Source organism: Geodermatophilus aquaeductus (assembly GCF_900182545.1).
GTDB lineage: Bacteria > Actinomycetota > Actinomycetes > Mycobacteriales > Geodermatophilaceae > Geodermatophilus > Geodermatophilus aquaeductus.
Map to the genome: position 1 here is coordinate 336682 of NZ_FXTJ01000002.1, position 55650 is coordinate 392331.

The window sequence follows — 55650 nt, forward strand, 5'->3', positions numbered from 1 at the left end:
TCGACCACCTGCAGGTGCTGCGCGCGGTGACCGCGCTCGACCGGCCGGCCCTGTGGTGGCGGGACTCCCCCTACGTGCTGCGCGAGCCCGACGCCGTGCCGGGTCCCGACCTGCCCGGCGGGCTGACGCCGGTCGAGCTGCCGCAGGACGCCGCCCGGCGGGCCGACGCGTGCGCCTGCTACGCCACCCAGCTCGGCTTCCAGTTCGGCGGGCCCGAGCCGATGCGCGCGGCGCTGGCCGGCCTGCCGGAGGTGCTGCTCGCCGACCCGCGGGCCCGGGAGGTAGCGGCCCGAGAGGTGGCCGCCCGAGAGCTGTCCTGAGCTCGCTCGTGCTCTGCCCACAGTTGGGGGCAGAGCACGGGCGCCCACGGGACGACCTCCGGGCTGTCCTTCGTGCTCTGCCCACACATGCGGGGCAGAGCACGAGTCGGCGCGGGAGGTCAGAGCGGCTGCAGCGCCCGCCAGGCGGTCCAGGCGCTGGCGATCATCTCCCGCAGGTCGCGGGTGGCGCGGAAGCCGAGGTCGCGGGCGATCCGGTCGACGGCGGCGACCACGCGCGCCGGGTCCCCGGGACGGCGGCCGGCCACCTCCGGCGTCGTGTCCCCGCCGGTGACCTCCGCGACGACGCGCAGCACCTCCCGCACACTGCTGCCCTCGCCGCGGCCGACGTTGTACGTGCCCCCGGGCCGGCCGGCGGCCAGCGCGCGGGCGGCGGCCGCGTGGGCGTCGGCGACGTCGGAGACGTGCACGAAGTCGCGCACGGGGCTGCCGTCGGCGGTGGGGTGGTCGTCGCCGAAGAGCACCGGCGGGCGCCCGGCGTCGAGCGCCTCGAACACCAGCGGCACGAGGTTGGCCGCGCCCCGGTCGCCGAGCTCGGGTGCCGCGGCGCCGGCCACGTTGAAGTAGCGCAGGCTCGTGGCGGCCAGGCCCCAGGCGGCGCAGTCGCGCAGCAGGTCCTCACCGGCCAGCTTGGTGCGGCCGTAGGGCGACAGCGGGACGCAGGGCGTGTCCTCGTCCACCCGGTCGGCGTCGGGCATGCCGTAGACCGAGGCGCTCGAGGAGAAGACGAAGCGGGTGACGCCCTTGGCGCGGCAGCCCTCGAGCAGGGCGACCAGCCCCTCGACGTTCTCCGCCCAGTAGAGCAGCGGGTCGGCCACCGACTCGGCCACCTGCTTCTTCCCGGCCAGGTGCACGACGCCGGTGACGCCGTTCTCCCGGAGCACCCGCCGCACCATTCCGCGGTCGCGCACCGAGCCGACCTCCAGCGGCACCTGCGGCAGGCCGGCGAGCCGGTCGGCGTCGCCGGTGGAGAGGTCGTCGAGGACCACGACGTCCTCCCCTGCCGCGACCATCGCGTGGACGACGTGCGCCCCGACGTACCCGGCACCCCCGGTGACCAGCCAGCTCACCGGCCCAGCCTGCCGTGCCCGGCGCCTGCCCGCGCGTCAGGACAGGCGCTGCCGCAGGTGGACGGCGACCTGCTGCCCGGCCGCGTCCTTGCCGATCGCAGTGCAGATCGCCTTCCGCAGCGGGAGCCAGTGCGGCCCCTCACCCGAGGGCATGCAGGTGGCGGTGAACGCGTGGCCGTCGACGGTGCCGGCCACCTTCACCGCCCGCCGGGTGCCGAACAGCTCGGCGGAGCCCGGCACGGTCAGGTAGGTGGCGAAGGCGCCGTCCTTCTCGATGGGCGCGGTGAACGAGGCGTCGATGTCCTGAGGGGTCACGGTGGGGAGACCACGCGAGGACGGAGGACTCATCGCCCGCCAGGTGCGTTGCCCCCAGCGCCGCCCTCCTGGGACGGTGACCGTCACGGGGACCACCGGAGTCGCGGGATCGGAGTCCTCCATGACCGACCAGGCCGTCACCGTCTACGTGAAGCCCGGCTGCCCCTACGCCGCGAAGCTCCGCGCGAAGATGGCGCTCGCGCGCCTGCCCCACCGGGCGGTGCGCTTCGCCGACGACCCCGAGGGCGCCGCCGCGGTCCGGGCGCACCACCCGGAGGGCTGGGAGGTCTCCCCCACCGTCGTGGTCGGTGGGCGGTACCTGACCGACCCGAGCCTGCGCGAGGTCCGGGCGGCGATGGCCGCGCGCTGACGCCGGAACCGTCCCCGGCCGGCCCTACGCTCCCCGCACCCGACCCCGGGAGGAGAGGAGCCGTCGTGATCCGGACGTACCCGCACGGCGTGACCTGCTGGATCGACACCGAGCAGCCCGACCCGGCCGCCGCGGCCGACTTCTACGCCGGCCTGTTCGGCTGGACGTTCACCGACGTCGTACCGCCCGGCGCCCCGGGCACGTACCTGATCGCGACGCTGCACGGCCAGGACGTCGCCGCGATCGGGCCGGGCGAGGGGCCCGCGACCTGGAACACCTACGTCGCCGTCGACGACGCCGACGCGACCGCCGCGCAGGTCCCCGGGCTGGGCGGCACGGTGACCAGCGGCCCCGAGGACGCCGGTCCCGGCGGCCGGACGGCGGCGTGCACCGACCCGCAGGGGGCGCGGTTCCGGCTCTGGCAGGCCCGCCGGCGCCCGGGCGCGCAGCTCACCAACACGCCCGGCACCTGGAACTTCTCCGACCTGCACACGCCCGACCGGGCGGCCGCGATGGCGTTCTACCGCCCGCTGTTCGGCTGGCGCGACGCCGACATGGCCCAGGACGCCGGCGTGATGATCCAGGTCCCCGGCTACGGCGACCACCTGGCGGCCACCGTCGACCCGGACATCCACGAGCGGCAGGCGTTCGCGCCGCCCGGGTTCGCCGACGTGATCGGCGGGCTCGTGGTCACCGCCGACGAGCCGGCGCACTGGCACGTCGTCGTCACCGTGGCCGACCGCGACGACAGCGCAGCCACCGCCGAGCGGCTCGGCGCCACGGTGCTGCGGTCGGCCGAGGACACCTGGACCCGCACCGCCCTGCTGCGCGACCCCCAGGGGGCGGAGCTCACCGTCAGCCAGTACGCCCCGCCCGACCCCGCCACCTGACGTCCCCGTCCGCCGCTACGGTGCGCAGCGTGCGCGGCGGGGCGGGCAGGACGACCGGCAGCGACCGGTCTCCCGGGGCAACCCCGGGGCAGCAGGTCATCGCCACCATCGGCACCACCCGCCGGACGGCGCGCTCCGCGCACGCAGCGGCGGCTCCCACGGGGAGTGGCTGCCCGTCCCGCCGCGCACCCCGGTGACGGCGTCCCGTCGTACGGCGGTGACCGCGTCCGGCGTCGCCACCGCGTTGCTGGCCGGTCCGTGGCGGCGGCGGGAGGCGGTGCGCCGGGTCGCCGTCGCCCTCGGGTACGCGCGGGCGCCGCGCTGGGTCGGCACGCTGGTCGGCGAGGTGCTCGACACCTACCGCGAGGCCCCGGCCGACCGGCCGCGCGAGCTGGCCGCCTTTCTGGCGACGACGACCGGCTGGGCGCGCGGCCGGGCCGCCGACGTCCCGCCGCGGGTGCGCCGCCGAGAGCCGGTGCCCACCCGCGTGGTCCGGCGGCGGTCCGGACTGACCGAGGTGCCCGACCTCGCGGCCCTGGCCCGGCTGCTCGACGTCGACCAGGGCGAGCTGGCGTGGTTCGCCGACGTCCGCGGCCTGGAGCGCACCACACCGGACGAGGCGCTGCGGCACTACCGCTGGCGGGTCCTCGAGCGCCCCGGCGGCGCGCGCCTGGTGGCCGCGCCCAAGCCCCGGCTGCGCGAGGCGCAGCGGCGGGTGCTGCGGCACCTGCTCGCGCCCCTGCCGGTGCACCCCGCCGCGCACGGCTGCGTGCCCGGGCGGTCGGTGCGCACCGCCGCGGCGCCGCACGCCGGGGCCGACGTCGTCGTGTCCATGGACCTCGAGTCCTTCTTCGCCAGCGTGCCGGCCGGTCGGGTCTGGGGCGTGCTGCAGGGCGTCGCCGGGCTGACCGAGCCGGTGGCGCACGCGGTCACCGGGCTGGCGACGACGGTCGTGCCCGCCGCCGTGTGGCGCCGCGTGCCGGTCGGTCCCGACCCCGACCGGCACGCCCGGCTGGGTCGCCGGCTCGCCGCGCCGCACCTGCCGGTCGGGGCGCCGACCTCCCCGGCGCTGGCCAACCTGGTGTGCGCGCGGCTGGACCGCCGGCTGGCCGGGCTCGCGGCGTCGGCGGGCGCCGTCTACACCCGCTACGTCGACGACCTGACCTTCAGCGGCGGCGCCGTCCTGCGCCGGGACCGGTTCGCCGTGCGGGTCGCCGCCATCGCCGCCGACGAGGGCCTGCGGGTCAACCCCGCCAAGACCCGCGCCGCGGGCAGCGGCCGCCGGCAGCAGGTGCTCGGCGCCGTCGTCAACGTGCGGCCCACGCTCCCCCGCCCCGAGCGGGACGCCCTCCGCGCCCTGCTGCACAACTGCGCGGTGCACGGCTGGCGCTCCCAGGTCCGCGACCGCGACCCGGCGACCTTCCGCGACTCCGTCCTCGGCCGGGTGGCGTGGGCCGGCTCGGTCGACCCGGTGCTCGGTGCCCGGCTGCGGGAGCTGGCCGCGCGGATCGACTGGGACGGACCCGGGACGGCATGATCGCTGCCGTCCCCCGCTGACCCTCGAGAGGGCAACCGTGTCCGCACCTCCCTCCCGGCCGGCCCGGAACGCGCTCGACGGCAGGGTCGCCGTCGTCACCGGCGCCAGCAGCGGCATCGGCGCCGCGACGGCGCGGTCGCTCGTGGCCGCCGGCAGACGGTGGTGTTCACCCTGACGCTGCCGGCCACCACCAACGTCGCGGAGATCTCGCTGCTGAGCACCCGCAGCGGCTGACGCGTCCCCCGACGGACCGTCATGTGCACCGGCGGCGCGTTTCGCGTGGAGCGCCGCGCCGCAGGTGCACATCACCGTGGCCGGCATCGACGAGTTCCGTCGACGCGACGGGTCTCCCCTGCACACACCGGTGCGAGGAGGCAGACGTGGACGAGCGGTTCCGAGCGACCCTGCAGAAGAGCCCGGCACCTGGCGGGTGGACCTACCTGGTCTGGCCGGAGTCGGTGCGCGTCTTCGGCACCCGTGGCCTGGTGAAGGTGGCCGGCACCGTCGACGGCGCGCCGTTCCGCAGCTCGTTCATGGCGATGGGCGACGGGACACACAAGCTGCCGGTGGCCGCGGGGATCCGCCGCTCGATCGGCAAGCAGGCAGGCGACGAGGTCGAGGTGCACCTGCTCGAGCGGATCACCGGAGGGACGGCGTCGTGAGCGCCGTGTCCTCGCTCCGGGTGGGCGCGGCGGCCGGCGCGGCGTTCGTGGCCAGCTCCGCCTGGTACGCCGCGTTCGGCGACCGGCTGGCGCGACTCGACGACGCCTACGCCGGGCCGTCCCCGTCGCCGGCCGTCATCGCCCCGGTGGAACTGCTGCGCAGCGGCGTCGTCGCCACCGCGGTGTCCGTCCTGGCCGACCGGCTGCCGGCCCGTGGCCCGCGCGGGGCGCTGGCTCTCGGGGCCGGGCTCTGGGCCGCGTTCCCCGCCGTGCTCCTCACCGGGTCGGTGGTGCACGAGAAGGTCCCCTGGCAGCAGGCGGCGATCCACGCCGGCGACTGGCTGGCGAAGCTGCTGCTCGTGAGCGCCGTCGTCACCGCCCGCCGCCCGGCCTGAGCGTGTGCGCTGACGCTGCGTCCCGGCACCCCGGACACGGCGTCGGCGCACACGCTCGTCCTCGACCTGGGACTTCCTCGGTTCGGCGCGACCGGCTTGGGTAGGGCGCGAGGACGGCAGCGGCCGGGCCATCCGGGTCCGGTCCCGGAGGTGTGGGGAGACGACCATGGCACTGCCCGATCGGGACTCGGTACGGGACTGGGTGGGCAAGACGGTGGTCGACCGGCACGGGGCGGAGATCGGCACGGTCACCCACCTGCTCGCCGACGAGGACACCGGCGCTCCGGAGTGGCTCTACGCCGACATGGCCGGCACGACCGTCGTCGTCCCGCTGTTCGACGCCACCGAGGCCGGCGACCGGGTGCAGGTGGTCGTCGACCGCGGCCTGGTCGACGGCGCCCCGCGCTACGGCGAGAGCCGCGAGCTGACCACCGACCAGGAGTCGGCGCTCTACCGCCACTACGGCATCGAGACCACCACCGAGACCTCCGACAGCCTGCTCCCGGCGCCCGACGCCGACGTGCCCCCGACGACGGCGGTGGCCGCCACCGACGGCGCGACCGCGCCGCCTCCGGTCGCCACGCCCGCGCCGGTCAGTGCGCCGGCGGGCGACACCCAGGAGGTCGAGGAGCTCCCGCCCCCGCCGCCGGTGGCGCAGCCGGGCGACCGTGACTTCGGCCGCGCCGAGCAGACCGGCGGGCGCTCGACCGCCGGGATCGCCGGTGCCGTCGCGGCGGTGCTGGCGCTCGGCGGCGTGGTGTTCTCGCTGCGGCGTCGGCGGCAGCGGCCGGCCGTGAAGGTGTCCCGCAGCGCCCGCCGGACGGGGCGCAAGGCCACGAAGGTCTCGCGCGGCGCGCGCCGCACGGGACGGCGGGCCGCGAAGCGGGCGCAGGCCGTCCCGGCGACCGGTCGCGCACGGGTGGAGCACCTGGTGGCCGCGGCCGCACCGGCGGTGGCCCACGCCGCGCAGTCGGTGCGCGAGGCGGCCCTGACCGGCGCGTCCGTGGCGGCGCCGACGGTGGCGAGGACCGCCCAGTCGGTGCGCCAGGCGGCGATGAGCGGCGCGTCCGCGGCGGGTCCCACGGTGGCCGACGTCGCGCACCGGCTCGGCGAGGCCACCCGCTCGGGCGCGTCCGCGGCCGGGCCGCTGCTGGCGACCACCGGGCACGCGCTGCAGACCGGCGCGACCACCGGCGCCGAGATCACCCGGCAGGTCGTCGAGGCCGGGAGCGAGCTGGCCGCCGCCGCGCTGTCGAAGGCGGCCGAGGCCGGCGCCGAGCTCGGCTCGACCGGCCTGCGCGCGGCCATGAGGGTCGGCGGCGCCATCGAGTCGGTGCCCGAGGAGGTCGCCGAGGCCGGTCACCGCATCAGGAAGACCGGTAAGCGGGCCGCCCGGCTCACCTCGCTGGGCCTCGGCGCGGGCGCCGGCTACGTCGTCGGCACCCGCTACGGCGACTACGGGCAGATCCAGCAGGCCGCCGCGCGCCTCACCGGCCGGGGCTGACCGCACGAGCTCCCGGTGCGGCTCCGAGCCGCACCGGGAGCCGGCGGCGGTCCGGACTCGTTGTGCTGCCGATCACACACCCCTAGCCTCCGGGACGGTCCCGCTCGTCCCCCCGAGGTCAGGTGCATCCGATGAAGAAGCTCATCAACGACCCCGCCGACGTCGTCTCCGACGCCCTGCGCGGGATGGCCCTGGCGCACCCGGAGCTCCGGGTCGACCACGAGAACCGGGTGGTGTTCCGTGGCGACGCGCCGGTCCGCGGCAAGGTCGGCATCGTCTCCGGCGGCGGCTCGGGGCACGAGCCCATGCACGGCGGGTTCGTCGGCCGCGGGATGCTCGACGCCGCCTGTGCCGGCGAGGTGTTCACCTCCCCGGTGCCCGACCAGATGCAGGCCGCGACCGCGGGCGTCGACGGTGGCGCCGGCGTGCTGCACATCGTGAAGAACTACACCGGCGACATCATGAACTTCGAGATGGCCGCCGAGCTGGTCGCCGCCGAGAGCGGGATCGAGGTGGCCACCGTCGTCGTCGACGACGACGTCGCGGTCACCGACAGCCTCTACACCGCCGGCCGCCGCGGCGTGGGCACCACGGTGCTACTGGAGAAGATCGTCGGCGCGGCCGCCGAGGAGGGCCGCCCGCTCGCCGAGGTGGCCGACCTGGCCAAGCGGGTCGACGACGCCGGCCGCAGCATGGGCATGGCGCTGACCTCCTGCACGGTGCCGGCCGCCGGGACGCCGACCTTCGAGCTCGCCGACGACGAGATGGAGATCGGCATCGGCATCCACGGCGAGCCCGGCCGCCGGCGGGTGAAGGTGGCTCCGGCCCGTGAGGTGGCCGAGATGCTCATCGAGCCGATCCTGTCCGACCGCATGTTCACCGACGGCGTCATCTGCTTCGTCAACGGCATGGGCGGCACCCCGCTGATCGAGCTCTACGTCGTCTACGCCGAGGTGGCCGCGATCCTGGAGCGCTCGGGCATCCGCATCGCGCGGTCCCTGGTCGGCCCGTACATGACCAGCCTGGAGATGGCCGGCTGCTCGGTCACCCTCCTGCAGGCCGACGACGAGCTGCTGCGCCTGTGGGACGCGCCCGTCGTCACCCCGGGCCTGCGGTGGGGGGCGTGAGCGTGGCGGTCGGCACCGACGACCTCACCGCCTGGCTCCGCCGCTTCGCCGAGGTGGTGCACGAGCGCCGCGACGAGCTGACCGCGCTCGACGCCGCCATCGGCGACGCCGACCACGGCTCGAACATGGACCGCGGGATGGCCGCCGTCGTGGCGGTGCTCGACGACGCCCCGCCCGCCGACCCCGCCGGCCTGCTGAAGAAGACCGGCGCCACCCTGGTGAGCAAGGTCGGGGGTGCCAGCGGCCCGCTCTACGGCACCTTCTTCCTGCGGATGGCCGGCGCCGCGGGGGACGGCGACCTCGACGACGCCGCCGTGGCCCGCGCGGTGCGGGCCGGGCTCGAGGGCGTGGTCGCGCGCGGCAAGGCCGAGCCCGGTGACAAGACGATGGTCGACGCGCTCGGCCCCGCCTGCGACGCGCTCGACGCCGCGGTGGGTGCCGGGAAGCCGTTGGCCGACGCGCTCGCCGCGGCCGCGGAGGCCGCCGTGCAGGGCCGCGACGCGACCGTGCCGATGGTCGCCCGCAAGGGCCGCGCCAGCTACCTCGGCGAGCGCAGCGCCGGGCACATGGACCCCGGCGCGACGTCGGTGACGCTGCTGGTCGAGGCGGCCGCGGCCACCCTGGGGCGGCCGTGACCGTCGGGATCGTCGTCGTCTCGCACAGCCGGGCCCTGGCCGACGCCGCGGTGGAGCTGGCCCGGCAGATGCTGCCCGGCCGCGAGCTCGCCGTCGCCGTCGCCGCGGGGACCGAGGACGGCGGGCTGGGCACCGACGCCGCCGCGGTGGCCGACGCCATCGGGCAGGCCGACTCCGGCGACGGCGTCGTCGTGCTCATGGACCTCGGCAGCGCGGTCCTGTCGGCGGAGACGGCGCTGGAGTTCCTCGACGACGACGTCCGCGAGCGGGTGACGCTGTCGGCGGCGCCGCTGGTGGAGGGGCTGGTCGGGGCGGTCGTGGTGGCGGCGTCGGGGATGACGCGCGCGCAGGTGGCCGCCGAGGCCGAGCGCGGGCTGGCGCCGAAGCAGGCGCACCTGTCGTGACGGCTGGGACGGGCGTGACGACGGCGTCGCGCCGCGGTCCCGGCCGGCCGATGAGGTGATCATGCGCGCCAGCCACGTCGCCACCGCCGCCGCCATCGCCACTGCCGCCTTCACCGCCGGCCTGACCGCCGCGTCCGCGCTGCACCGCCGCGCCGGCCGTCCGGTCCCCTCCGTCGAGACCGTCACCGAGCCCGCTCCCCAGCAGCTCCCGGCCACCGTGGAGCGCGACGCCGTCGTCCTCCCCTTCCCCCTCCCGGCCCTGCCCGCCGAGCAGGTGCCCGCGCAGCCCGCCAGGCCGGCCCGCTGTGGTGACAGCGGCGGTGTGACGAAGGCCGGGACGCCGTGCGGCGCCCGGGCCACCGGCGGCGGCCGCTGCCACCACCACCCGCTGGCGGCCTGAGGACCGTCACACCCCCGGGGTAGACAGCGGGGGTGGGCGCGCGCCGGGGAGCCGAGGTGCTCGGCCGGCGCGCGCTCAACCGCGCCACGCTCGCCCGGCAGCTGCTGCTGCGGCGCGCGGACCTCGACGCCCTCGCCGCCGTCGGGCACCTGGCCGGACTGCAGGCGCAGGAGCCGCAGGAGCCGCACGTCGGGCTGTGGTCACGGCTGACCGGCTTCCGGCCCGCGGAGCTCGACGGCCTGCTGGAGTCCCGGCGCGTGGTCCGCACGCAGCTCATGCGCCGGACGCTGCACCTGGTCACCGCCGAGGACTGCCTGCGGCTGCGGCCGGTGCACCAGGCGATGCTGGTCGCCCGGGCCACCGGCACGCTCGGTCGGCGGCTGCCCGGGGTGGACCTCGCCGAGCTCGCCGCCGCGGCGGAACCACTGTTCGCCGCGGAGCCGCGGACGCTGCCCGACGTCGGCCGCGCGCTGGCCGGCCGCTGGCCCGGGACCGCCGCGCGCGACCTCGGCGACGTCCTGTCCAGCCTCCTGCCGCTGGTGCAGACGACGCCGCGCGGGCTGTGGCGGCGGCAGGCGCCGGCCCGGAACACCACGGTGCGCGCCTGGCTGGGTCGCGACCTCGCGGAGGGGCCCCACGACGACGTCCTCGACGACCTGGTGCTGCGCTACCTGCGCGTGTACGGGCCGGCCGCGACCGCCGACCTGCGGGCGTGGAGCGGGCTCAGCGGCCTTCCGGCGGCGGTCGCGCGCCTCCGGCCGGGGCTGCGCTCCTTCCGCGACGAGCGCGGCCGCGAGCTGCTCGACGTCCCCGACGCCCCGCTCCCCGACCCCGGCGAGCCCGCGCCGGTGCGCTTCCTGCCCGCCTTCGACAACGCCGTCCTCGGCTACGACGACCGGTCGCGGATCGTCGCCGACGAGCACCGCGGGCTGAGCGTCACCGGCGCCCGGCTGGTGCTGGTCGACGGCACGGTGGCCGCCACCTGGACCGCCCGGGAGCGCGAGGACGGCGGGGTCGCGGTGAGCGTGCAGCCGCTGCGACCGCTCTCCCTCGCCGAGCGCGGCGAGGTCGGGGCCGAGGCCGCCGACCTCGCCGCGTTCCTGGGGGACGGCGCCCCCGGGACGGTCGAGGGGATCTGACCGACCGGCTACCGCTGGCTGCCGCCGCCGACCATCGGGTCGTCGCCGTCCCGGCGGACGCCGCGCTCGACGCCCTCGGTGGAGGACCCGGCGGTGTAGCCCTCAGGGTCGGACTCCTCGACCAGCACGTCGTCGCGCACGATCGCGTCCGGCGGCGGCTGCTCGACGACGGTCACCTCCTGCGGCTGGACGACGCCCTCGGCGGTCTCCGTACCGGGCCGCAGGCCGGTCGTCTCCGTCTCCTGCCGCGTGCCGCCCGACGAGCCCGACGTCGCCGCCGCGACCCCGGCCACCGCCGCCCCGGCCACCGCGGCGACGCCGGCCGCCACGGCCGTGCCGGACACGCCGGCCTTGCCGCTGTCGCCGCGCGAGCGGTAGGCGGTGTCGGCCGTGGGCGTGCCGACGTCGAGCCCCTCGTTGACCGAGCCGCGCCAGGCGCCGGTGGCGTACCCCTGGCTCTCGACGAGCGCCTTGAACCGCTCGAGGTCGGACCGGACCTGCCGGTCGACGATGCCGAGCTTGTCGCCGACCTGCTCCACGACGCCCTCGGGCTCGTACTCCAGCTCCAGGTACACGATCGTCGAGCCGGCGCCGGCGGGCTCGAAGCGGACCGCGCCGGCGTTGGTGGCCCCGCCGGTGGCCGCCCAGGCGACCTTGCGGTCGGGTTCCTGCTCGAGGACGGCGGCCTCCCACTCGCGCCGGACGCCCGCGATCTCGGCGACCCAGTGCAGGCGCCGGTCGTCGAGCTGCCGGACCTCCTTCACCCCGCCCATGAAGTGCGGGAAGTCCTCGAACTGGGTCCACTGGTCGTAGGCCGTGCGGACCGGTACGTCGACCTGGATCGACTTCTCCACCTTGGTGGTCATCGCCATCCTCCTCCGTCGCAGGACGCTGCCCGAGGGGATGTGACCGGCGCCACTACGGCGCAAACCCGGAGGTCAGTTGCGCGCGTTCGCCACCAGCGGGCAGGTGAAGGGGTCCCGCTCCCCCAGCCCGACCCGGTTGAGGTACCGGACGACGATGCGGTACGAGGCGACCAGGCTGGTCTGGGTGTAGCCGACGCCGACCTCCCGGCAGAACGCCCGCACGATCGGCTGGGCGCGCCGCAGGTTGGGCCGCGGCATGCTCGGGAAGAGGTGGTGCTCGATCTGGTAGTTCAGCCCGCCCATCGCCAGGTCGGTCAGCGGGCCGCCGTCGATGTTGCGGGAGACGAGCACCTGCCGGCGGAGGAAGTCCACGCGGGCGTCCGCCGGCACGATCGGCATCCCCTTGTGGTTGGGCGCGAACGAGCCGCCGAGCAGCACGCCGAAGAGGCCGAGCTGCAGCGCGAGGAACGCGGCCGCCTTGCCGGGCGGGAGCACCAGCAGCAGGACCGCGACGTAGCCGGCCAGCCGGCCGACCACGATCGTGAGCTCGACCCGCCGGAACCGCAGATCCCGCCGGGCCTTCAGCACCTGGAGGCTGGCGACGTGGAGACTCAGGCCCTCCAGCAGCAGCAGGGGGAAGAACGCCCAGCCCTGCCGGGCCGCGAACCAGGCCCCGAACCCGCTCCGCGCGGCGACGACGGCCGGGGTGAACGCGACCACGCCGGGCGCGATGTCGGGGTCGCGGCCCTCCTGGTTGGGCGCGCCGTGGTGCCTGTTGTGCTTGTGCGCCCACCAGCCGGCGCTGAGCCCGGCGAAGGCGCCGGCCATGATCCGCGCGGCCCAGTCGTTCCACCGCGCCGAGGCGAAGACCTGCCGGTGCGCGGCGTCGTGGCCGAGGAAGCCGAACTGCGCCGTGACGGCGGCGAGGGCCGCCGCGACCAGCAGCTGCAACCAGGTGTCCCCGAGCAGGCCGAAGGCCACCCACACACCGGCGAAGGCGCCGGCCGTGAGCAGCATGTGCGTCCAGTACCAGGCGTACCGGCGCCGGAGCAGGCCGGCGTCCTGCACCCGACGGGACAGCTCCGCGTAGCTGGTCGTCTGCCGCGCCGTCCGGGGACGGCGGACCGCTGCCCCGCCGGTGACGGGGAGCGACGGGTCGATCGAGGTGGAGGTCACTCAGGCGCCTTCGTCGGACGGGACGGGAGAACCGCGCCGGGTCCGGGGCAGCACCGCCACGGTAACCCCGCGGGACTCCTCCCGCCGGGGCGTCAGCGACCGAGGCGCAGCCGCCCGTGCACGACGGCGTCGGCGACCGCGGCGAGCGGCATCCCGTGGCGCCGGGCGTGGTCCCGCAGGGCGGTGAACGCCTGCCCGACCTCCAGGCCGCTGCGCTCGGCGAGGACGCCCTTGGCCTGCTCGATCAGCACCCGGCTGTTGAGCGCGCCCTGCAGCTGCTCGGCCAGCCGGTCGCGGGCGCGCATGCTGCGCTCCTGGAGCAGGCCGATCGTGCCGATGTCGGCGAGCGCCCGCGCGAGCTTGGCGTCGGCGGCGCCGAGTGCGCCCGGCGCCACCCGGAAGACGTTGAGCGCGCCGATCACCTCGTCGCGCAGGCGCATCGGCACGGCCTCCGCGGAGGCGAAACCGGCGGCCTCGATGCGCGCGGTGAACGCCGGCCAGGCCGATCGCATCGCCTCGGGGTCGGGCCGGCTCACCGCCACACCCGTGCGGAAGGCGTCCAGGCAGGGGCCCTCCTCGTTCTGCAGCTCGAACAGCTCCAGCAGGCGGACCTCGTGGCTGGAGGCGGCCATGACCTCCAGCCCGCCGCGCTGGTCGGCCAGCATGATCCCGCCGGCGTCGGCGTCGAGGAGCTCGACGGCGCGCTCGACGAGGACGTGCAGGAAGTCGAGGACGTCGAACTCCGCGACGAGCGTGTCGGCCAGCTGCACGAACGCGTCGGCGATGAGTTCCTCTCGGGCGGTCACTCGGGCTCCCCTCCTGGGCCGGGGCCCGTGTCACGGACCTGCGTCCCGGTCTCACTGTCGTGGAATCGGAGCCGGCGTGCCACCACGTCGCCGGCGACGTCGGCGACATCGCGGTCGTCGGCCCACGCCTGGGCCCGCAGCGCCCGCAGCGCGTCGGCGACGTCCACGTCGAGCTGTACGGCGACCATGCCGGCCGCCTGGTGCACGACCGCGCGCCGCTCGGCGAGGTCGGGCAGGCCGGCACCGCCGGTCGCGTCGTCGCGGCCCTGCAGGTGCAGCAGCACCGCGACGGCCGCGTCGGCGTAGGCGACCGCCTCGGTGAGGTGCGCGTCCTGCAGCGGTCCGGTCTCGGCCCGGTAGAGGTCGAGGACGCCGAGCGAGACGGCCCCCACCTGCAGCGGGAAGGTGAACGCGGCGGACACCCCGGCCCGCCCGGCGCCGCGCGCGAAGGCCGGCCAGCGGGCACCGCCGTCGTCGACGAGGTCTGGGCACAGCACCGGGCGGCGCGAGCGGGCCGCCTCCGTGCACGGGCCCTCGCCGAGGGAGAACTGCAGGTCCTCCAGCTCGCGGCCGACGCCGGGCGTCGCCGCGACGACGCCGTTCATCCCGGTGGCGTCCACCAGGGCCAGGCCCACGCCGCTCACCGCGGTCGAGCGCCGGCAGTCCTCGACCAGGCGGTCGGGCCAGGACGCCGACGGGCCCGCGGCCACGAGCGTGGCGAGGATGCCCGCCACCCGCGCTCCCGCCACGTCGCACGTCCGTCCACTCGGTGCCCAGGGCGAGCCGGCCGGCCCGTACGGGACCACTCTCCCAGGCCCCGCCCCCTGCCGGGCCTCCTCACGCGTCCCGGCGGCGCAGCGCCCACCACGCGAGGGCGACGGCGGCGGCCGCCCAGAGCGCCAGGATCCCCAGCCCGGCCACCGGCCCGAAGACGTCGATCGGCCGGCTGTGCAGGCGCACCGCGACCGCCCCGGCGCGGTCGGGGAGGAAGACAGCGGCCCTCTGCAGGCCGGGGACCAGCTCCAGCAGCGGCGAGAGCAGGAAGAAGAACGGCACCAGCAGGCCGAGCGCCCCCGCCTGGTCGCGCAGCAGCACCCCCACGGCCATGCAGACGACGGCGAGCAGCGTCGGGTACAGCGCCGCCGCGACCGTGGCCCGCAGCATCCCGGGCGTGGCCAGCGAGACCCCCGGCGCGCCGAGCACCGCCTGGGTGAGCAGCAGGGTGGCGACGGCGGTGACGGCCGCCGTCCCCAGCACGAGGACCGCGCCGACGGCGAGCTTCGCGGCCAGGAAGCGGCCCCGCCGCGGCACGGCGACCAGCGAGGTGTGCACGGTCTGCCGGGCGTACTCGCCGGCGGTCAGGAGCACGGCGAGCACGATGACGGCGACGTGGCCGAAGTTCAGGCCGTAGAAGGCGATCGTCCCCGGGTCGTAGTCGGGCTCGGCGGCCTCGGCGGCCCCGACCGAGGCGACCACGCCCACGCCGATGCCGGCGACCGCGACGACGTAGGCCAGCAGGGTGAGCCACGTCGACCGCAGCGTCGTCGCCTTGACCCACTCGGCGCGCAGCGCGGCGGTCACGCGGCCGCCTCCGGGGCCGGCGCGGTGAGCCCGAGGAAGGCGTCCTCCAGCGAGCGCACGTCGGCGCCGAGCTCGGTCAGCGGGACGCCGTGCCGGGCGGCGACCGCGCCGACGCGCGCGGCGTCGACCCCGGCCACCCGCAGCGCGCCGTCGTCGTCGTCGCGGGTGACGGTGGCACCGGCAGCGAGCAGCAGGCCGCGCAGGCGCTCGGGCTGCGCGGTGCCGACGCGCACCCGGCCCACGGTGTGCTCGGCGAGGAAGGCCGGCAGGGGCGTGTCGGCCAGCAGCCGGCCGGAGCCGACGACGAGCAGGTGGTCGGCGGTCCGCGCCACCTCGGCCATGAGGTGGCTGGAGACCAGCACGGTGCGCCCCTCGGCGGCCAGGCCGCGCAGGAACGCGCGCAGCCAGCGGATGCCCTCGGCGTCGAGGCCGTTGACCGGCTCGTCGAGCAGCAGCACCGGCGGGTCGCCGAGCAGCGCGGCGGCGATGCCCAGCCGCTGCCGCATGCCGAGGGAGAACCCGCGGACCCGGCGGCCGGCCGCCTCCCGCAGGCCGACCAGGTCGAGCACCGCGCGGACCCGGTGCGCGGGCAGCGCGTTGCTGGCGGCCAGCCAGCGCAGGTGGTCGCGGGCCGTGCGCCCGGGGTGGGCCGCGCTGCTGTCGAGGAGGGCACCGACCGCGCGCAGCGGCCGCTCGAGGTCGGCGTAGGCGCGCCCGCCGATCCGGGCGGTGCCCGCCGTCGGCCGGTCGAGCCCGAGCAGCATCCGCAGGGTGGTGGACTTGCCCGCCCCGTTGCGCCCGAGGAAGGCGGTGACGGTGCCCTCGGGGACGTCGAAGGTGAGGTCGTCCACCGCGACGACCGTGCCGTAGCGCTTGGTGAGCCCGCGTACCTCGATCACGGCGGAACGGTCGCGCACGGAGCCGGCCGCCCGCCTCCCCCGCGGGGTCCGTCCGCCTCCCTCCCGAGCGGGACGTCACGGCCTGCTGTGGCGGGCCATGATCGGCGGGTGCGCGGCGCCCTCTCCTCGCTGACGGCCAGGTCCACCTGGACGCGCGCCGTGCACCTGGTGCTGGGCGCCTGGGTCGCCGTCGCCTGCGCGCTGGTCTGGCCCGGCCTGGAGGACTCCGCGCCGCGGACCCTCGCCGGCCTCTACCTCGCCCCGCTGCCGCTGCTGGCGCTGCTGGCGTGCGTCCCGGCGGTCCGGCGCAGCGAGGGGGTGCAGGCCCGCGCGCTGCTGCTGCCCGGCGACGACGAGGTGACCGTCGAGCCGGCGCGCACCTGGTCCGAGCGCGGACGGCTGCTGCTGTGGCTGGTCGCCCGCGTGGAGCTGGGCGTGCTCGCGGCGGAGCTGACCGCGCTGGCGGTGTGGGCGGGGGCCGCGCTCCTCACCGGCTCCCGGGTGTCCGCCGTCGCGGGGGTGCCGCTGGCCGTCGTCGTCCTGCCGGCCTGGGCACTCGCCGTCGCCGGGCTCGGCGCGCTGACCGCCGCGGTCGCCCGGCGCCTGCTGTCGCCCTCGCCGGCCGAGCGGCTGGCCGCGCAGCGGGCGCGCACCGAGCGGCTGCTGGAGCGCACCCGGCTGGCCGCCGAGCTGCACGACTCGATCGGCCACGCGCTCACCGTCACGCTGCTGCAGGCCGGCGCCGCCCGCGACGTCGCCGGCCGCGACCCCGCCTTCGTCGACCGCGCGCTGGCCGCCATCGAGGACAGCGCCCGCTCCGCCGCCGCCGACCTCGACCGGGTGCTGGCCCTGCTGCGGGAGACCTCGCCGGCGCCCGCCGCACCGACGCTGGCCGACGTCGGCGGGCTGGTGCACGCGGCGGAGGCGGCCGGCGCGCGGGTCGACGCCCGGGTCGACCCCGCGGTGGCCGGGCTGCCGGAAGTGCTCTCCCGCGAGGCGTACCGGATCGTGCAGGAGGCGCTGACCAACGCGCTGCGGCACGCCGGGCCGGTGCCGGTGCGGCTCGACGTCGGGGTGGACGGCGGCGCGCTGCGGCTGGCCGTGCGCAACCCCGTCCCCGCACCCGTGGTCGCCGCCCGCGGCGGCGGCAGCGGGATCCGCGGGCTGCACGAGCGCGCCGCCGTGCTCGGCGGGACCGCGCTGACGGGCCCGGACGGCGACGACTGGCGGGTCGAGGTCCGGCTTCCGCTGGGCGGGCCCGCGTGACGATCCGCGTGCTGCTGGTCGACGACGAGGAGCTGGTACGCAGCGGGCTGCGCGCCGTCCTCGACGCCCGGGACGACATCGAGGTGGTCGGCGAGGCGGCCGACGGCGCCGTCGTCGTGCCGCTGGCCGCCCGGCTGCGCCCCGACATCGTCGTCATGGACATCCGCATGCCGCTCGTCGACGGCATCCAGGCCACCCGCGACCTGCGGCGCCGGCTGCCGGAGCCGCCGCGCGTCCTCGTCGTCACGACCTTCGGCGAGGACGAGAACGTCTACGCCGCGCTGGCCGCCGGCGCCGACGGGTTCCTGCCGAAGCGGGCCCGGCCGGCCGAGATCATCGATGCCGTCCGCGTCGTCGCCCGCGGCGAGAGCCTGCTGTTCCCGGCGGCGATCCGGTCGCTGGCCGCGCGGCACGCGCCGGCGCCGCCGGGCCGTGCCGCGCCGGAGCTCACCCCGCGCGAGCGGGAGATCCTGCTGCTCGTGGCGCGCGGGCTGTCCAACGGCGAGATCGCCGGCGAGCTGTACCTGGGCCTGCAGACGGTGAAGACGCACGTCAGCGCGCTGCTGCGCAAGCTCGGCGCCCGCGACCGCACCCAGGCCGTGATCGCCGCCTACGAGTCCGGCCTGGTGCCGCTGCCCTGAGGCCCGAGCGTCGTCCGGCCGACGTTGGGCAGCGTCAGTAGTACGACGGCATGTACTGGGCGACGTCCGCCCAGACCGTCTCGCACGGGATCCCGTCAACGTCCGCGTCCATGAGTCCGGGACTGCCCCAGAAGAACCAGTAGTCGACCGCGTTCTTGGGTGTCAGTCCCAGACCTGCCAGGTCCGCACAGCGGAGGCCACCGGGCAGTGCACCGATTTCCCCGAGCGACGACGCCGCCGTTGCCAGCAACCAGGTGTACAGCGGCTCCGGATACTGGTTCGCGACGTCGACCATGACCTGGAACCCGCAGGAGTCGACGACATCGATCACAGCATCAGTCAGAGCGCTCAACGAGGCGGCCGAACCGCTGGTCGACGCCTCTCCTGATGGGAAAGCGGCGCGTGCGCGGGCGTCGAAGGCGGCCATGGCGTCCGGTAACGGGGCACAGATCAGTCCGACGGGCGTCGTCGTCTCGTCGGGACACCCGTCGTCTGCAAGGCACGTCGGTTGGGCACCGCCCGCGAACGGCGACTCTTCACCGTCGGACGACACCCGGGGCACCTCCAGGGTGGACGCCGATCCGTGCACCGTCGTCGAACAGGCGACGAGCACCGACACGCTGATGGCGGCACCGAGGACAGCCGGCAGGGCGCGCCGCACATCAACCCCCGAGGTAATCAGTGAACGGGAGGACGTTAGACGCTTGAGCGGCTGTCGGTGGTCAGGGCAAGCAACGCATCACCTCATCGGGTCGCAGGATCATCGTGCGACCAGGTAGGCGACGACTCCCTGAGCGATTCCCTGCGCTGCCGACTGCCGCCATGCGGGGTCTGACACAGCCGCCGCGTCGTCTGCGTTGCGCATGTTGGCGCACTCGATGAACACCGCAGGGACTCTCGCGAGATTCAACCCCGCCAGGTCGTCACGTCGGGTGAGCCCTGGCTCCTCCAAGGCGCCGGGATAGGTCGCGAGAGTCTGTTGCGTGGCGGCTGCAAAGGCCGTACCCAATTCGGTGGCCACCTTGTGGGACGCGTCGAGGATGGCGGCGTTGCCCCCATCGGGGGCCAGCGCCGGCTCGATGACGTGGAAGCCCTCGACACCTGCTGCGGCACCGTCGGCGTGGATGGACACGACCACATCGGCAGCTGTGTGGTTGGCGAAGGCGGCGCGCTCGTCGACACAAGGCCCGACGCCCGAGTCCTCGGTGCGCGTCAGGAGCACGGTCATGCCCTGCTGGCGGAGCAGGGCTGCCGCGCGTTGAGCGACGTCGAAGGTGAACTCGTGCTCGGCGTAGCCGGCGTCCGTCGATGTGCCCGTTGTGTTGCACGGCTTGGTGAATCCGCCCGCCGGAACCGGACGATTGATGACCTCCGGGGCCGACGCGTTGCCCCCGTTGTGGCCCGGGTCGAGGACGACGACCGCGGGCGGGGCCGACGGTGCTGCTGGCGTGGGGGACGAACGCTCCGGGCTCGGCGTCCCCGTTGCCGAGACGGGAGAAGCCGACGTCCCCGCCGGCGCGGACGCGTCCGAGACCATGCCCGAGCACCCGGCGAGTACGCCACTGATCAGGAGTGCGTGGCTGCCCAGCGACCTGCGTCGCGCCATAAGCCGTCCTCCATCGATCGCTCCGATTCCGCGTAGACCCGTCGCCGGACACCAGAGGTCTCTTCGGCATGCGATGTGGACCGCTAAAGCTGCCGCTGAACACCCACCGCCGCAGGATGGGCCCTAACCGCGTCGTCGGGGGCGCGGGTCGACGTGGTCTTCTGGAGATGCCGTATGGCCCTGCTGGCCGACCTTGCCACTCGCATCGATGCCCTGCGGAAGGAGACAACCGGCACGGAGGCCCTCGGCATCCTGCTACGTCGGCCAGAGACCGCCCGCGCCATGGTCGCCGCCGTCCGGGTCGGAGCACCTCACCTGCCACCGGAGATCCGTTTCTCCACCCAGGTGGCCAAAGCGGATGGTCGACCGGACGTCGTGGGCAGCGACGACCGACGCGAGGTCCTCCTCATCGAGGGGAAGTACTGGTTCGGCTTCACCCCCGCGCAGGAGCAGGGTGCTTATCTAGATCGCCTGCACTCGGCTTGGAGGCGGCAGGCCCCGGGAGACGCTCACGTGGGAGCACTCGTCTTCGTCGTACCGAGCCGCCGCGTCATCGAGGTCCAGGACAAGGTCCGCGGCTTCTACGCCCTGTCCGAGTGGCGAAGTGCAGGGGCGTGGTCCTTCGCCAACGACCCACGGGGCGTCGTCGTGGCCGTCTGCTCGTGGCAGCAACTCCTGGACGGCCTCCTGGTAACGGGCGACCCTGAGGTCGTCTCGGACTGCCGGCAACTCCGAGCGCTCGTCGATGAGATCGACCGGCACGCTTACGTCCCCTGGTCAGAGGCCCAACTCGGCGATCGCGACACTCCGCGCCGCATCTACCAGCTCGTGAACTTAATCGACAACGTCCGTGGCCGAGCATTGCGGCAGAGAATCGCCACCCATTCAGGAGGCCGTCACACCAGCAAGTACGGCACCTTGTCCTACGGCAAGGTACTCACGCTCGGCGGGGTACCGGCCGTTCTCGCCGTCTCCCCATATCAATGGGACAAGTACGGGGAGAGTCCCATCTGGTTGAGGTTCCGGGCGGGCTCCTCCCTCGCTCGTGAGGCGTTCGGGGACCTGTGCCGAGCCACCGGTGACGGCGTCGCGATCCCCGTGCCGATGGCCACCGATCTCCCGGAGGAAGAGGTCGTGCAGGTGATGGTCCAAGACCTGGACCGGATGCGGGCCAAGCTGGAGGAGGTACGGGAGCGCCGCGACGCCCCACCCATCGATGACGACTTCAGCGACGAGGACGACCAGTGAGCGGACATGTCGCAGGACCCTGACGTCCGTCAACTCAAGGGCCGCTTCCCGTTCGGTCGACTGTCAGGGAGGTGTGAACCACGGAGGTTCCCTGGCGCAAGGGCCTTCGTGCTCGGTGTCTACCCGTCGGCGCTACATGTCCGATGGACGCACCCGCGCTTCCGCATCGCCGCTGTGGCGGTCGACCAGGAGCCGTGGCCGTTCTGGGACGGCCGTGACGAGGGCGAGCGTGTCGACCGCTGGTGCGAGGCAGTCGATTGGCGGGAGGAGTGGGGGCGCGCCTCGCCGGTGGGACGGATGAACGGCTCCTCGGGACGGGTCGTCGACGAGCGCGTCCTGGCGCCACTGGGTCTGGATTTCAACAGCGTCTGGCTCACCGACGTTCTCCCGTTCTTCCACGTTCACCGCGGCCCTGGGACACAGGGCGCCGCGATGGCCGAGCGGTATGACGTGTTCGCGCGGGAGCATGGGCTGCCTGAGCACTTACTGCCCGACCGACCATCACCAGCGCGGCTCGTCGAACAGGCGCTCCGGACTGAGTCCCAGCGACTCGTCGACGAGCTCATCGAGAGCCGCTCCCCGCTGCTCGTCACTCTGGGAGACGAGGCACTGGCCGTCGCGGCCGCGCTACTCACCGGTGGACTTCCCCGCCGGCTGACCCGCACCGGCTACGGCAGTCGCCACCGTGTCGACCTCGGAGGACGAACGCTCGACGTCCTCCCGCTGGTGCACCCTGGGCAACGAAGTCAGCTCTGGGCGCGGACACACGACGACTGGATCGCGTCCCTCTGACGACTGGGCGGACACGCCCGTCCGGGGACTTCCCCCGCCGCGGCGGGGAGACCATCGTGTGCGCGTGTCCTCCGAGCTGCAGCTGACCACGACCCTCGAGCCCCGCGGCCCCGCCGCGGCGATCGTCCTCACCGACGAGCAGGTGGCCGGGCTCGGCGGCGGGAAGAAGGCCTTCCCCGTGCGCGTCACCATCGGGTCGGTGACCGTCGAGGGGCGGGTCGCCCGGATGGGCTCGGAGAACCTGGTCGGGCTGAGTCGGGAGCGCCGGACCGCCCTCGGCGTCGAGACCGGCGACACGGTCGAGGTCGTCGTCGCCTTCGACGGCGGCGAGCGCACCGTGGAGGTGCCGCCGGACCTCGCCGAGGCGCTGGCCGCGGCCGGCGTGCGCGAGGCCTTCGACGCACTGGCGCCCAGCCACCGCAAGGAGCACGTCCGCTCGGTGACCGACGCGAAGAAGCCGGAGACCCGCGCCCGCCGGGTGTCCGCCGTCGTCACAGCCCTGTCGGGCTGAGCCCGGCCGCCGGGGCGGCCGGGCTCCGGTGCGCCCTGCTCAGGTGCGGCGCGCGGTGAGCACCAGGTACTCCCAGTCGAGCACCGTCGTCCCGTTGCCGTGGTCGTAGCGCGCGGCGAGCGCGGCCAGGTCGCGGTCGAGGGCCGCCACGCGCTCGGGGTCGCCGGCGATGTTGCGGTAGGTCGCGATCGTCGGCCCGTAGACGGTCTTCCAGTGGTCGCGCCAGGCGTCCGGCGACGTCCAGCCGCCGGTGGTCACCGTCTGCCGGCGGGCGACGACGTCGGTCACGCGGTCACCGAACAGCTCGCGGACGTGCTGCTCGTCGCCCCACAGCGGCGGCGGCTGGGCACCGGGCGGCGGCGGGGGCGCGTAGGGCTTCATCGTCCGGAACATCTCGCCGACGAAGCCCTCCGGCGTCCAGTTGACCAGCCCGATCCGCCCGCCGGGGCGGCACACCCGCGCCAGCTCGTCGGCCGCCTGCTGGTGGTGCGGCGCGAACATCACGCCGACGCAGGACAGGACGACGTCGAAGCTCGCGTCCGGGTACGGCAGCGCCTCGGCGTCCCCCTCCTCCCACGCGAGCTGCACGCCCTCGCGGGCGGCGAACTCGCGGCCGGCCGGGAACAGCTCCGGGGTGAGGTCGGAGGCCACCACCTCGGCGCCGGTCAGCGCGGCGGGGACGGCGGCGTTGCCGGTCCCGGCCGCGACGTCGAGGACCCGCTCGCCGCTGCGCACCCCGGCGGCGGCGACCAGGACCCGGCCCAGCTCGGGGATGAGGTCACGGGCCACGTACGGGTAGTCGCCCAGCCCCCACATCGCCCGGTGCTTGGCCTTGAGGGCGCGGTCGGCGGTGATCGCGTCCACGGTGTCGGTCATCTGAGTGCTCCTGTCGTCGTGCGGGTCGTCCCCGCGATGCGACGACGGTGGCCCCGCCGTGTTGCAGACCGGCTGCAGCGCGGCTGCACCCCTCATGCACGCACGACCGAGGACGCGACCCGGCCCAGCGCGGCGCGGGCGTGCGCGACCGCACCCGCCTCGGCCGCGCGGGGGTCACCGCGGGACCCGTTCCCGTCAGGAGGACCGAGCGGCGAGGGCTTGCCGGCCGCCACCAGACAGGCGTGCAGGGCCGCGGCGTCGTCCGCGGCGCCGACCCGCTGCAGCAGCCGGGCGACGTAGCGCAGGTTGAGCCACTGCTGCGTGGAGTCGCCGACCCGCTCCCAGTGGTCGAGGACGGCGACCAGCGCGCGGGCCGCCTCCGCGGGGTCGCCGTGCACCGCGCGGGTGGCCGCCGCCTCCATCAGCGCGATGCCGTACCACCAGAAGTTGTGCACGGACGCGGCCAGCTCGCCGGCCTCGTCGAAGAGCGCGAGCGCCCGGCCGGGGTCGGCCTTCTTCAGCACCAGCCCGAGCGCGTAGCGGGCCATCGACCGCGCCGTCGGGTTGGCCGTCGCCTCCGCCACCGCGAGACTCTCCCGCGCGGCGGCCAGCCCGAGCTCCGGACGGCGGCGCACCGCCTCGCAGACCGCGACGTAGTACAGCGTCCACACCAACCGGACGCGGTCGCCGTCGGCCCGGGCCCGCTCCGCCTCGGCCGTGTAGTGGCGCAGCGCGGCGTCGACGTCGCCCTCGTAGAGCGCGACGTCGGCGAGGACGTCGCCCGGGTGGGCGATGCGCGCGCTCCCGGGCGGTGGCGGGTGGGCGGGGGCGAGCAGCGCGGTGGCCCGGGCGAGGGCGAAGTCGCCCCGGTTCCACGCTCCGCGGGCGGCGGCGCCGACGGCGGCCGGGTACCGCGGGTGGCCGGGGTCGACGACGGGCAGCAGCGACTCGGCCCAGGCGTAGGCCTCGTAGCCGACCCGCAGGTGCACCAGCTCGGGCACGGCCGCGACCAGCCGCACGGCGAGGTCCCACTCGCGGTCGGCGGCGGCGCGGGTGAACGCGGCACGCAGGTCGTCGTAGACGCCGAGGGCCTCCTCCGCCCACGCCCGCTCGTCGGCTCCCTGCAGTCCCGCGCCGGCCCGCTCGGCGTAGTCGACGTGGTAGACGACGTGCCGCCGGGCCAGTTCGGCGGACTCCCCCGCGTCCGCGGCCTGCGCCCGGCCGTAGGCGCGCAGCGTCTCCAGCAACCGGTAGCGGCTGTGCACTCCGCTGCGCACGACCACCATCGACCGGTCGACCAGCCGGGTCAGCCGGTCGAGGACGTCGTCCTCGCTGGCGGTGGGGTCGGCGACCCGGTGCACGGCGCGCAGGTCGGCGCCGCCGGCGAACACCGACATGCCGCGGAAGAGCCGCTGCTCGGCCTCGGGCAGTAGCCGGTAGGACCACTCGATCGCCGCCACCAGACTCTGGTGGCGGGCGACCGGCCCGCGCCCGCCGCCGAGCAGCGGGGCGTCCTCCAGCCGGGCGGCGACCTCCGCCGGGCTCATCACGCGCATCCGCGCCGCGGCCAGCTCGATGCCCAGCGGCAGCCCGTCGAGCCGGCTGCAGATGGTGGCGACGGCGTCGGCGTCGGCGGCGTCGAGGCGGAAGTCCGGCGTCGCGGCGCGGGCCCGCTGGACGAACAGCGCGGTGGCGTCCTCGAGTGGCAGCGGCGGCACAGGCCACACCTGCTCCCCCTCGACGGCGAGCGGCTCGCGGCTGGTGGCGAGCACCACCACCCGCGGGCACCGGCGCACGACCTCGGCGACCAGGCCGGCCGCGTGCGCCAGGACGTGCTCGCAGTTGTCCACGAGCAGCAGCAGCGCCCGCCCGCGCAGGTACTCCAGCACGCTGTCCTCGACCGACAGGCCTGAGCGCTGCCGGATGCCGAGCGCCGCGGAGACGGCGTCCCCGACCGGGCTGCCGTCGGGGAGGGCGGCGAGCTCGCACAGCCACACGCCGTCGGGGAAGCGTTCCCGGTCCCGCGCGGCGACCTCGACGGCGAGCCGGGACTTCCCCGCGCCGCCGACGCCGGTCAGCGTAACCAGGGGGCCGGCGCGCAGGGCGGCGAGCACCCGCTCGACCTCGCGGTCCCGGCCGACGAAGACGCTGGCCCGCCGCGGGAGGTTGCCCGGCGGCGGCGGCGCCGCGGCGAGCGCGGGGTCCTGGACGAGGATCCGCCGGTACAGCTCGCGCGCCGGGGCCGCCGGCTCGACGCCCAGCTCGTCGTCGAGCCGGGTCCGCAGCTCGTGGAAGGCGGCGAGCGCGTCGGCCTGGTGCCCGGTCGCGTAGCGCGCCCGCATGAGGCTGACCGCCGGCCGCTCCCAGGTGGGGCTGCGGCGCACCAGGGCCTCGAGCTCGGGCACCGCCTCGGCCGCGCGGCCCAGCTCGACGAGCGCCTCGGCCCGGTCGGCGGTGGCGCCCGCCCGCAGCTCGGCGAGGCGGTCGGCCTCGGCAGCGGCGAACTCCTCGTCGGCGAACTCGGCCAGCGCGTCGCCGCGCCACAAGGCGAGCGCGGCGTCGAGCTCGGCCAGCGCCCGCTGGTGGTCCCCGGCTGCCGCGGCGGCCCGGGCGGTGCGCACCCGCTGCTCGAACTCGTCGGCGTCGAGCGTCGCGTCCGCCAGGGACAGGAAGTAGCCGGGCGGGCGGTGCCGCAGCGGTGCGGCGTCCCCGAGGACCCCGCGCAGCCGGGAGACGTAGGCCCGCAACGCGGTCGGGGCGCCGTCGGGCGGGGCGTCCCCCCACACCGCGGCCAGCAGCCGGTCGGCGGTCACCACCTCGCCCCGCGCGACCAGGAGCGCGGCGAGCAGCGTGCGCGGCTTGTGCCCGCCGACGGCGACCGGGCCCGACCCGTCCTCGACCTGCAGCGGTCCCAGGACGCGGAAGTGCAGCTGCCTCGTGCCGGTCATCGCCGCCTCGCCTGCGAGGGGACTGCAACGGGTGCGGCCGACCCTAGGGGGTCCACCCGGGCGGTGGACAGGCCCGACCGGGTGCCACTCGGACCTGCGCGGACGGGTTGGCACAGCACCCGACGGGTAGCTGTGGATCACGGAGGGCCCCGGTCCGGCGCTCGCCGGGCTCGGTGGATCGGTGCGACAGACGGAGGAGAGCCATGGGCAAGGTGACATTGGGACTCGGCTTCGGCATCGGGTACGTGCTCGGCGCGCGCGCCGGCAAGGACCGCTACCAGCAGATCGTGCAGAGCGCGCAGGGCCTCCTGGGCCGGCCGGAGGTCCAGCAGACCATCTCGAAGGCGCGGGACGCCGCCCCGGCTCCCCTGCAGAGCGGCATCGACAAGCTGACCGAGGCCGCGTCCGGCGGCCAGGGCAGCAGCGGTGGTCAGAGCGGCGGCGGCCAGGGCAGCGGCAGCGGTCGGCACAGCGGCGGGACCGGCGGCACGGGAGCGGCCGCCGGGGTGGCCGGCGTCGGCACCGGGATCCCCGACACCGAGGCGCTCGCCGCGGAGGCAGCCGTCGTCGAGGAGCTCGACGTCGTCGTGACCCCGCCGACGCCGGCGGCAGGTACCGGCGGCACCGCCGGTGCCAACGGCGCGGTGCCCGACCCGCTCATCCCGCCCGCCAAGTCCGGCGAGTAGCCGCAGCGTCCGGCTCGTCTCCTCCGGGGTGTCACACCCGGGCCGCGGGCGGTGTCTCCATGTCGGAGCCACCACACCCTGGAGGAGACATGGCCAGCAACACCCGGGTCCCCGCGACCGAGCTCACCGGCGTCTACGGGACCCTCGTCAAGACGATCAGCCGCAGGATCTTCGGCAAGGTGCCGGAGGGCGCCGGCGTGATGTGGCAGTACCCGGCCGTGATGAAGGCCTCGATGGCCTTCGGCCGCAGGGTCGACTCGTGGAACCGGCTGGACCCCGCCCTCGCGACGTTCGCGGCCATGGCCTCGGCCGCCACGATCGGGTGCAGCTTCTGCCTCGACCTGCACCACTTCATGACGCGCAACCGCGGGCTCGACGAGGCCAAGGTGCGGGAGGTCCCGCGGTGGCGTGAGTCCACGGTCTTCACCCCGCTGGAGCGTCGGGTGATGGAGTACGCCGAGGCGATGAGCCAGACCCCGCCGGCCGTCACCGACGAGATGTCGGCCGCGCTGCTCGAGGAGCTGGGGGCTCCCGCTCTGGTGGAGCTGACCGCCAGGATCGGCACGATGAACATGACCGCGCGGGGCAACGTCGCGCTCGGCATCCGGTCGGAGGAGTTCTCGGCGTCCTGCGGCCTGCCGCCACTGGCGGCCGCGTCGTCGGGCGGCGTCGCCTCCGCATGAGCGACGACCCGTTCGACGACCCCTTCACGGCCCACCGCGGCCTGCTGTTCACCGTCGCCTACGAGATGCTCGGCTCGGCCGCCGACGCCGACGACGTGGTGCAGGAGACCTGGCTGCGGTGGGCGGACGCGGACCGGGCGGCGGTGCGCGACCCGCGGGCCTACCTGGTGCGGATCGTCACCCGCCAGGCGCTCAACCGGCTGCGCACCGTGGCCCGGCGGCGGGAGGACTACGTCGGCGAGTGGCTGCCCGAGCCGCTGCTGACCAGCCCCGACGTGGCCGACGACGTCGAACTGGCGGAGAGCGTGTCGATCGCGATGCTCACGGTGCTGGAGACGCTGGGGCCGACCGAGCGGGCGGTCCTGGTGCTGCACGAGGTGTTCGACGTCCCCTTCGACGAGATCGCCGAGGCGGTGGGCAAGTCGAGCGCGGCGGTGCGGCAGATCGCGCACCGGGCTCGCGAGCACGTGGCCGCGCGCCGTCCGCGGATGGAGGTGAGCCGCGCCGAGCAGAAGCGCGTCGTCGACCGGTTCCTCGCCGCGGTCACCGCCGGCGACGTGCAGGGCCTGATGGACGTGCTCGCGCCCGACGTCATCGTGGTCGCCGACAGCGGCGGCCTGGCGCCGGCCGCGCTCCGTCCGGTGACCGGCCAGCTGCGAGTGGCCCGGGCGCTGGCCCGCTTCGCGGACCTGGCGCCCGGCGTGGGCATCACGACCCCGCTGGTCAACGGCACGGTGGCCGCGCACGTCGACGCGGGCGGCCCGTTCGACACGGCGATCACCTTCGTCGTCGAGGACGGCCGGATCACCCGCATGTACGCGATGCGCAACCCGCACAAGCTCGGCCGCCTGAGCGACGTCGCCGACCTGCAGCGGTGACGACGGCCCGGGGTCCGGACGCGACCTCCGGCCCGGCGGTCAGCGCGAGCTCTTGGCCTTCTTAGCTGCCTTCTTGCTCCCCTTGTGCGCGCCCTTGCCGCCCTTGACCCCGGCCTCGTCCCGCTTCTTGCCCGACTTCTTCTTGCCTGCCGGTGCCTCCTCGTCGACCACCGCCGTCCTCACGGCGGACGCGGACGACGCCGCACGCGACTTCGCGCCGTTGCCGTTCCCAATGCCGCCCTCGACGGCAGCCGGTGCCGGTGGGATGGCGAGATCGCCGGCCTGGGTGACCACGGTCCTGAACCCGGCGCCGGCGCGGAAGACGGGGACCACCGACGGGCCCACCTGGATCGTCTCGCCGGTCCGCGGGTTGCGGCCGGTGAACGCGGCCCGCTCACGGCGGTCGAAGGTGCCGAACCCGGTCAGCGACACCCGCTCACCGCGGGCGACGCTGCCCTCGATCTCCTCCAGCACCCCGTTCACGGCGGCGACGGCCGCCGTCCGGTCTCCACTGAGCCGCTCGGTCATCCTGGCGATGAGGTCGGACTTGTTCACCGGCGCACTCCTCTGGGTCGTGGGCACGCAGTCCGGCGGGAGCGGACGGCGCGCCCACCCTGACCCGCGATGCCCGCGGCGCACAACCAGGTCCGGTGCCGTCGCGGGCACCCTCGACAGCCGCACGACGGAGGCCTGCTGCGGAGGCCGATCCCACGGCTCCCGGCGACCACGTCAGCCGCCCCGGCGCCAGGACCGACTCCTGCGTCACTGTGTACGGCGGCCGCACCCGGTCCACCCGTGTCGTCGTCTCCTGACGGGCCGACGCCACGACCGCCTCCGCCGCAGCCCGTCCCCCGTTCCGACGCCTGGAGTCACCGTGATCGACACCGAAGTCCCCACGAGCCCGTCGGTCAGCCCGCTGGCCCGCGGGTTCGCCGCCTGCCTGGCCTCGGTCACCGAGGTGCCGGTTGCCGAGTTGCCGCTGCCCGCCGGCGACCTGCACCAGGCCCTCGGCGCCTGGCGCACCTGGCTGGCCGAACGCGGATCGGGCGTGGTGCCCATCGCCGACCCCACCCGGTTCCAGTGGGCAGGCTGGTGGATCGCCGTCGTCCGGACCTCGCGCACCGACCTGCCCGAAGTCGCCACGCTGGCTTTCGGCACGCCGCCGGGCATCGTGCTCAGCCCCCAGGACCCGGCGCTCCTCGGCCGGGCCACCGCCGACCTGCCCATCACCGCCGCCTACGCCGTCGCCTCCCTCGACCCCGTGCTGCGCGCAGCGACGGCGACCCCGAACCTGCACGGCACCGTCGAAGGCCTGGCGGTCGCGCCCGCGGCCGAGGCCGAGATGCAACTGCTGGAGGTCGCCTCGGCTCGCGCCGGCCGCGGCCTGGACGGTGACCGGTACGCCGTCGGCGCCGGCACCTTCAGTCCCCGCGCCGACCACCGCCCGGGCTACGACCTGACCCTCATGGCCGCCGAGATCCTCGACGAGCTCGCCGCCGCCGGGCATCCCGTCGACTTCGCCGCCACCCGCCGCAACGTCCTCACCCGCGGTATCGACGTCAACGCCCTCGTCGGCCACACCTTCCGCATCGGCGACGTGCTCTGCGCAGGCCGACGGCTGTGCGAACCCTGCGTTCACCTGGACCGGCTCAGCGGGCCCGGCCTGCTCCGACCACTCATCCACAAGGGCGGCCTGCGCGTGGACGTCCTGACCGACGGCGAGATCCGCCTCGGAGCACCGATCGAGCCCGTCTGACCCGACGATCAGCTCGCCTCCCGACGGGGCGAGTCGGCGACCGCGGGGCCTCGGTCCACCAGCGCGGATGCGCTCAGTCAGACGTTGAAGCGGAACTCCACGACGTCGCCGTCGGCCATGACGTAGTCCTTGCCCTCGATGCGCACCCAGCCGCGGGACTTCGCCTCGGTCATCGAGCCGGCCTCCATGAGCTGGTCGTAGGAGACGACCTCGGCCTTGATGAAGCCGCGCTGGAAGTCGGTGTGGATGACGCCGGCGGCCTGGGGGGCGGTGGCGCCGACCGGGATGGTCCAGGCGCGTGCCTCCTTGGGGCCGGCGGTGAGGTAGGTCTGCAGCCCGAGGGTGCGGAAGCCGACCTTGGCCAGCTGGTCGAGGCCCGGCTCGTTCTGCCCGATCGAGGCGAGCAGCTCGGCGGCCTCCTCGGCGGGCAGCTCGGCGAGCTCGGCCTCGGTCTTGGCGTCGAGCAGGATCGCCTCGGCCGGCGCCACCAGCTCGCGGAGCTCGGTGATCAGCTCCTCGTTGGCCAGCTCGTCGGCGTCGACGTTGAAGACGTAGAGGAACGGCTTGGTCGTCAGCAGCGTCAGCTCGCGCAGCGGCGCGGGGTCGACTCCGGCGGCGAACAGCGTCTTGCCGGTGTTGAGGACCTCGACGGCGGACTGCGCCGCGGCCAGCAGTGCCGCCCGCTCCTTGTCCTTCCGCGACTCCTTCTCCAGCCGCGGGATGGCCTTCTCCAGCGTCTGCAGGTCGGCCAGGACGAGCTCGGTGTTGATCGTCTCGATGTCGTCGGCCGGGTCCACCTTGCCCTCGACGTGCACCACGTCCGGGTCGCTGAACACCCGGATCACCTGGCAGATCGCGTCGCTCTCGCGGATGTTGGCGAGGAACTTGTTGCCCAGCCCCTGCCCCTCGCTGGCGCCGCGGACGATGCCGGCGATGTCGACGAACGACACCGTCGCGGGCACCACCTTCTGCGACGAGAACAGCTCGGCCAGCTTCCCCAGCCGCTCGTCGGGCACCCCGACGACGCCGACGTTCGGCTCGATCGTGGCGAAGGGGTAGTTGGCCGCCAGGACGTCGTTCTTGGTCAGCGCGTTGAACAGCGTCGACTTGCCGACGTTGGGCAGCCCGACGATCCCGATGGTGAGACTCACGGGAGTCCAGCCTACGGGTCGCCGGCAGGGGCGGACGACGACCGGCGGGTGGCTGCCGGTCCGGGTGGAACGCGTGCGACGCTCGTCACACCCACGAGACCAGGAGGTACCGGTGACCCTGACGACGACGTCACGGCACGCCACCGCCACCGGCCCGCTCCCCGCGCACGTCCGCGTGGCGGTCGTCGGCAGCGGCTTCTCCGGCATCGGCACCGCCGTCGCCCTGCAGCGGGCCGGCATCGAAGCCTTCGTCGTCCTCGAGCGGGCCGACAGCCTCGGCGGCACCTGGCGGGACAACAGCTACCCCGGCGCGGCCGTCGACGTCCCGAGCCACCTCTACTCGTTCTCGTTCGCACCGAAGAGGGACTGGTCGCACGTCTACTCGCGGCAGCCGGAGATCCGCGCGTACCTGGAGCAGGTCGCCGCCGACCACGGCGTCCTCCCCCACCTCCACGTCGGCACCGACGTCGTCGCCGGCCGGTGGGACGACGACGCGCTGGTCTGGCGCCTGGAGACCTCGCAGGGCGACCTCACCGCCGACGTCGTGGTGAGCGGCGCCGGCGGGCTGGTCGAGCCGCACCTGCCCGAGGTGCCCGGCATCGAGACGTTCCAGGGCCCGTCCTTCCACTCCGCCCGGTGGGACCACTCCGTCGACCTCACCGGCAAGCGCGTCGCCGTCGTGGGCACCGGCGCCTCGGCCGCGCAGTTCGTGCCGGAGCTGCAGAAGGTGGCCGCGAAGGTCGTCGTCTTCCAGCGGACGCCGCCGTGGGTGATCCCGCGCCAGGACCGTGCCTACACCGAACGCGAGCACCGGCGGATGGCGACCGTGCCCGGCTTCCTGAAGCTGGCCCGGGGCGGCCAGTACGTCGTCCGGGAGGCCCGGCTGGGCATCTGGACCGGCGCCGGCCGGCTGCGGAAGCTCTTCGAGGGCCAGGCGCTGAAGTTCCTCGAGCAGCAGGTGCCCGACCCGGAGCTGCGCGCGAAGCTCACGCCCGACTACGCCCTCGGCTGCAAGCGGGTCATCGTCAGCGACGACTACCTCCCGGCGCTGACCCAGCCCAACGTCGAGGTGGTCGCCTCGCCGGTCAGCGCGGTGCGCCGGCACGCGGTGGTCGACGCCGACGGCACCGAGCACGAGGTCGACGCGATCGTCTACGGCACCGGGTTCCGCGTCATGGACATCCCACTCGGGCACCGGCTGGTCGGCCGCGAGGGCCGCACGCTGCGGGAGGAGTGGGACCGCTCCGGCGTCCAGGCGCACCGCGGCACCACCGTGGCGGGCTTCCCCAACCTGTTCCTGCTGCTCGGGCCGAACACCGCGCTCGGCCACACCTCCGTCGTGATCATGATCGAGGCGCAGATCGGCTACGTCGTCGCGGCGCTGCGGAGGATGCAGCAGGACGGCGCCCGCGCGCTCGAGGTCCGCCGGTCGGCGCAGGAGGCCTACAACGCCCGCCTGCAGGAAGGGCTCACCGACACCGTGTGGAACGCCGGCGGCTGCCGCTCCTGGTACCGCGACGAGCAGGGCCGCAACTTCACCCTCTGGCCCACCCGCACGTCGGCGTTCATGCGCCTGATGCGGCGCTTCGACGCCGAGTCCTACGAGCTGCGCAGCCCGCGCCGCGTGTCCGTCCCCGCCTGATATCTCCGAGCACCCCTCCGAGCCCTGGAGTCCCCTCCCCCATGCGCACCCGTTCCCTCGCCGCCGCCGGTGCCGTCGCCGTCGCCGCCGGTGCCGTCGCGGCCCGCCGTCGCTCCGCCGGCCGTCCGACCACGCCCACTCCGCCGCCGGCTCCGCTGCCGCAGGGGCGCGTCCGCACGGTGACCACCGAGGACGGCATCGACCTGCACGTCGAGGAGTTCGGCGCGGAGCACCCCACCGCGACCGTCGTCCTCGCCCACGGGTACGTGCAGTCCTCACGGCTGTGGGCCGGGCAGGTGCGCGACCTGCTCGAGGCCCGGCCCGACCTCAAGGTGGTCACCTACGACCACCGCGGGCACGGCGCGTCCGGCCCGACGCCGCGGGACCGGGCCACCATCGAGCAGCTCGGCCGCGACCTCGCCCGGGTGGTCGACGCGGTCGCCCCCGACGGGCCGGTGGTCCTCGGCGGCCACTCGATGGGCGGCATGACGCTCATGGCGCTGGCCGAGCAGCGCCCCGAGCTGTTCGGCCAGCGGGTCGTCGGCGTCGCCTTCGTCGGCACCAGCTCCGGCGGGCTCGACGCCGTCACCTACGGGCTGCCGGCGCCGGCGGCCCGCGTGGTGAAGAAGCTGCTGCCGGTGCTCAACGAGCGGGCGGTCCGGGCCGAGCTGGCCGGGAGGAAGCGCCCGGTCGGCGGCATGGACATGCGGCTGATCTTCACCAGGGACGCCGACCAGGCCGACGTGCGGGCGGCGATCGAGGTGCACCGCGGCACCACGGCCGAGACGGTGGCCGCCTTCCTGCCCACCTTCTCCGACCACGACCGGCTGGAGGCGCTGGAGGCGCTCACCGAGGTGCCGGTGCTCATCACCGTCGGGGACGCCGACCGGCTCTGCCCCGTCGAGCACAGCCGCGCGCTCGCCGAGGCGCTGCCCACCGCCGAGCTCGCCGTCTACCCCGGCGCCGGGCACATGGTGCAGATGCAGCGCCGTCCCGAGGTCAGCCGGCGGCTGCTGGCACTGGTCGACCGGGCGCTCGCCTCCGCCCCCGCGGCCCCGGCGCGGACGGCCTGACTCAGCGCGCCCGGTCGTAGCCGAAGAAGCCGCGCTTCCTGATCAGCGCGGAGACCTCGGGCGGCACCATCGACTCCCAGCCGGTGTCCTCGGTCGGGATCCGCCGGAGCACGTCCCGGCTGAGGATCGGCAGGTACTCGGGCTGGTGGTCGAGGCCGACGAAGCTGCCGCGCCGGTTCAGGTAGTCGAACAGCGGTCTGAGCTGCTCGGCCACCTCGACGGTGTCGACGCCGACCACCTGACCGTCGCGCAGCATCGGGTAGACGAACAGCCGCAGGTCGTTCTTGAACAGACGGCCGAAGCTCTCCAGGATGCCGCCGGGCAGCTCGGCGTGCTTGGTCTCGTCGAACAGCTCGAGGAGGCTGGGCAGCCCCATGACCATCCCGATCCGTCCGTCGGTGCGCCAGGCCAGGTAGGCCGCCAGCCGGTGGTAGGCCAGGAAGTCCGAGATCAGCACGGGCAGGCCGCAGGCGGCCAGCAGGTCGGCCCGGGCGAGGAAGTCCCGCCGGTCGACGACGTCCCCGCCGGCGCGCAGGTTGGCCATGGTCAGCTCGGTGAGGGCGACGACCTCGCGCCCCTCGACCGCCGGGTCCCGCTCGAACGCGGCCCGGGCCGCCTCGAGCATGTCGATGTTGACCACCGTCGGGGGCCGGAAGCTGCCCCGCTCCACCAGGATCGCCTTCTTGCGCAGCGCCTCGCTGGGCTGCAGCACCCGCCGGTCCGGGCCGAACATCGCCGCGCCGGAGAGCCCGACCTGCACGAGCTTGAGCGCCATCACCCGGTTGTCGACCATCCGGAACTCGATGCCGCTCATCTCGATCAGGTCGATCTCGATCCGGCCGGTGGTGAGCCGGTCGAGCAGGCTCTCCACGAGGCGCTCGGGTTCGTGGTGCTGGAAGAAGGCGCCGTGCAGCAGGTTGACGCCGACCACCCCGAGGGCCTCCTGCTGCTGGGGCGCCTCGTCGTCGAGCATCCGCACGTGGACGACGACCTGGCTGGGCTCGTCGCGCGGGTGGGCCTGGAACTTCACGCCCATCCAGCCGTGGCACTCGTTGCCCCCGCGGTAGCTGCGCGCCACGACGGTGTCGGCGAAGGCGAAGAAGGACGTCTCGTCGCCGCGCTGGTCACCGAGCCGGTCGACGTCGAGCTGGAACTCGCGGTCGAGCATCGCCTGCAGGCGGCCCTTCGAGACGTAGCGGTCGGACTTGCCGTAGACGGCGTCGCTGACCGCCATGTCGTAGGCCGACATCGACTTGGCCACCGTGCCCGCGGCGCCGCCCGCGCGGAAGAACCAGCGGGCCACCTCCTGCCCGGCCCCGATCTCGGCGATGGTCCCGTACCAGCGCGGGTCCAGGTTGATCTGCAGCGCCTTCTGCAGCGTGTCGACGCCGGCGTCCATGCGGCTCCCCTCCCGGTGCGGCCCGGGTGCACGGCGAGCGTAGCCAGGTGTGACCTGCGCCACCCGTTCACGCGGTCCGGACCGCGGCGGCCCGGTCCGCCGCCCGACGCAGTCCCGGCGCCAGCGTCAGGGACACCGCCAGCGATCCGACCGCCAGCACCGTGACCGCCGACCCCGGCGTCAGCGCGTCGCCCAGCGCTCCCGCCAGCACGGCGAACACCCCCTGCCCGGTCATCCGCACCGCCGACTCGACGCCCAGCACCTGTCCGCGCACCTCGGCCGGCGTCAGCGCGACCAGCCACTCCTGCTGCGCCAGTCCCGTCGCGTAGCCGGCCGAGGCGACCGCCACCAGGACGGCGGCCACCGGCACCGACGGCCCGAGCGCGAACAGCAGCAACGGCGCGGCCAGCAGCAGCCGCAACGCGGTGTTCGACCGCCGCCGCTGCGCCGACGTGAGGAACCGCCCGACCACCAGGTCGCCGGTCATCATCCCGACCGCCCCGGCCGCGAGCAGCCAGCCGCCGCGCTCCCCCGCGTACGGCACGAACAGCGCCTCGCACCCGACCACCAGCCCGTTCGGCACGCACAGCGCCACCAGCAGCGTGCGCGTCTCCCGCCGCGACAGCAGCAGCCGGTTGCCGCGCAGCGTCTCGGCCACCCCGGCCCGCCCGCTGCGCCGCGGCGCCCGCTCGGCCAGCCCGAACCGCAGCACGCCCACCGCGACGGCGGACACCGCGGCGGCCAGCGCGAACACCTGGGTCGTCGTCAGGGCGGTCAGCAGCAGGCCGCCGGCCGCGAACCCCACCACCTGGAACGCGCCGTTGGCCACGTTCGTCGTCGACCGGGCCAGCGGGTAAGCGCCTGGCGGCACGAGCTCCGACAGCAGCCCCCACCGCGCACCCGACCCGACCGACACCACGTAGGCGGTGCCGACGACGAGCAGCAGCCGCGGCGGGGGGCCGAGGCCGGGCAGCACCTGCAGGCCCAGCGCCGCCGTGGACACCGACCCGACGAGCACGAGCGTGCGCCGCGGCGGGCTCGCGTCGGCGGCCGACATCAGCGTGACCGCGCCGAGGGCCTGCGCGATCGAGGGGCCGAACATCGCCACCGCCGTCAGCAGCGCCGAGCCGGTCTGGCGGTGCACGAGCGTGGCCAGGGCCAGCGACGACGTCGTCGAGGCCACGGTGGTCAGCGCGGTGCCGGTCCACAGCGCGCGGAAGGCGGGGATGGCGAACAGCGCCCGGTAGGTGAGCACGCCCCGACCGTCCGTCGCGGCGGCCCGGGCACCCACCGTTTCGGCTACCGTCGAAAGGTGGGTGAGTTCGTCGTCGACGCCGACGTCATGGCGCGCGCCCGCTTCGGCACCTCGCAGCTCACCGAGACGCTGGCCGGGCTCCGGATGCTCCTCTCGGCGCAGGTCCCGCCGTGGCACCGCCCGTGGCACGACGCCCACGCCGCCGCGCTGCGGGCGCGCCTCGACGACGACCCGGTCGGCGCCGCCCTGCTGCGCGCCGCCTTCGGCCGCACCTGGACCGCCGACTTCCTCACCGTCCCGCCCACGGCGCCCGACCTGACGCTCGACGAGGAGCTCACGTACCTGGAGTCCCTCGACGACGACGCCGTCCGCGCCGACCTCGAGGTGGCCACCGGCCCGGTCCCGCCCGAGCTGTCGGCCACGGGGCTGGCGCGCACCGCCGCCGGCCTGCTGCGCTGGACGTGGGCGCACACGATCCGCGACGAGTGGCCGCGCCGGCGCCGCGTGCTGCGCGCCGACGTCGTCGCCCGCACCGCCCGGCTCAGCAGCGGGGGCTGGTCGGGCGCGATCGACGGCCTCGCCCCCGGCGTCCGCTGGCTGGCTCACGGCCGGCTGCAGGTCAACGCCCACCCGTACCCGCCGCGCGACATCCGCGGCCGCGACCTGCTGTTCATCGCCGCGCACAGCCGCGGCAGCTGGGTGAGCTGGCGGCTGCCCGACACCTTCGCCGTCGTCTACCCGGTCACCGGCGCGCTCGCGGCGGGCCCCGCTCCCCTGCCCGAGCCGCTGGTGCGCCTCCTCGGCCGCGCCCGCGCCCGCGTGCTCGCCGCTCTCGACGCCCCGCGCAGCACCACCGCGCTGGTCGCCGGCACCGGCCTGCCGCTGGGCAGCGTCGGCGGGCACCTGCGGGTCCTGCTCGACGCCGGCCTCCTCGAGCGCCGCCGGTCGGGCCGCGAGGTCCTCTACTGGCGCAGCGACGCCGGTCAGGCGCTGCTGGAGGCCTCGCCGGCCTGACCGCCGGCCTGACCGCCGGCCCGACCGCCGGCGAGCACCCGCGCCATCCGCACGCGGGTGAGCTCCTCGCCGTCCACGGTCACCGTCTCCACCTCGACCCGCCGGAAGCCGGCGCGCTCGAACACCGGAGCCGCCCGCCAGGACGCGTGCGTGACCAGTGAGCCGAGCCCGGCACCGCGGGCCCGCTCCTCGACCGTCGCCAGCAGCGCCCGGGCCACCCCGCGCCCGCCGGCGGACGGGTGCACGAACAGCTGGTCCACCTCGCCGGGCACCAGCCCGTCGACCGGCTCGAGCGCCAGCGAGGCGAACCCGGCCACCGCGCCGTCGACCTCGGCGACCACGACGGCGGTCACCTCCACGTAGCGGCGGTGCGCCTCGACCGTCCGCCGCGCCGCCCAGACCCTCCGCTGGGCGTCGTCGTAGTGCGCGGCGGCCGACACCTCGATCGCGGCGCGGCTGAGCGCGGCCAGTGCCGGCGCGTCGGCCACGACGGCGGGGCGGACGACGACGCTCACCGGGCGCCCGGACCGGGGAGCAGGCCGCGCTCGACGGCGACCATCACCGCGCGCGTGCGGTCGTCGACGCCGAGCTTGGCGAACACCCGCAGCAGGTGCGTCTTCACGGTGGCCTCCCCGATGAACAGCTCGCGGCCGATCTCGGCGTTGGTCAGCCCGCGCGCCACGCCGCCGAGCACCTCCAGCTCCCGAGCGGTGGGCGCCTCCGCCGCCGGCGCCCGCATGCGCGAGACCAGCCGGGCGGCCACCGGCGGCGCCAGCACGGTCTCCCCGCGCGCGGCGGCGCGGACGGCGTCGGCCAGCTGCGGCAGCGGGGCGTCCTTGAGCAGGTAGCCGGTCGCCCCGGCCGCGACGGCGCGCACGATGTCGGCGTCGGTGTCGTAGGTGGTCAGCACCAGCACCCGGACGGCGGGGTGGGAGACGGCCAGCCGCTCGGTCGCCGTCACGCCGTCCATCCGCGGCATCCGCAGGTCCATGAGGACGACGTCGGGCTCCGTCGCGGCGACCAGCGCGAGCGCCTCCTGCCCGTCGCCGGCCTCGCCCACCACCTCGAGGTCCTCCTGCGCGGCCAGCCAGCCGACCAGCCCGCCGCGCACCACCGGGTGGTCGTCGACCACCAGCACGCGCGTCACGGGCCCGGCACCCGCACGGTCACCCGGGTGCCCGCCCCCGGCGCGGAGGCGACGTCGACCTCGCCGCCGACCTGCGCCACCCGCCCGCGCAGCCCCTCCAGGCCCGACACGCGGACCGTCGCCGGGTCGAAGCCCACGCCGTCGTCCTCCACGTGCACCGACACCTGACCGCCCACCCGCGCCAGCCGCAGCACCACCGCCGAGGCGCCCGCGTGCCGGCGGACGTTGGTCAGCGCCTCCTGCGCGCCCCGCAGCAGCACGACCTCCTCGTCGGTGCGCAGCCCCGCCGCGCCGTCGAGGGCTGCGGTGTCCACCCGCACCTCCAGCCCGGTCTCGCGCGCGAACCGCCCGGCGAGCTGCCGCAGCGCCTCCACCAGCGTCGAGCCGTCCAGCGCCACCGGCCGGAACGCCGCCACCACCGCGCGGGCCTCGGCGAGGTTGTCGCGGGCGACCTCCTCGATCACCGCCAGCTTCTCCCGCGCCGCGTCCGGGTCCGCGGGGACCAGCGCGGCCGCGGTCTGCGACAGCACGACGATCGAGGTGTAGCCCTGCGCCAGGGTGTCGTGCACCTCCTGCGCCAGCCGCTCGCGCTCGGCCAGCACCCCGCGCTCGTGCTCGGCGGCCGCGAGCTCCGAGCGCGTCGCCTCCAGCTGCGCGATCAGCGACGCCCGCTGCGCGCTCTCGTGCAGCACCCGGCTGACCCAGACCCCCAGGGCGAGGCTGAACCCGATCCCGATGCCGGTCTCCAGCAGCACGTCGCCGGGGTCGCGCGAGGAGGTGGCGCTGAGCACCGGGCCCGCGGCGCTGGCCAGCCCGAGCAGCAGCGTCCAGGAGATGCCGGTGAGCGTGCCCTGCACGGCGAACCACACGTGCGGATAGGCGAGGAAGAGCAGGAACAGCAGGCTCGGCGCCAGCCACCCCAGCAGCGCGAACGCGGTGACCAGCACCAGCAGGTAGGGCACCGCCCGCCCCGGAGCGCCCGACCGGATCGCCGGCACCCCGAGGAGGACGTAGGCGACGGCGAGGGCGGCCAGGACCAGCAGCGCGGGCAGCCGCCGGTCGTCGTCGACGGAGTCCCCGGCCAGCGTCGACAGCACCGCGAGGCCCCAGACGACGGCGGAGGCCACGTGCATGCCGACGACCGTCGCGCGCCACCCCGGCTCGGGCAGCGGCTCGCCGCCGTCGTCCCCGGGAGGGACGACGACGGCGGCCAGCCGGCGCGTCAGGCTCATGCGGCCCGGCGCCAGCGGAAGGTCCGGGCGCACACCACGGTGCCGATGATCACCCATGCGGCCAGCACGAGGGCAGTGGTCCCGTGCTCCCAGCTGCCGGCCTGCTCGGCCACGGCGGCCGAGTCGGGCAGGAACACCGACCGCATGCCCTGCACCATCCACGTCAGCGGGAACAGCGCCGCGACCTGGTCCATCCACCGGGGCAGGTCGGAGTCGATGAAGAAGACCCCGGACAGGAACTGCAGGACGACGGCGAGGGCGGGGATCCCGGCCGAGGCCGAGCGGGCGCTGCCGACCACCGACGCCACCGCCAGCCCGAGGACCGTGCCGGACAGGATGCCGAGGACGACGACCCAGGCGAAGGTCAGCCAGCGCGAGGCCTCCGTCGGCATCGGGACGTCGTAGGCGTACGCGGCCACGGCCAGCAGCACGGCGAGCTGCGCGACCGTCGTGACGACCACCTGCCCGGCCTTGCCGATCCCGTAGGCCAGCGCGGGGGTGCCGAGCGTCTGCAGCCGGGCGAGGTCGCCGCGGTCGCGCTCCTCGGTCACCCCCGTGCCCACCGCCTGGAAGCTGGTGAGCATGACGCCGGTGGCCGCGATGCCGGCGAGGAAGTACTGCCGGAAGCCGACGCCGGGGACGACCTCCTCGTCCCCGAAGACCGACCCGAAGATCACCAGCATGATCACCGGGTAGGCGAAGGAGAACGCGACCTGGCCGGGGTCGCGGGCGTACAGCCGCAGCTCCAGGCCGATGCGGGCCAGCCCGACGGACAGCGCCGACGGCGGCGCGGACAGCGGAGCGGGGACGGCGGTGGCGGTCATCGGGGGTCCTCCTGCGCGACGGCGACCAGGCGGAGGTAGACGTCCTCCAGGCCGGGGCGGGTGACGGTCAGGCCGGGGACCTCCCCGGCGGGGTGCGCGGCGAGCAGGTCGCGCAGGACGGCGGCCGGCTCGGCGGTGACCACCGACCGCGGCGCCCCGTCCTCGGTCCAGCGCACGGTGGCCTCGGACCGGAGGGCACCGCCCAGCTCGGCCGGCGGGGCGACGTCGACCAGCCGCCCGGCGCTGACGACGCCGACCCGGTCGGCCAGGTGCGCGGCCTCGTCGAGGTAGTGGGTGGTGAGCAGGACGGTCGTGCCGCGCTCGCGCAGCCCCTCGACCAGCGTCCAGAACTGCCGGCGGGCGACCGGGTCCATGCCGGTGGTCGGCTCGTCGAGGAACAGCAGCTCGGGCCGGCCCTGCACGCCGAGGGCCACCTCCAGCCGCCGGCGCTGCCCGCCGGACAGCGCGGTCACCCGCTGCCGCGCGGCGTCGGCCAGCCCCACGTCGGCCAGCAGCTCCCCCGTCGGCACCGGCGTCGCGTGGTAGCGGGCGAAGTGGTCGAGGGTCTCGCGCACGGTGAGCGCGTTGCCCGCGCCGGTGGACTGGCCGACGACGCCGATGCGGTCGCGCCAGGCCCGCCCCGCCTGCGCCGGGTCCGCGCCGAGGACGGATGCCTCCCCGCCGTCGCGCCGGCGCACGCCCTCCAGGATCTCGACGGTCGTCGTCTTGCCGGCGCCGTTGGGCCCGAGCAGCGCGAACACCTCGCCGCGCCGGACGTCGAGGTCGATCCCGTCCACCACCGCCCGGCCGCTGTAGCGCTTGGCCAGCCCGCGCACGCGGACCGCCTCGTCGTGCACCAGCGCCGGGGGCACCGGCGCCGTCTGGGTCGCTGTCATGCCCCGAGCCTGTCGGCGCGCGGGCGGGGCCGGGACGGCCGCGCGGTGGGTCCGCCGTCCACCGGTCGGTGGACGGCCGGCGTCCCCCCGGCGCTCAGGCGGCCCGCACGGACCCGAGCACCCGCTGGACGACCGGTCGCCACGCGTCGGCCACCGCGAGCGGCCGGAAGGTGACCACCAGCAGCCGCGGCTCCTCCGTGGTCACCGCGCCCGAGAGCAGCAGGGACCGGTCCGCGTCGAGGCTCAGCGTGCCGGTGAACGCGACGGCGTCCCGTCCGGCCAGGCGGGTGGCCTCCCCCGGCGTCAAGGTGACCGGCGCCGCCAGGTGGGGCTCGACGAGCCCGACCAGCGCCACGGGGGTGGGCGCGTCCAGCCCCTCCGCGATCTCGCCGTACACCCCGACCACGGCGTCGGGGTCTTCCTCGACCGCCGCTGCCGCCTCCGCCCGGCCCGCCTCCGACCGGAAGACCGCCGTCCAGTCCCGCGGCGCGAGGACGCTGAAGCCGGCCCGGCCGCCCACCCGGGCCGGCGCCCACTCCTCCGGCACCGTGGCGGTCCACCCCTCGACGAGGGTCCGGTCGACGAGGTCGGGGCCACCCGACCACGGCCGCCAGAGCGCGAGGACGGCCGCGACGGCGAGCAGCGCCGCGGTCCCGGCGACGAGCAGCCGGCGACGGCCGCGGCCGGCCCCCCGGCGCCCCGGGGTGGACCCGGCGGGCCAGGGCGGCGGCACGGGTGCCGGCGGTGGCTGCACCGTGCTCGGAGCCCGCCCGGGGGGCAGCCGCTCGCCCGGCAGGCTCGGGTGCGGCGGACGGGGGTCGACGGCCGGCCCTCCCCCGGCCGGCGGGACGGCGTGCCCGGCGGTCGGCCGGGCGGGAGTGCGGTGCAGGGCTCCTGCGAGCAGCGCCACGAACTCCCCGCAGGTCCCGGGCCGGGCGTCCGGCTCCTTCGCCAGGCCGCGGGCCAGCACAGCGTCCACGGCCTGCGGGAGGTCCGGGCGCAGCGGCGTCACGGCCGGAGGGGGTGCGTACACCTGCGCCCACAGCACGGCCGCGTCGCCGTCGCGGGCGAAGGGCGGGTCGCCGGCCAGCATCTCGTAGGCGACGCAGGCCAGCGCGTAGAGGTCGGTGCGCCGGTCCACCGCCTCGCCGCGGATCTGCTCGGGCGCGGCGTAGTGCAGCGTGCCGAGGAACTGCCCGGTCGCGGTGATGCCGGAGACCGACGACGTCCGCTTCGTCAGGCCGAAGTCGGTGAGGTAGACGTGCACGTCCGCGGGCACCGATCCCGCGCTCGCCCCCGCCATGACCAGGTTCGCCGGCTTCACGTCCCGGTGCACCAGCCCGGCGTCGTGCGCGGCGTCCAGCGCCGCGGCCGTCTGGGCGAGGACCCGCAGGACGGTCGCGGTGTCGAGACGGGTGCGGGCGCCGAGGACGGCGGACAGGTCGGCGCCGGGCACCAGCCGCATCGCCAGGTAGAGCAGGCCGTTCCAGTCGTCGGCCTCGTAGATCGGGATGACGTGCGGGTGGTCGACGGCCGCGGCGAGACGCGACTCGCGGACGAAGCGCTCCCGGAAGCGCTCGTCCCCGGAGAACTGCGGAGTAAGCACCTTGAGCGCCACCAGGCGGTCCAGGCGCATGTCGCGTGCCCGGTAGACCAGGCCCATCCCCCCGCGGGCCAGCAGCTCCTCGACGCGGTACCGGGAGACCTCGGCACCCTCTTGGAGGTGCGGCTGCAGCGGCAGCATCACGTCCCGACCGGACTGCCGCACCGCCCGCAGTAGTGCCCGCTGCGCGCCCGCGGGTGCCCGCACTGGACGCAGTAGGCGTCCGGGGCACCAGGTGCCAGGGACGGCCGTCCGGGTGGCACGGACGGGCGTCCGGGCGGCCGCTGCGGCGGCCGGATCTCGGTCTCGGCGGCCCCCGCGCCGACCGGCACGGGCGCGGCGGCGTGGCGCGCGGACGGCACCGGGACGGGCGGGACCGCGGTGGTCCGGGCCGGTGGGGCCGGGCCGTCCGGGGGTCCGGCCCCGAGCGGAGCCGGCACCGCCGGCGGTGACCAGGACCCGCCGGGCTCCGGCCGCCGGCGGCGACTGCGGCGCAGCGACGCCCACAGCAACGCCAGCGCGAGCAGCAGCGCGCCGCCGGCCGCCAGCCACGGCCACAACGCCGCGCCGCCGTCCTCGGCCGCCGCGGCCGGCCCGCCCGGTGCCGCGTCGGCCGCGGCGGCCGCCGTGCGGGCGTGCTCGGCGGCCAGCGCGGAGTCGAAGTAGTCGCCGGCCAGCTCGAGCTGCCGGGTCGCGGCCGCCGCGTCGCCGTCGCCGAGCAGGGTCAGCCCGCCGCGGAAGGCGACGTCGAACGGCGAGCTGCCGACCTCGACCCCCGCGTCGTCCAGGGCTGATCGGACGGCATCCGCGCCGACCACCCCGGTGCCCCCGCCCGCGCGGTCGAGGTCGGCCAGCCCGAGGACCGCCCCGGTCGACGGGTCCACCACGGGCCCGCCGGTCAGCCCGCGGTCCAGCGCGCCGGCGAGGTCGGCCTCGGGAGCCGCCGACAGCGCCGTCCCGTCCACCCCGACCGGCACCGAGACCGGCCGCCAGCCGCTCTGCTGCGCGGGGTCGTCCGGCACGTCGGCGTCGAAGCCGAGCAGTTCGGCGTCAGCGGGCACCGCACCGTCCGCGGACAGGGCGGCGGTCGGCATCGAGGCGCCGCCGATCCGCAGCAGCGCCACGTCGGTGGGCGCCTGCGGGTCGTTGACCAGCAGGGCGCGCACCCTCCGCGGCGGATCGGTGAGCAGTACGACGTCGTACTGCATCTGCGGGACGGTGAAGCAGTGGTCGACCCGCTGGACGTAGCAGTCCTGCAGGTGCACGTCGAGGTGCGGCTCGAGGGCGCGGGTGCGGCCGCGCGCGTCCTGGCCCGCCTCGAGGGTCGCGCCGAACCGCTCGACGAAGAGCCGGTTGGCCGCCGGGACGACGACGCGGTCGACGTCGACGGCCAGCTCCCGGTGCAGCGTGGCGACCACGCCGTCCCCGGCGGTGACGACGCCCGTCGCCTGGCCCTGCCGGATCTGGTACCGGCCGTCGATGACGTGCAGGGCCCCCGTGCTGTGGTCCAGGTGGACGATCGTGGTGATCGCGGTGACCTCGATGCGGACCAGCGCGGCCCGGCTCCCCTCCCGGCCGACCGCGACGGCGGCGGGCTCGTCCGGTGCGGGCGCGGCGGACGCCGGTGGGCCCGCGGCCGCCAGCACGACCGCGAGCACGGCGGTGAGCGCGGCGGTGAGCGCGGCGAGCGCCGGCCCCGGTCGTCGGATCGGTGCAGCGGCCATGCTCGCCCCTCGGGGGTGCGGAGGTCCGGCCGGTGCGCTCCGGCCGGTGCGCTCCGGCCCGTGCGGGCACGGCCGGCGCCCCCGCACGCGAGGCATGAACGCACGTCGCCGGGCCCCTGCCCAGACCGGCGTCCGGCGCGGGCCCCGGCCCTCGAGGTCCTCCCGGCGCGCCGCGACCCTCTGCGGGTGGCCGGACGCCGGGCGCTAGCTCCCGAGGACCCGCCGGCCGGCCAGCGCGCTGACCACCTCGACGGCGTCGTCCCAGTAGCGCGCGTAGTGGTCCGGGTCGGCGTTGCGCTGGGTGCGGTGGGCGGCGATGGTCGGCGCCAGGGACGGCCAGTCGGGCACCTCCTGCAGCGCCAGGAAGAAGTTGGTGGCGCTGGTGGTGGGGTCCATCCGGTCGGCGTAGGAGCCCCACGCGCCGTTGTCCCGCTGCTGGAACAACCCGCGGGAGTCCGGTCCGGCGGCGTCGCCGCGGTCGAGGACGAGCAGCGAGGACTCCCCCATCGCCGTCATCACGCCGAGCACCTGGGCGCAGGTGTCCATCCCGAGCGCCTCGGCCGCGTTGACGATCGCCGCCGCGTTGGCCAGCTGCTCCCCGGAGTAGCCGGCGACCGGCCCGCCCGGCACGGCGGCCGGGTCGATCCGCACGCCCGGCTCCGCGGCCGCGCACTCCGCCGACCGCGGCGGGTCGGCGGTCACCTGGCGCACCACCAGGAACGCCGCGAGGAGGACGAGGAGGACGGCCGCGAGCGCGACGACCTGCCGCCGGCGGGGCGGGGCGAGCTCGGGGACCTGCACACCCCGCCCAACGGACGGCGCACCGCAGGGGTCCCCGCTACTGGACGGCGGAGTCCGGCGGCGGCAGCGCGACGCGCAGCTGCTCGTCGACGGAGGTGACGCCCGGGACGGCCAGCAGCGACGGGCGCGCGTCGGCCGGCGCCTGGCCGGTGATGACGCCGAGCGCGCCGAGGACCCGCTCGACCTCCATGCCGGACTCGCGCAGCGCCGAGGCCACCGTCTCCAGCTCGGCCAGGTGGCCGTCGTCGACGGTCACGCTGAAGCGCGCCAGCGGGGACCCCATGGCGGGAGGCTACGCGCGTCGCACGCTCCCGGCGCCCTCCTGCGGCGCGAGCACCAGGCCGCTGCCGACGTCGACCGACGGCTCGGTCAGCCGACGGCTCGCCTGGGTCAGCGTGGCCCACAGCTCGTAGCCGCGGCGGCCGGTGGCCTCGGCCCACAGCGCGGCCAGCCCGGCCACGTGCGGCGTGGCCATGCTGGTGCCGCTGATCGTGTTGTAGCGGTCGGGCATCGGCCACGTCGACAGCACGTCGACGCCCGGGGCGGCCACGTCCACCTCCCCGCCGGGGGCGGCCAGGCTGCGGGCGGAGAACCAGGCGGTGGTCAGCCGGGGGTCCAGCGCGCCCACGGCCAGGACCTCGACGCTGTTGGCCGGGGCGCCGACGAAGCCGTACCCGCCGTTCTCCCGGTCGGCGTTGTTGCCGGCCGCGGCCACGATCAGCGACCCCTGCTCGAGCGCCCGGCGGCCGGCCGCGGAGTAGGGCGGGTGCGCCTCGGCGACGTCGGCGCCCAGCGACATCGAGATGACGGCGCAGCCGTTGGCCACCGCCCAGTCGATGCCGGCCAGGATCCCGCCGTCGTCGCCGCTGCCCGCGTCGCTGAGCACCTTGCCGATCCAGATCTCCGCCTCCGACGCCACGCCGTAGCGCGGCCCGGCCGGGGGCACCCGCGGGCCGCAGGCGGTGCCGGTGCAGTGGGTGCCGTGGCCGTGCCCGTCCTGGGCGCTGTCCACCCCGGTCACGAACGACTCCGCGGTGACGGTCCGGCCGGCGAGGTCGGGGTGCTGCAGGTCCAGCCCGGTGTCGAGGACGGCGACGCGGACGCCCCGGCCGGTGAACGGCGACGTCGTCGCCTGCACCGCCTGGATGCCCCAGGTGGCCGCCGCGGTGTCTTCGAACGCGGGCGGCGGCGGGACCTCCTCCCCGGGCACCGGCGCGCCGACCAGCCGGGCGGCGAGGTCGGTGACGCCGTCGCGGTAGCCCCGGACGTAGGCCGACGGGTCCTCGGGCAGCACGTGGTGGACCAGCTCCGGCGACACCGACAGCACCGGCCGGCGCGCGCCGCGCAGGGCGGCCACCTGGTCGGGGCCGGCGGAGACGACCGCGATGCCGAGCCGGGCGAACACCGTGGCACCGGCGTCGCGCATCGCCTGGGCGGGGACCCGTCCGGACGTGAAGTCGCGGGAGTCGGCGACGTCGGAGATCCCGGCCGCCGACCAGTCCACGGGCTCGTCGGCCGCGTCGGCCGCGTCGGCGAACACGACGACCTGCCGGCCGGTGGTCTGCGCCGCGGGCAGGCGCGGCGGTCGGATGGCGGGCGGCTCGATCACGGGATCCCCCTGCACGACGGCCGGAGCGGGTGCCCGGCGGTGGCCGCAGTCTGTAGTGCGGCGGTGACAGCCGCGAACCAGACGGCTCCACGGCGGCGTCCGGAAACCGCCAGTCGGGGCGCGCGGGCGGTGCCATGCTCGGGACGTGCTCACCTCGCTCGACGTCGAACGCTGCTACCGCGCGGTTGCCAGCCGCGACGCCCGCTTCGACGGCTGGTTCTTCACCGCGGTCCGCACGACCGGGATCTACTGCCGTCCCTCGTGCCCGGCGCGGACGCCGGCCGCGGCCAACGTCTCCTTCTTCGGCAGTGCCGCCGGCGCCCAGGCCGCGGGCTACCGCGCCTGCCGCCGCTGCCGTCCCGACGCCGTCCCGGGGTCCCCGGAGTGGGACGTGCGCGCCGACGTCGTCGCCCGCGCCATGCGGCTGATCGCCGACGGCGAGGTCGAGCGCTCCGGTGTCCCCGGGCTGGCCGCGCGGCTGGGTTACTCCGAGCGGCAGGTGCACCGCCTGCTCGTCGGCGAGCTCGGCGTCGGCCCGCTCGCCGTCGCCCGCGCCCAGCGCGCCCAGACCGCCCGCGTGCTCATCGAGACCACGGACCTGCCGATGGCCGACGTCGCCTTCGCCGCCGGGTTCGCCAGCATCCGGCAGTTCAACGACACCGTGCGCGAGGTGTTCGCCTGCACGCCGTCGGAGCTGCGCCGCCGCCGGCCGGGGAGCGACGGCGGCACGCCGGGCTGGCTGACCCTGCGGCTGGCCGCCCGCGCCCCGTTCGACGCCGCCGAGGTGCTGCACTTCCTCGGCGCACACGCCGTGCCCGGCCTCGAGGAGTGGGACGGGACGACGTTCTCACGGGTGCTCGACCTGCCCGCCGGCCCCGGCGTCGTCCGCCTCTCCCCCGCGCCCGACGGCGGCCCCGCGGTCACCGCCCGGCTGCTGCTCACCGACCTGCGCGACCTGCGGGCCGCCGTCCCCCGCTGTCGGCGACTGCTCGACCTCGACGCCGACCCGGCCGCCGTCGACGACGTCCTCGGCGCCGACCCCGCGCTCGCGCCGCTGGTGGCCGGCGCCCCCGGCCGCCGGGTGCCCGCCTCGCCCGACGGCCCCGAGTCGGCGGTCCGCGCGGTGCTCGGCCAGCAGGTGTCGGTGGCCGGCACCCGCACGCTGACCGCGCGGCTCCTCCCGCTCGCGGGGACGCCGCTGGCCGAGCCGGTCGGCACCCTCACCCACGCCTTCCCGCGGCCGGAGGCGCTGGCCGAGGCCGAGCTGTCCGCCGTCGGACTGACCGGCGCCCGCCGCCGCACGCTCGGCGGGCTGGCCGCCGCCCTGGCCGAGGGCCGGGTGGTGCTCGACCCCGGGTGCGACCGCGAGGCCGCCGCCCGCGACCTGCTGGCGCTGCCCGGCATCGGCCCGTGGACGGCGTCGCTCGTGGTCATGCGCGGCCTCGGCGACCCCGACGTGTGGCTGCCCGGTGACCTGGCGCTGCGCCGCGCGCTGGCGTCGCTGGGCAGCTCCGACGCCGAGGCCGCCACCCGCTGGCGCCCGTGGCGCTCGTACGCGGCGATGCACCTCTGGGCGCTCGCCGCGCCCACACTGTTCACCCGCTCCCCCCTCGATCGGAGTGCGTCATGACCCCGTCCGCCCGTTTCGCCACCGTGGCCACGCCCCCGGGCCCGTTCACCGTCGTCGTCACCCCCGGACCCGACGGCGGCGACCTCGTCCTCGCTGCCGGGTGGACCGACGACGTCTCCGAGCTGCTGCCCGTCGTGCACCGCGCGCTGCGGCCCACCTGGGTCGAGCGGGCGGAGCGCCTGCCGGTCCTCGACGTCGTCGAGGCGCACGCCGCCGGTGAGATCGGCGCCATCGACGCCGTCCCGGTGCGGCAGCGCTCCGGGCCGTTCCTCGAGGACGCCTGGGAGGTGCTGCGGACCGTTCCCGCCGGGCAGCCGGACACCTACACCGAGTTCGCGGCCCGCTGCGGGCGGCCCTCGGCGGTGCGCGCGGCGGCCAACGCCTGCGCCCGCAACGCCGCCGCGCTGTTCGTCCCCTGCCACCGGGTGCTCGGCTCCGACGGCGGGCTCGGCGGCTTCCGCTGGGGCACGCCGGTCAAGCGCTGGCTGCTCGACCACGAGGCCCAGCACGCCCCGGTCCCCGCCTGAGTCTGCGTCGCTGCCACCGGTTGTCGGTGGCGTGCTGCACCCTGCTCTGGTGGACGCCGCTTCCCTCCTGCTCGGCCTGCTCCTCGGGGTGCTGCTGGGGGCGGCCGTGACCCTCGGGGTGGTGGCGCTGCTGGCGCGGCGCCGCCCGACCGACGAGGGGCTCGAGCCGCTGCACGAGTCGCTGGACCACCTGCACCGACTGCTCGCCGGCATCGAGCGCGACCGCGCCACCGCCCACGGCGAGCTGCGCGAGCAGATGGGCACCGTCGGGCAGACCAGCGCGCTGCTGCGCCAGGAGACCGCGGCGCTGGTCACCGCGCTGCGCACGCCGCACGTCCGCGGCCGCTGGGGCGAGGTGCAGCTGCGCCGGGTGGTCGAGGTGGCCGGCCTGCTCGAGCACTGCGACTTCGTCGAGCAGCCGTCGTCGGTCAACGACGAGGGCGCCGGCGTGCGGCCCGACCTCGTCGTCACCCTCTCCGACGGCCGGCAGGTCGTCGTCGACGCCAAGGTGCCCTTCACGGGCTACATCGAGGCGGTGCAGGCCACCGACCAGGCCGTTCGCGACCAGCGGGTCGCCGCGCACGCCCGGCAGCTGCGCACCCACGTCGACCAGCTGGCCGCCCGCCGCTACCCCACCGCGTTCCGTCCGGCGGCGCCGTTCACCGTCCTGTTCGTCCCCTCCGACGGCTTCCTCACCACCGCACTGGAGGCCGAGCCGGCGCTGCTGGAGTACGGCTTCGGCCGCGACGTCGTCATCGCCACGCCCAGCACGCTGCTCGCCCTCCTGCGCACCGTCGCGCACTCCTGGCGGCAGGAGCGGCTGGCCCGCGACGCCGACCAGGTCATCGAGGTCGGCCGCCGGCTGCACGCGCGCCTGACCACGCTGTCGGGCCACCTCACCCGCCTGGGCTCCGCGCTGGGCTCCACGCTGACCCGCTACAACGAGACGGTCGGCTCCTACGAGCGCTCGGTGCTCGCCGCCGCCCGCCGCTTCGACGACCTCGGGGTCGGCGAGACGCCGGTGCCCACCCCCGAGCCGGTCGAGGCGGTGGTCCGCCAGTTGCGACCGGCCGGCGAGGAGCCGCCGCAGCTGCCCGACGGCGACGACGCCCCGCTGCGCTGGCGGCTCACCGACGGCGGCTGACCGCAGCGGGCGGCGGTCCCGCCCGGCCCGCGGGGCACGTCCGTCACACCCGTCCCGCGGCTCACCCAGAGTTGCCAAATCGACACGGCGACCTGTCGCGAGTCGGAACCGCGAAGTCACCCGCAGGAGACACCTCCGTCGCTACCGTGAGGACCGACAGCGGCTCGGATCGGGCCGGAGCGCCCGGACGGGGAGGTACGCCATGGCCTCGGCGAGCACAGCCGACACCTGGCGGGACAGCGGAGTGGGCGGCCAGCGCCCCTACGCCGTCCCGCGGGCGGCGCGGCCCGACGCCACCGGCCCGGACCGCTCGATGCGCATGGGCCTCCCGCCGGTGCCCCCGCCCCCGCCGCGCCGTTCCGGCGGTGGCGGCACCGGTCGCAGCGCCGGGCACGGCTCCGGGTACGGGGCCGGCAGCGCCTACGGGCGCCCCGCCGAGGCCCGCCCCTCCGCGCGTCCCGCCCAAGCACGCACCCCCTACCCCGGCGTCCACCCGCTCGCCGAGCGCGGGGAGGCCGCCGCACCCGCCCGTCCCCGCGGCGGGCGACCGGCCGGCCGCGCGGCCGAGCGGGCCGCCCCCCAGCCCGCCGCCGGCAGCCGGCTGCGCGGCGTGCTCGCCGTCCTCGGCGTCTTCGTCATCACCCTCGCCGGTGGCGCGATCGACTCGTTCCTCGGCGTCGGCCTCGGCACGCTGACCCTCGTCACGCTGGTCGCGGCCACCGCCGTCGGCACGCTGCTGGTCCGCCGCCGCGACCTGCTCACCGTCGTCGTCTCCCCGCCGCTGGTGTTCGTGGCGGTCGCGCTGGTCAACATCGGCCTCGCCCCGTCGGCCTCCTTCACCCTGCCGACGCTGGCGACCGTCCTCATCCGCGGCTTCCCCACGATGGCCGTCGCCACCGGCGTGGCCCTGGTGCTGGCGATCGTCCGCTGGGCCGCCCGGCGCTGAGGTCCCCCGGACGCGAACGAGCCCCCTCCCGGCCGGGAGGGGGCTCGTTCGCGTCAGCGGGGGGTCAGCGGGCGGCGCGGCCGGGACGCAGCTCGTGCGGGAGCGCGAAGACCAGGCGCTCCTCGGCGGCCTTCACCGTGCCGACGTCGGCGTAGCCGCGCTCGGCCAGCCAGTCGAGGACCTCGCTGACCAGCACCTCGGGCACCGACGCGCCGCTGGTGACGCCGACGGTGCCCACGCCCTCCAGCCACGCCGGGTCGATCTCGGCGGCGTAGTCGACCAGCTGCGCGGCGCGGGCGCCGGCCTCCAGTGCCACCTCCACCAGCCGCACCGAGTTCGACGAGTTGGTCGAGCCGACCACGATCACCAGGTCGCACTCGCCGGCCATCTGCTTGACCGCCTGCTGGCGGTTCTGCGTGGCGTAGCAGATGTCGTCGCTGGGCGGGGACTGCAGGCCGGGGAAGCGGGTGCGCAGTGCGTCGACCGTCGCCAGCGTCTCGTCGACCGACAGCGTCGTCTGGGACAGCCAGACCACCCGCTCGGGGTCGCGGACCTGGACGTTCGCGACGTCGTCGGCGCCGTCGACGAGCTGGATGTGCTCCGGCGCCTCGCCCGAGGTGCCCTCGACCTCCTCGTGGCCGCGGTGGCCGATGAGGAGGATGTCGTAGTCGTCCTTGGCGAACCGCTTGGCCTCCTGGTGCACCTTGCTCACCAGCGGGCAGGTCGCGTCGATCGTCCGCAGCGAGCGCGCACGGGCCTCCTCGTGCACCGCCGGCGAGACGCCGTGGGCGGAGAAGACGACGACGGCGCCCTCGGGCACCTCGTCGGTCTCGTCGACGAACACCGCGCCGCGCCGCTCGAGGGTGGCGACGACGTGCTTGTTGTGGACGATCTGCTTGCGGACGTAGACGGGCGCTCCGTGGATCTCCAGCGCCCGCTCGACGGCGACCACCGCCCGGTCGACACCGGCGCAGTAGCCCCGGGGATCGGCCAGCAGGACCCGTCCGCGCTGATCAGCCATGCACCCATCGTAGGTGGCGCGCCGCCGGCTGCCGGGCTCCCGACGAGACGCTCGACACGCCGCCCGCGGGATCCGCCGCCCGACCGGGTGGCAGCCGCCGGGGCCGCGATGCCGTTCGGCGGGCCCTGCGGCAGGCTGGGGCCATGTCCCGTGAGATCCCCGAGCCGATCCGCGCCGCCGCCGGCCTGGCCGCCACCGTCCTGGACGAGGCCCGCCGGCTGCCCTCCACGCTGCCGGGACTGCCCGTGCGCCTCGTCGGCCTGGCGCTGCAGACGGCGATGAAGTTCCAGCAGCAGTGGTCGGGACTGGTCGCCCGCGGCGACGAGGTCCTCACCGGCCTGCGCGGCGACCGGGAGCCCGGTCTGGCCACCTTCGACGACGACGAGGACGAGGCCGCCGCCGGTACGCCCCTCGTGGCGCAGCCGATCGACGTGCTGCACAACTCCGCCTTCGACCGCGCCCCCGACGTCGACACCGTCGGTGACGGCCTCGGCGACGACGCGGTCGTGGCCGAGGTCGAGGACACCGCCGCCGCCCTGGACGACGCCGACGGCCGTGCCGGGATCGCGGCCGCCGAGGTCGACGTCATGGAGGTCGACGTCGACACCGACGCCGCCGGCCTGGTCGACGACGAGCTCGCCGGGCTGCCGCAGGACCCGTCGCCCGCCTCGGTCGTGGCCGCGGTCGAGGACGTCACCGACCTCGTCCTGGGCGCCGAGGAGGCCGAGTCCGCGCTGGAGGCCGCCGACTCCGCGCTGACCGCCGAGGACGCCCTGGAGAGCGCGCTGCTCGAGGCCGAGGGCACCGACGCCCCCGCCGCCAGCGACCCGGGCGGCTCCCCGGTCGGTGAGCTGGCCGGCGCGCCCGACGTGGGCAGCGACGACACGACCGTCCCCGACGCCGCCGACTCCGGCGTCGCCGACACCGACATCGGCCTGGCCGACGACGCCGGCACCGGCACCGCCCCGGACGCGGGCGTGCTCGGCGAGGACGCGGAGGCCGCCGCGGCCCCGGCCGAGGACGCCGCCACCGAGGTCGACGTCATCACCCCCGACGGCCAGGTGACCACGGTCGAGGGCACCGTCACCGACGAGGGCGTCGTCGCCCCCGAGGACGGCGGCACGGACACCGGCGAGGGCACCACCGAGGGCACCACCGAGGGCACCGCCACGGGTGCGGGCAGCGACGTCGTCACCGACGAGCACGCGCGCGTCGACGAGGAGACCGGCGCCGGGTCCGGCCCGGGCGAGGACAGCGGCGCGGCCACCGACGTCGTCGAGCCGGTGCCGGCCGCCGACACCACTCCGGACACCACCGCGGAGGCCACCGACGAGGGCGGCACGACCGTCGCGGCGGCCACCGGCGTGCGCACCGACGTCGGGGAGACCGGCACCGCCGAGGAGGACGCGGCGATCGCCGAGGGGGCCGCCGTGGACGCCGTCGGCGAGCAGTCGGCCGCGCCCACCGACGACCCCGAGGGCGGCAGCGAGCTGTCCGGCTCGCAGGCCGCCGGGGCGGCGCCGATCGACGGCTACGACGCCTTCACCATCGCCCAGCTCCGCGGCCGGCTGCGCGGCTACCAGCTGGCCACGGTCGCCGACCTGCTCGCCTACGAGGAGGCCACCCGGGCCCGGGCGCCGTTCCTCACCATGCTGCGCAACCGGCTGGAGAAGCTCGAGCAGCAGGCCGCCGACACCAGCCCGCTGCAGCCCCGCGGCCAGTAGGACGCCACCACAGCGGCCCGGGTCCCCGTCGGGGACCCGGGCCGCTGCCATCGGAGCTGCCTGGCAGGCTCGGACGCATGACCGCCCCCTCCTCCCCCGAGGCGCCGTGGCCGGTGCGCACGGTGGCCCGCAAGGTCGCCGAGTGGATCGGCCGGCTCGGCGAGGTGTGGGTCGAGGGGCAGGTCGCCCAGCTCTCCCGCCGGGGCGCCGCGACGGTGTTCCTCACCCTGCGCGACCCCGCCGCCGACCTCTCGGTGCCGGTCACCTGCGCCCGCGACGTCGCCGACCGGCCCGGCCTCGAGCTCACCGAGGGCGCCCGTGTGATCGTGCGGGCGCGGCCGGACTACTACATCGCCCGCGGCTCCTTCTCGCTGCGCGCCACCGAGATCCGCGCCGTCGGCCTCGGCGAGCTGCTCGCCCGCATCGAGCGGATCCGCCGGCTGCTGGGCGCCGAGGGGCTCTTCGACGCCGCCCGCAAGCGCCCGCTGCCCTTCGCCCCCGCCGTCGTCGGCCTGGTCACCGGCAAGGACTCCGCCGCCGAGCGCGACGTCCTCGTCACCGCCCGGCGGCGCTGGCCGGCGGTGCGCTTCGCCGTCCACCACAGCCTGGTCCAGGGCGTGAACGCCGCCGCGTCGGTCATCGACGGCCTGCAGCGGCTCGACCGCGACCCCGAGGTCGAGGTGATCGTCATCGCCCGCGGCGGCGGCTCGGTCGAGGACCTGCTGCCCTTCTCCGACGAGGGCCTGGTGCGCGCCATCGCCGCCTGCCGCACCCCGGTGGTCACCGCCGTCGGCCACGAGACCGACACCACGCTGGTCGACCACGTCGCCGACGTCCGGGCGGCCACCCCCACCGACGCCGCCCACCGGGTGGTGCCCGAGATCGGCGAGCAGCGGCGGCTGGTCGACGGCCTGCGCGCCCGCGCCCGGCACCTGCTCACCACGCGGATCGAGCAGTCCGAGCGGTGGCTGGAGGGCGTCCGCAGCCGGCCGGTGCTGGCCGACCCCGAGCGGCTGCTGCACGGCCGGGCCGACGACGTCGTCGCCCTGCGCGACCGCGCCCGCCGCACGCTCACCCACCGCGTCGAGACCGCCGAGCGCGACCTCGACCACGCCCGCGCGCGGGTCACCGCGCTCTCCCCGCAGGCGACGCTGCAGCGGGGCTACGCGCTGGTGCAGCGGGCCGACGGCGCCCTGGTGCGCGACCCCGGCGAGGTGGCCGACGACGAGCAGTTGTCGGTGCGGGTCGCGGGTGGCCGGCTGCCGGTGCGCGTCGACCGGCAG

The 55650-nt window shown here is 76.1% G+C and carries 57 protein-coding genes (2 of these 57 cut by a window edge); 30 read left to right on the plus strand and 27 right to left on the minus strand.

All coding sequences use genetic code 11. The annotated features are described in order from the left end of the window. Positions 1 to 320: the final stretch of a PIG-L deacetylase family protein gene (locus tag FN207_RS06720; RefSeq protein ID WP_246065829.1), read on the plus strand. It extends 403 nt beyond the left edge of the window; only the last 320 of its 723 coding nucleotides appear in the window; its start codon lies off the left edge, out of view; its stop codon occupies positions 318 to 320. Positions 321 to 439: 119 nt separating this feature from the next. Here the strand turns inward: FN207_RS06720 and galE are convergent, their stop codons facing one another. After that, positions 440 to 1408 (minus strand): UDP-glucose 4-epimerase GalE, encoded by a 969-nt coding sequence (gene galE, locus FN207_RS06725; protein ID WP_142457550.1) that lies wholly within the window; start codon positions 1406 to 1408, stop codon positions 440 to 442. Positions 1409 to 1444: 36 nt separating this feature from the next. Next, the gene (locus FN207_RS06730; protein WP_246065830.1) at positions 1445 to 1723 is read right to left on the minus strand and encodes a DUF1905 domain-containing protein; all 279 of its coding nucleotides are present in this window, start codon (positions 1721 to 1723) and stop codon (positions 1445 to 1447) included. A gap of 121 nt (positions 1724 to 1844) precedes the next feature. Between FN207_RS06730 and FN207_RS06735 the strand changes: the two genes are divergently transcribed. The 11 genes from FN207_RS06735 (at position 1845) to FN207_RS06785 (ending at position 10786) form a co-directional block, all read left to right on the plus strand. Then, positions 1845 to 2093 (plus strand): glutaredoxin family protein, encoded by a 249-nt coding sequence (locus tag FN207_RS06735; RefSeq protein WP_142457552.1) that lies wholly within the window; start codon positions 1845 to 1847, stop codon positions 2091 to 2093. A 65-nt stretch (positions 2094 to 2158) separates the two neighbouring features. Continuing rightward, on the plus strand, positions 2159 to 2983 hold the full coding sequence (locus FN207_RS06740) for a VOC family protein (RefSeq protein WP_142457553.1): 825 nt from the start codon (positions 2159 to 2161) through the stop codon (positions 2981 to 2983). A gap of 217 nt (positions 2984 to 3200) precedes the next feature. Then, a complete protein-coding gene (locus tag FN207_RS06745) occupies positions 3201 to 4520 on the plus strand; it encodes a reverse transcriptase family protein (RefSeq protein ID WP_142457554.1) in 1320 nt (439 codons plus the stop codon). Between the two features lie 380 nt (positions 4521 to 4900). Further along, entirely contained in the window at positions 4901 to 5182 is a 282-nt protein-coding gene (locus FN207_RS06750) for a DUF1905 domain-containing protein (protein ID WP_142457555.1), read from the plus strand. Then, positions 5179 to 5577 carry a DUF1761 domain-containing protein gene (locus FN207_RS06755; protein WP_142457556.1) on the plus strand — a complete coding sequence of 133 codons (399 nt, stop codon included), beginning with the start codon at positions 5179 to 5181 and terminating at the stop codon, positions 5575 to 5577. The genes FN207_RS06750 and FN207_RS06755 overlap by 4 nt, the downstream gene beginning before the upstream one ends. Before the next feature lie 166 nt (positions 5578 to 5743). After that, positions 5744 to 7081 carry a PRC-barrel domain-containing protein gene (locus FN207_RS06760; RefSeq protein ID WP_142457557.1) on the plus strand — a complete coding sequence of 446 codons (1338 nt, stop codon included), beginning with the start codon at positions 5744 to 5746 and terminating at the stop codon, positions 7079 to 7081. Between the two features lie 131 nt (positions 7082 to 7212). Continuing rightward, the gene (gene dhaK / locus FN207_RS06765; protein WP_142457558.1) at positions 7213 to 8208 is read left to right on the plus strand and encodes a dihydroxyacetone kinase subunit DhaK; all 996 of its coding nucleotides are present in this window, start codon (positions 7213 to 7215) and stop codon (positions 8206 to 8208) included. Further along, positions 8205 to 8843: a dihydroxyacetone kinase subunit DhaL gene (dhaL, locus tag FN207_RS06770; RefSeq protein WP_246065831.1), complete on the plus strand. Its 639-nt coding sequence runs from the start codon at positions 8205 to 8207 to the stop codon at positions 8841 to 8843. The genes dhaK and dhaL overlap by 4 nt, the downstream gene beginning before the upstream one ends. Beyond that, the gene (gene dhaM, locus FN207_RS06775; RefSeq protein WP_142457559.1) at positions 8840 to 9247 is read left to right on the plus strand and encodes a dihydroxyacetone kinase phosphoryl donor subunit DhaM; all 408 of its coding nucleotides are present in this window, start codon (positions 8840 to 8842) and stop codon (positions 9245 to 9247) included. The genes dhaL and dhaM overlap by 4 nt, the downstream gene beginning before the upstream one ends. Positions 9248 to 9308: 61 nt before the next feature. Continuing rightward, a complete protein-coding gene (locus tag FN207_RS06780; protein ID WP_142457560.1) occupies positions 9309 to 9647 on the plus strand; it encodes a hypothetical protein in 339 nt (112 codons plus the stop codon). Between the two features lie 32 nt (positions 9648 to 9679). Then, positions 9680 to 10786 carry a winged helix DNA-binding domain-containing protein gene (locus FN207_RS06785; RefSeq protein WP_221888077.1) on the plus strand — a complete coding sequence of 369 codons (1107 nt, stop codon included), beginning with the start codon at positions 9680 to 9682 and terminating at the stop codon, positions 10784 to 10786. An 8-nt stretch (positions 10787 to 10794) separates the two neighbouring features. Here FN207_RS06785 and FN207_RS06790 read toward each other — a convergent pair whose 3' ends face one another. The 6 genes from FN207_RS06790 to FN207_RS06815 form a co-directional block, all read right to left on the minus strand. Further along, a complete protein-coding gene (locus tag FN207_RS06790; RefSeq protein WP_142457561.1) occupies positions 10795 to 11652 on the minus strand; it encodes an SRPBCC family protein in 858 nt (285 codons plus the stop codon). A gap of 72 nt (positions 11653 to 11724) precedes the next feature. Beyond that, the gene (locus FN207_RS06795) at positions 11725 to 12828 is read right to left on the minus strand and encodes a fatty acid desaturase family protein (RefSeq protein WP_246065832.1); all 1104 of its coding nucleotides are present in this window, start codon (positions 12826 to 12828) and stop codon (positions 11725 to 11727) included. Positions 12829 to 12920: 92 nt separating this feature from the next. Next, positions 12921 to 13634 (minus strand): GAF and ANTAR domain-containing protein, encoded by a 714-nt coding sequence (locus FN207_RS06800; RefSeq protein ID WP_142457562.1) that lies wholly within the window; start codon positions 13632 to 13634, stop codon positions 12921 to 12923. Then, entirely contained in the window at positions 13631 to 14383 is a 753-nt protein-coding gene (locus tag FN207_RS06805; protein ID WP_185938222.1) for a GAF and ANTAR domain-containing protein, read from the minus strand. The genes FN207_RS06800 and FN207_RS06805 overlap by 4 nt, the downstream gene beginning before the upstream one ends. An 88-nt stretch (positions 14384 to 14471) precedes the next feature. Beyond that, positions 14472 to 15215, minus strand: coding sequence for an ABC transporter permease (locus tag FN207_RS06810; protein ID WP_142457564.1), 744 nt, complete (start codon positions 15213 to 15215; stop codon positions 14472 to 14474). Beyond that, complete coding sequence (locus FN207_RS06815; protein WP_142457565.1) at positions 15212 to 16114, minus strand: ABC transporter ATP-binding protein; 903 nt, start codon at positions 16112 to 16114, stop codon at positions 15212 to 15214. The genes FN207_RS06810 and FN207_RS06815 overlap by 4 nt, the downstream gene beginning before the upstream one ends. 108 nt (positions 16115 to 16222) lie before the next feature. Here FN207_RS06815 and FN207_RS06820 point away from each other — a divergent pair, with 108 nt between their 5' ends. Further along, entirely contained in the window at positions 16223 to 17380 is a 1158-nt protein-coding gene (locus tag FN207_RS06820) for a sensor histidine kinase (RefSeq protein ID WP_142457566.1), read from the plus strand. Continuing rightward, positions 17377 to 18021, plus strand: a complete 645-nt coding sequence (locus FN207_RS06825) for a response regulator (RefSeq protein WP_142457567.1) — start codon at positions 17377 to 17379, stop codon at positions 18019 to 18021. Before FN207_RS06820 ends, FN207_RS06825 begins: the two co-directional genes overlap by 4 nt. 34 nt (positions 18022 to 18055) lie before the next feature. Here FN207_RS06825 and FN207_RS06830 read toward each other — a convergent pair whose 3' ends face one another. Together FN207_RS06830 and FN207_RS06835 are read right to left on the minus strand one after the other, a co-directional pair. Further along, positions 18056 to 18640 (minus strand): hypothetical protein, encoded by a 585-nt coding sequence (locus FN207_RS06830; RefSeq protein WP_142457568.1) that lies wholly within the window; start codon positions 18638 to 18640, stop codon positions 18056 to 18058. A 141-nt stretch (positions 18641 to 18781) separates the two neighbouring features. Further along, a complete protein-coding gene (locus tag FN207_RS06835) occupies positions 18782 to 19558 on the minus strand; it encodes an N-acetylmuramoyl-L-alanine amidase (RefSeq protein WP_246065833.1) in 777 nt (258 codons plus the stop codon). A gap of 243 nt (positions 19559 to 19801) precedes the next feature. Here FN207_RS06835 and FN207_RS06840 point away from each other — a divergent pair, with 243 nt between their 5' ends. The 3 genes from FN207_RS06840 to FN207_RS06850 all read left to right on the plus strand — a co-directional run bounded on the left by FN207_RS06840 (position 19802) and on the right by FN207_RS06850 (position 22178). Beyond that, a complete protein-coding gene (locus FN207_RS06840; RefSeq protein ID WP_142457570.1) occupies positions 19802 to 20875 on the plus strand; it encodes a hypothetical protein in 1074 nt (357 codons plus the stop codon). Between the two features lie 174 nt (positions 20876 to 21049). Next, a complete protein-coding gene (locus FN207_RS06845; RefSeq protein ID WP_142457571.1) occupies positions 21050 to 21667 on the plus strand; it encodes a hypothetical protein in 618 nt (205 codons plus the stop codon). 64 nt (positions 21668 to 21731) lie between these two features. Further along, positions 21732 to 22178, plus strand: a complete 447-nt coding sequence (locus FN207_RS06850; RefSeq protein WP_142457572.1) for a YdeI/OmpD-associated family protein — start codon at positions 21732 to 21734, stop codon at positions 22176 to 22178. Positions 22179 to 22217: 39 nt separating this feature from the next. On the opposite strand, the gene FN207_RS06855 is transcribed toward FN207_RS06850, so the two are convergent. Both FN207_RS06855 and FN207_RS06860 read right to left on the minus strand, forming a co-directional pair. Next, on the minus strand, positions 22218 to 23054 hold the full coding sequence (locus FN207_RS06855; RefSeq protein ID WP_142457573.1) for a class I SAM-dependent methyltransferase: 837 nt from the start codon (positions 23052 to 23054) through the stop codon (positions 22218 to 22220). 92 nt (positions 23055 to 23146) lie between these two features. Next, a complete protein-coding gene (locus FN207_RS06860) occupies positions 23147 to 26002 on the minus strand; it encodes an AfsR/SARP family transcriptional regulator (RefSeq protein WP_246065835.1) in 2856 nt (951 codons plus the stop codon). Positions 26003 to 26205: 203 nt separating this feature from the next. Between FN207_RS06860 and FN207_RS06865 the strand changes: the two genes are divergently transcribed. The 3 genes from FN207_RS06865 (at position 26206) to FN207_RS06875 (ending at position 28249) form a co-directional block, all read left to right on the plus strand. After that, positions 26206 to 26688: a hypothetical protein gene (locus tag FN207_RS06865; RefSeq protein ID WP_142457574.1), complete on the plus strand. Its 483-nt coding sequence runs from the start codon at positions 26206 to 26208 to the stop codon at positions 26686 to 26688. A gap of 89 nt (positions 26689 to 26777) precedes the next feature. Continuing rightward, on the plus strand, positions 26778 to 27371 hold the full coding sequence (locus FN207_RS06870; protein WP_142457575.1) for a carboxymuconolactone decarboxylase family protein: 594 nt from the start codon (positions 26778 to 26780) through the stop codon (positions 27369 to 27371). After that, entirely contained in the window at positions 27368 to 28249 is an 882-nt protein-coding gene (locus FN207_RS06875) for an RNA polymerase sigma-70 factor (protein WP_142457576.1), read from the plus strand. Before FN207_RS06870 ends, FN207_RS06875 begins: the two co-directional genes overlap by 4 nt. A 39-nt stretch (positions 28250 to 28288) precedes the next feature. On the opposite strand, the gene FN207_RS27265 is transcribed toward FN207_RS06875, so the two are convergent. Then, positions 28289 to 28804, minus strand: a complete 516-nt coding sequence (locus FN207_RS27265; protein WP_142457577.1) for an HU family DNA-binding protein — start codon at positions 28802 to 28804, stop codon at positions 28289 to 28291. 319 nt (positions 28805 to 29123) lie between these two features. Here FN207_RS27265 and FN207_RS26640 point away from each other — a divergent pair, with 319 nt between their 5' ends. Further along, on the plus strand, positions 29124 to 30005 hold the full coding sequence (locus tag FN207_RS26640; protein WP_221888078.1) for an MOSC domain-containing protein: 882 nt from the start codon (positions 29124 to 29126) through the stop codon (positions 30003 to 30005). A 77-nt stretch (positions 30006 to 30082) separates the two neighbouring features. Here the strand turns inward: FN207_RS26640 and ychF are convergent, their stop codons facing one another. Beyond that, entirely contained in the window at positions 30083 to 31156 is a 1074-nt protein-coding gene (ychF, locus tag FN207_RS06890) for a redox-regulated ATPase YchF (RefSeq protein ID WP_142457578.1), read from the minus strand. Between the two features lie 112 nt (positions 31157 to 31268). On the opposite strand from ychF, the gene FN207_RS06895 reads away from it, so the two are divergent. Together FN207_RS06895 and FN207_RS06900 are read left to right on the plus strand one after the other, a co-directional pair. Then, positions 31269 to 32798, plus strand: coding sequence for a flavin-containing monooxygenase (locus FN207_RS06895; protein ID WP_221888079.1), 1530 nt, complete (start codon positions 31269 to 31271; stop codon positions 32796 to 32798). 41 nt (positions 32799 to 32839) lie between these two features. Next, entirely contained in the window at positions 32840 to 33871 is a 1032-nt protein-coding gene (locus FN207_RS06900) for an alpha/beta fold hydrolase (RefSeq protein ID WP_142457580.1), read from the plus strand. Position 33872: 1 nt separating this feature from the next. Here FN207_RS06900 and FN207_RS06905 read toward each other — a convergent pair whose 3' ends face one another. Then, complete coding sequence (locus FN207_RS06905; RefSeq protein WP_110907535.1) at positions 33873 to 35270, minus strand: TonB-dependent receptor; 1398 nt, start codon at positions 35268 to 35270, stop codon at positions 33873 to 33875. Positions 35271 to 35337: 67 nt separating this feature from the next. Next, the gene (locus FN207_RS06910) at positions 35338 to 36525 is read right to left on the minus strand and encodes an MFS transporter (RefSeq protein ID WP_142457581.1); all 1188 of its coding nucleotides are present in this window, start codon (positions 36523 to 36525) and stop codon (positions 35338 to 35340) included. A gap of 57 nt (positions 36526 to 36582) precedes the next feature. Between FN207_RS06910 and FN207_RS06915 the strand changes: the two genes are divergently transcribed. After that, the gene (locus tag FN207_RS06915) at positions 36583 to 37539 is read left to right on the plus strand and encodes an ArsR/SmtB family transcription factor (RefSeq protein WP_142457582.1); all 957 of its coding nucleotides are present in this window, start codon (positions 36583 to 36585) and stop codon (positions 37537 to 37539) included. Here FN207_RS06915 and FN207_RS06920 read toward each other — a convergent pair. From FN207_RS06920 to FN207_RS06965, 10 genes are all read right to left on the minus strand, one after another. Next, complete coding sequence (locus FN207_RS06920) at positions 37509 to 38054, minus strand: GNAT family N-acetyltransferase (protein ID WP_142457583.1); 546 nt, start codon at positions 38052 to 38054, stop codon at positions 37509 to 37511. The genes FN207_RS06915 and FN207_RS06920 overlap by 31 nt on opposite strands. After that, entirely contained in the window at positions 38051 to 38686 is a 636-nt protein-coding gene (locus FN207_RS06925; protein WP_142457584.1) for a response regulator, read from the minus strand. Before FN207_RS06925 ends, FN207_RS06920 begins: the two co-directional genes overlap by 4 nt. After that, positions 38683 to 39918: a sensor histidine kinase gene (locus FN207_RS06930; RefSeq protein ID WP_142457585.1), complete on the minus strand. Its 1236-nt coding sequence runs from the start codon at positions 39916 to 39918 to the stop codon at positions 38683 to 38685. Before FN207_RS06930 ends, FN207_RS06925 begins: the two co-directional genes overlap by 4 nt. After that, entirely contained in the window at positions 39915 to 40742 is an 828-nt protein-coding gene (locus FN207_RS06935) for an ABC transporter permease (protein ID WP_142457586.1), read from the minus strand. Before FN207_RS06935 ends, FN207_RS06930 begins: the two co-directional genes overlap by 4 nt. After that, positions 40739 to 41638 (minus strand): ABC transporter ATP-binding protein, encoded by a 900-nt coding sequence (locus tag FN207_RS06940; RefSeq protein ID WP_142457587.1) that lies wholly within the window; start codon positions 41636 to 41638, stop codon positions 40739 to 40741. Before FN207_RS06940 ends, FN207_RS06935 begins: the two co-directional genes overlap by 4 nt. A 94-nt stretch (positions 41639 to 41732) precedes the next feature. Beyond that, on the minus strand, positions 41733 to 43382 hold the full coding sequence (locus FN207_RS06945; RefSeq protein WP_142458125.1) for a serine/threonine-protein kinase: 1650 nt from the start codon (positions 43380 to 43382) through the stop codon (positions 41733 to 41735). Beyond that, positions 43382 to 44965, minus strand: coding sequence for a zinc ribbon domain-containing protein (locus FN207_RS06950; RefSeq protein WP_142457588.1), 1584 nt, complete (start codon positions 44963 to 44965; stop codon positions 43382 to 43384). The genes FN207_RS06945 and FN207_RS06950 overlap by 1 nt, the downstream gene beginning before the upstream one ends. 204 nt (positions 44966 to 45169) lie before the next feature. Continuing rightward, a complete protein-coding gene (locus FN207_RS26180; RefSeq protein WP_185938223.1) occupies positions 45170 to 45766 on the minus strand; it encodes a hypothetical protein in 597 nt (198 codons plus the stop codon). Between the two features lie 37 nt (positions 45767 to 45803). After that, on the minus strand, positions 45804 to 46049 hold the full coding sequence (locus FN207_RS06960) for a hypothetical protein (RefSeq protein WP_142457589.1): 246 nt from the start codon (positions 46047 to 46049) through the stop codon (positions 45804 to 45806). Positions 46050 to 46058: 9 nt separating this feature from the next. Then, complete coding sequence (locus FN207_RS06965) at positions 46059 to 47375, minus strand: S8 family serine peptidase (RefSeq protein ID WP_142457590.1); 1317 nt, start codon at positions 47373 to 47375, stop codon at positions 46059 to 46061. A gap of 145 nt (positions 47376 to 47520) precedes the next feature. Here FN207_RS06965 and FN207_RS06970 point away from each other — a divergent pair, with 145 nt between their 5' ends. The 4 genes from FN207_RS06970 (at position 47521) to FN207_RS06985 (ending at position 51622) form a co-directional block, all read left to right on the plus strand. Further along, positions 47521 to 49005: an AlkA N-terminal domain-containing protein gene (locus FN207_RS06970; RefSeq protein ID WP_142457591.1), complete on the plus strand. Its 1485-nt coding sequence runs from the start codon at positions 47521 to 47523 to the stop codon at positions 49003 to 49005. Continuing rightward, on the plus strand, positions 49002 to 49532 hold the full coding sequence (locus tag FN207_RS06975; protein ID WP_142457592.1) for a methylated-DNA--[protein]-cysteine S-methyltransferase: 531 nt from the start codon (positions 49002 to 49004) through the stop codon (positions 49530 to 49532). Before FN207_RS06970 ends, FN207_RS06975 begins: the two co-directional genes overlap by 4 nt. Before the next feature lie 49 nt (positions 49533 to 49581). Continuing rightward, on the plus strand, positions 49582 to 50676 hold the full coding sequence (locus tag FN207_RS06980) for a DNA recombination protein RmuC (protein WP_142457593.1): 1095 nt from the start codon (positions 49582 to 49584) through the stop codon (positions 50674 to 50676). Between the two features lie 202 nt (positions 50677 to 50878). After that, positions 50879 to 51622, plus strand: a complete 744-nt coding sequence (locus tag FN207_RS06985) for a DUF6542 domain-containing protein (protein ID WP_142457594.1) — start codon at positions 50879 to 50881, stop codon at positions 51620 to 51622. 64 nt (positions 51623 to 51686) lie between these two features. On the opposite strand, the gene FN207_RS06990 is transcribed toward FN207_RS06985, so the two are convergent. Continuing rightward, positions 51687 to 52643 (minus strand): 4-hydroxy-3-methylbut-2-enyl diphosphate reductase, encoded by a 957-nt coding sequence (locus FN207_RS06990; protein ID WP_142457595.1) that lies wholly within the window; start codon positions 52641 to 52643, stop codon positions 51687 to 51689. Positions 52644 to 52786: 143 nt separating this feature from the next. Here FN207_RS06990 and FN207_RS26185 point away from each other — a divergent pair, with 143 nt between their 5' ends. Both FN207_RS26185 and xseA read left to right on the plus strand, forming a co-directional pair. Further along, the gene (locus FN207_RS26185; RefSeq protein ID WP_185938224.1) at positions 52787 to 54367 is read left to right on the plus strand and encodes a hypothetical protein; all 1581 of its coding nucleotides are present in this window, start codon (positions 52787 to 52789) and stop codon (positions 54365 to 54367) included. A 77-nt stretch (positions 54368 to 54444) separates the two neighbouring features. Further along, positions 54445 to 55650: the 5' portion of an exodeoxyribonuclease VII large subunit gene (gene xseA / locus FN207_RS07000; RefSeq protein WP_142457596.1), read on the plus strand. It continues 15 nt past the right edge of the window; only the first 1206 of its 1221 coding nucleotides appear in the window; the start codon lies at positions 54445 to 54447; the stop codon falls past the right edge of the window.

Excerpts from the sequence above, each read along its gene's own strand:
- FN207_RS06985 (WP_142457594.1), top strand. The coding sequence starts at position 50,879 with ATGGCCTCGGCGAGCACAGCCGACACCTGGCGGGACAGCGGAGTGGGC.
- FN207_RS06840 (WP_142457570.1), top strand. The coding sequence starts at position 19,802 with ATGGCCCTGCTGGCCGACCTTGCCACTCGCATCGATGCCCTGCGGAAG.
- FN207_RS06865 (WP_142457574.1), top strand. The coding sequence starts at position 26,206 with ATGGGCAAGGTGACATTGGGACTCGGCTTCGGCATCGGGTACGTGCTC.
- FN207_RS06855 (WP_142457573.1), bottom strand. The coding sequence starts at position 23,054 with ATGACCGACACCGTGGACGCGATCACCGCCGACCGCGCCCTCAAGGCC.
- FN207_RS06930 (WP_142457585.1), bottom strand. The coding sequence starts at position 39,918 with ATGAGCCTGACGCGCCGGCTGGCCGCCGTCGTCGTCCCTCCCGGGGAC.
- FN207_RS06760 (WP_142457557.1), top strand. The coding sequence starts at position 5,744 with ATGGCACTGCCCGATCGGGACTCGGTACGGGACTGGGTGGGCAAGACG.
- FN207_RS06945 (WP_142458125.1), bottom strand. The coding sequence starts at position 43,382 with ATGCTGCCGCTGCAGCCGCACCTCCAAGAGGGTGCCGAGGTCTCCCGG.
- FN207_RS06870 (WP_142457575.1), top strand. The coding sequence starts at position 26,778 with ATGGCCAGCAACACCCGGGTCCCCGCGACCGAGCTCACCGGCGTCTAC.
- dhaK (WP_142457558.1), top strand. The coding sequence starts at position 7,213 with ATGAAGAAGCTCATCAACGACCCCGCCGACGTCGTCTCCGACGCCCTG.
- FN207_RS06905 (WP_110907535.1), bottom strand. The coding sequence starts at position 35,270 with ATGGACGCCGGCGTCGACACGCTGCAGAAGGCGCTGCAGATCAACCTG.
- FN207_RS26185 (WP_185938224.1), top strand. The coding sequence starts at position 52,787 with ATGTCCCGTGAGATCCCCGAGCCGATCCGCGCCGCCGCCGGCCTGGCC.
- FN207_RS06735 (WP_142457552.1), top strand. The coding sequence starts at position 1,845 with ATGACCGACCAGGCCGTCACCGTCTACGTGAAGCCCGGCTGCCCCTAC.
- FN207_RS06860 (WP_246065835.1), bottom strand. The coding sequence starts at position 26,002 with ATGACCGGCACGAGGCAGCTGCACTTCCGCGTCCTGGGACCGCTGCAG.
- FN207_RS06940 (WP_142457587.1), bottom strand. The coding sequence starts at position 41,638 with ATGACAGCGACCCAGACGGCGCCGGTGCCCCCGGCGCTGGTGCACGAC.
- FN207_RS06960 (WP_142457589.1), bottom strand. The coding sequence starts at position 46,049 with ATGGGGTCCCCGCTGGCGCGCTTCAGCGTGACCGTCGACGACGGCCAC.
- FN207_RS06790 (WP_142457561.1), bottom strand. The coding sequence starts at position 11,652 with ATGACCACCAAGGTGGAGAAGTCGATCCAGGTCGACGTACCGGTCCGC.
- FN207_RS06875 (WP_142457576.1), top strand. The coding sequence starts at position 27,368 with ATGAGCGACGACCCGTTCGACGACCCCTTCACGGCCCACCGCGGCCTG.
- FN207_RS06975 (WP_142457592.1), top strand. The coding sequence starts at position 49,002 with ATGACCCCGTCCGCCCGTTTCGCCACCGTGGCCACGCCCCCGGGCCCG.
- FN207_RS06950 (WP_142457588.1), bottom strand. The coding sequence starts at position 44,965 with ATGGCCGCTGCACCGATCCGACGACCGGGGCCGGCGCTCGCCGCGCTC.
- FN207_RS06935 (WP_142457586.1), bottom strand. The coding sequence starts at position 40,742 with ATGACCGCCACCGCCGTCCCCGCTCCGCTGTCCGCGCCGCCGTCGGCG.
- FN207_RS06900 (WP_142457580.1), top strand. The coding sequence starts at position 32,840 with ATGCGCACCCGTTCCCTCGCCGCCGCCGGTGCCGTCGCCGTCGCCGCC.
- FN207_RS06780 (WP_142457560.1), top strand. The coding sequence starts at position 9,309 with ATGCGCGCCAGCCACGTCGCCACCGCCGCCGCCATCGCCACTGCCGCC.
- FN207_RS06990 (WP_142457595.1), bottom strand. The coding sequence starts at position 52,643 with ATGGCTGATCAGCGCGGACGGGTCCTGCTGGCCGATCCCCGGGGCTAC.
- FN207_RS06835 (WP_246065833.1), bottom strand. The coding sequence starts at position 19,558 with ATGGTCTCGGACGCGTCCGCGCCGGCGGGGACGTCGGCTTCTCCCGTC.